This window comes from Microbacterium sp. NPDC060117 (genome assembly GCF_042729315.1).
Classification (GTDB): Bacteria; Actinomycetota; Actinomycetes; order Actinomycetales; family Microbacteriaceae; genus Microbacterium.
On sequence record NZ_JBHWXR010000003.1, the window covers coordinates 393,714 to 451,384 of the forward strand.

Here is a 57,671-nt window from a genome sequence, read left to right on the forward strand (position 1 = left end):
CCCAGTTGCGCGTACCGCCGAAGTCCTCCGGCAACGAGGTCGTCGCCGCGGCCGCGATGCCACCGGTCTCGCGGTTGGTGAGCGCGCGCAGGAGCAGCAGCGAACGCCGCACATCGCCTTCGTGCGGGCCCTCGTGGGCGATCCCGTCGGCCCACTCCTGCCACCACGCCCTGGTGGCCTGCTCCGCCGCGTCCGCATCGAGCGGAGCCGGGGCGGGCCGGTACGACGGGAACCACGTGAGCGCCAGATCCACGGTCTCGCCCGCGGCGACCTCGACCGTGCCGAGGTGACTGTGCCCGTGCGGCTGCAGCGCGGGACCCCGCACGACGACGGCATCGGGGCCGGCCGTCGCGGTCAGCTCCGGCGCCTCAGGGCGGCCGGTCTGGCGCACCCACGGGATCGCCCTGGCGTAGTCGAACCGGAACCGCAGCTCCTGCACGAAGGTCATCCGCCCGCTGATGCCCGTGATCCTCCGGACGACGTCCGTGCGCTCGACTCCCCGCGATGCGTGCACCCCCTCGGGCGAACCCGATTCCTTCTCGACCAGGATCGGCATCCACTCGGTCACCTCGACGACGCCGTTGGCGCCCTCCCACCGGGTCACGAGGCAGAAGGTGTCGCCGTCGTAGCGCCGGGTCGCGGTGGCATCGGGATCTGCCGGGTGAAGGCTCCAATGCCCCTGCTCGACGCCGCCGAGCAGGGCGCCGAACAGCGACGCGGAATCCAGCCGCGGTGCGCAGAACCAGTCGATGCTCCCGGCCCGCGACACGAGCGCCGCTGTCCGGCCGTCGCTGAGCAGCGCGTAATCCTCGATCGGAGAGGTCTCCACCCTCCGCAGTCTGGCACGGCCCTCATGCTCGGCGCCGGGCGACGCCCGCGAGGGGACGGATCCCGCTCCCCGCCGAGGTCGCAGACAGATCCTGGACGCGGACCGTATCGTGGGCGCATGACCACCCCGACGACGCTGCTCATCCTCGGCGCTTCCGGAGACCTCACGTCCCGACTCCTGCTGCCCGCGATCGCCCAGCTGCTGAAACGGCAGCCCGACCGTGCTCTGGTGCTTCGGGGAGCCGGATCCGACGACTGGTCCGATGAGCGCTGGCAGGAGGCGGTGCGCACCGCGTTCGCCACCGTCGATGCCACCGATCAGCTCCCGCGGATCGCCGGAACGACGTACGTCAAGGCCGACGTCACCGACCGCGATTCGCTCGCCGGGCTCATCGCCGGCATCGACGGATCCCTCGTGATCTACTTCGCGCTCCCGCCCGCCGTGGCGGAGGCCGCCTGCGAGAAGCTCGTCGACATCCCGTTGCCCGCAGGCACGATCCTGGCGTTGGAGAAGCCCTTCGGTCACGACGAGCAGAGCGCCGCGGCGCTCAACGCGCTCGCCACCCGGATCGTGCCGGAGAACCAGGTCTTCCGCGTCGACCACTTCCTCGGCCGCTCCACGATCCTCAACATCATGGGCGTGCGCTTCGCGAACCGGCTGGTCGAGCCGGTCTGGTCGGCCGATCACGTGCAGGAGGTGCTGGTGCGCTACGACGAGTCGCTGGCGTTGGAGAACCGCGCCCGCTACTACGACAAGGCCGGCGCGCTGGTCGACATGATCCAGAGCCACCTCCTGCAGGTGCTCGCCATCCTCGCGATGGAGCAGCCTGCGGATCTGGACGAGATCGATCTGCGCGACGCCATGGCCGCCGCCCTGCGCGCGACCCGGATCCTCGGCGACGACCCGGTCTCCTCGACCCGTCGCGCCCGATACTCGGCCGGCACGAGCGGCGACCACCCCGTGCCCTCGTACGCGGACGAGCAGGGCGTCGATCCTTCCCGCGATACCGAGACGCTCGCCGAGATCACCTGCGAGGTCGACACCGCGCGCTGGGCCGGGGTGCCGTTCACCCTGCGCAGCGGCAAGGCGCTCGGCGAGCGCTGCGCCGAGATCGTCGTCACGTTCCGGCCGGTGCGGCACATCCCCGGCGGGCTCACGGGAACCCCGGCCGACGGCGGCGTGCTGCGCTTCTCCCTCGGCCCCGACCGGATCGAGCTCGAGCTGAACGTGAACGGCGGCGACGATCCGTTCGCGCTGCGCCGGGACGTGCTGTCCACCGAGCTCGGCAAGGGCACGCTGCTGGCCTACACCGAGGTGCTCAGCGAGATCCTCGACGGCGATGTGGCGCTGTCCGTCCGCGGCGACGCTGCCGAGCAGTGCTGGCGGATCATCCAGCCCGCGCTCGACGCCTGGAAGGCCGGCGCGGTGCCGATGCAGGAGTATCCCGCCGGATCCCGTGGCCCCGAGGACTGGGCGACCACACAGCGCTGAGTCCGCCCCGCCACCACCCCGTTCGGGGCGCGTCCCGTGCGTTCGGGGCGCATCCCACCGCCGGATCCCGGCGGGACGCGCCCCGAAACGATCCATCACGCCCCGAGATCGGCGCAGCCGCGCCGCGTCTTCCCACCCGGGCATCGGCGCTGAATCAGACGGATCCACTCCTCTCCTCCGCGTCGGATGACGGATCCCAGGCATCAGCCCATCGGATCCGCACGAGGACCCCTACGATCGGCCCATGACCGCGCTCCCCCGCCGCGTCAGGGTCGGCTACGCCCTGGGCGGCATCGCCTCGGGCACCTACGGCACCGTGCCGGGCCTGATCCTGATGCCGTTCCTCACCGACCTGCTCGGCGTGCAGGCGGCGCTCGCCGGCATGATCGTGTTCGCCCCGAAGGCGTGGGACTTCTTCCTCAACCCGGTCGCCGGCCGCATCAGCGACCGCTCGCGCAACGCCCGCGACCGGCGTCGACCGTTCATCCTGCGGGCCGGGATCCTGCTCGCCCTGGCATTCGCGGCGATGTTCTTCGGCCCCACGGCCCCTCCGGTCGCGGCGGCGCTGTGGGTGCTCGTCGCGTTCCTCGCCTCGGCCACCGTGTACGCGTTCTTCCAGGTGCCGTATCTGGCGATGTCGGCCGAGATCACCGACGACTACACCGAGCGCACCCGGATGATCAGCTGGCGCGTGATCGTGTTCACCCTGGCGATCCTCGTCTCAGGCGCGGCGGCACCCGCGCTGGTGGAGGCCTTCGGCGGCGTGACCGGGTACCGGATCATGGCGGTCGCCATGGCCGCGCTCATCCTCGTCGGCACGGCCGGCGTGTGGTTCGGCACTCGATCGATTCCGCTCACCCGCGGCGAGGAGGCCGAGGGGCGGCTGTTCTCGCAGCTCGCGATCGTGCTCCGGGATGCCGACGCGCGGATGCTGATCGTCGCGTTCGTGCTGCAGGCCGTCGCGATCGGCATCGTGCTCGGCGGCGTCGTGTACGTCGCCAGGCACGTCGTGCACGACCCCACGATCGCGACCTACAGCTTCGTCTGCTTCGTCGCACCGGCGATCGTGCTCACCCCGATGTGGAGCCGGCTCGGCTCCCGCCTCGGCAAGAGACGAGGCTTCGCGGTGGCGACGACCACCATGGCGGTCGGCCTGGTCGCGCTGCTCGCGGCCCGCACAGGGGAGGCCATGCCGCTGCTCGCAGCGTCGGGCATCGTCGGCATCGGCTACGCCGGGGCGCAGCTGTTCCCGCTGGCGATGCTGCCAGACCTCGCCGCGGAAGACGCCCGCCGCAGCGGCACCAACCGGATCGGGATGATCTCCGGCGTCTGGTCCGGGTTCGAGCTGCTGGGCTACGCACTGGGTCCGGCGCTGCTGGGGCTCGTGCTGACGCTCGGCGGCTACCGGGCATCGACCGGCGACTCGACGCCGCAGCCCGACAGCGCGCAGTGGGCGATCGTGCTCGGCGTCTCGATCGTGCCGGCCGCACTGTGCCTGGTCAGCCTGATCCCGCTCTCGAAGTACCGCCTCGACGACCGGCTGCGCGCCGCCGCGGATTCGGCCGCCCGCTGACGCCGCACAGCCTTCGCTGGGCCGTCGGGGATCCGCGCGCCGCCGCGCCCTTCGCTGCCCCGTCACAGGATCCGCCCGCCCGCCGCCGCGCCGCACCGGATCCGTCCCGAATCACCGATCATGTCCCGAATCGCCGACGAAGACAGGCGAATCGTCGGCGGAACGGGACACGGTCGGGAGAACGGGACCAGGCGCGGGCCCGCGCCGGCGGCGTGCGGATCCGTCACCAGCGCGGCGGGATCCGCGCGATCGACCGACCCGTCGCATCCAACTCGTGCCCGTTGCGCTTGACCGAGCGCAGCACGGTCCAACGGTCGACGATCTCGACGTCGGCGCCCCACGCCCGCTCGATCGCGGGAAGCGCCGTGAGCGACCGCGCCCGCACGCACGCGAACAGCGGCGCCGGCCCCACGGCGGTCCCCGCGCGGTGCACCTCGGGCAGCCGTGCCGCACGGGTCGAGGCCGCCTCGGGATCGGCGGCGCGCGCCCAGAGCACCGCACCACGTCGATATCCCGCCGCCGGCATCGCGAGGTCGCAGCCGAACCGCAGGAGCCCGGCGGTGGTCGCCCGCTCGACCGCGCGTCGCGCCGTCGCCTCGGAGACGCCCAGGCGAGCGCCGAGCACGGCCGACGGCATGCGCGGATCCTCGTCCAGCACGTCCGCGATCTCGGCCACGGTCTGCGGTTTCGGCGGCCGGACCGCATCGGCGGAAGGCCTGCTCCCAGCCTCGCGCCGCGGACGCAGGATGCGCTGCTGCGCGGCCGAGAGCACCGGCAACCGCCATGAGGAGTCCTCAGCCGAGACACTGGCGGCGACGTCCATCCGCAGGACCGTCGCATCCGCCTCCAGGGCGCGCACGCGCTCCCCCAGCTGCGGAAGGCCTTCCGACGCCGCGACGAGCAGCAGCAGCCCCGCCGAGGTCTCGTCGACGCCCAGTACCCACGGTCGTCGCACCGCCGCCGCCCGCGCCTCGTCCGGGAGCCCGGGGTGCAGCAGCACGAGTGCCAGGTCGGTGGACGATGCCCAGCGCTCCGCCGTGGGCCACGCGGTCAGCCAGGCAAGGCCGTCGTCGCGCAGCGCATTCCAGTGCCGCACCACGGTGGCGGCGTCCACCCCGATCGCCGTCGCGATCCGCGTCCAGGGCGCCCGGGCGTCGAGCTGGAGTGCGTGGATCAGGGCGAGGTCGATCTCGTCCAGCGCACGCGGATCCGTAGATTCCATGTGACGAAGACTACGCACGAGAACCTCAAGAATGAAGGTTTCGTGTCAAAGGAATCCGGATTCGTATCGGAATCCTACGCTCGCCTCATGAGCGTGACGACGGATCGGATCCTGGCCACCATCGAGGATCTCGTCGCGCTCGCCCCGCGCGCCACGGGGACGCCCGGGGGCGCCGCCGCCGCAGCCTACGTCGAGGACCGGTTCGCCCGCGCAGGGCTGGAGACCGAGGTCCTCGAGGTGCCGTCCTTCGCCTGGCAGGCGACCGAGTGCCGGATCGTCGCCGCGACCGACGGGGCGGACGAGGTCGAGATCCCGAGCTCGCCGATCCTGCACTCCGCACTCCCCGCCCACGACTGGACGGGCGAAGTGCGGCACCTCGTCGACGCCCCGGTCGTCGACATCGGATCCGACCGCGTGCGCCGGCACGACGTGCGCGGCGCGATCGTGCTGTTCGACCTCACCTTCGACATGACGCTCGCGCACACGCTGCCGCTCACGCTGTTCCTGCACGATCCGGGCCGCCGGGTGCTGCGGCGCGACGTGCTGCGCAGCCGCAACCCGTACGTCACCTCGCTCGCCCGCACCATGCGCGACGCCGCCGCGGCGGGCGCCGTCGGTGTGATCGGCGTGCTGCGGGACTACCCCGACTCGCTCGGCTACCACAACGAGTACTACCGGCGGACGCTCTTCCGCCTGCCCGGCGCCTGGGTGACGCGCACCGGCGGAGCCCGGCTGCGGGCGCGACTGCGCCGTTCTCCGCGCGCAACGCTCACCTTCGGGGTCGCGCGCGAGGAGGTCGTCTCGCGCACGGTGATCGGGGTGCTCCCCGGGCGCGAGGACACCGCGCCGGGTCCCACGCGGGCCACCTCTCACACGGCGCCGACCGGATCCGCTCGCCTCGGAGATGCCCGGCGCGGTGACGCGATCATGATCCAGTCGCACCACGACTCGGTCGGGGCGGGCGCGGTCGAGGACGCCTCGGGGGCCGCCGAGGTGATCGCCCTCGCGGAGCACTACGCCGCCGAGGCGGCCGCCGGCCGGCGCCCCGCGAAGACCCTGCTGTTCACCACCTTCGACACGCACTTCACCGGCTACCAGGCGCACCGCGAGTTCGCCCGCAGGCACGTGCTGTCACGGGATGCACCCTGGCGGATCGTGCTGAACACCACGATCGAGCACATCGGCCTGCGCGCCGTCGAGGGGGCGGACGGCGGCTTCGCGAGCACGGGCGAGACCGAGCCGCGCGGCATCTTCCTCAACGTCAACCCCGCGTTCACCGCGCGGATCGCCGGGCTGATCCGCCGCCACCGGATGCACGCCACCAGCATCCTCGGCGCGGGCCTGCTCGAGTTCTTCGCCGGCGGGATCCCCACCGACGCGTCGTTCACCTTCGTCTCCGGCGTGCCGACCGTGAGCCTCATCTCCGGCCCGCTGTACCTCTACGACGACGCTGACACGATCGAGCGGATCGACGTCGCGCAGCTCGAGCCGGTCGCCCGCTTCTTCATCGACGTCGTGAACGACGCCGATGGGCGCCGCGGATCCCTGCTCGGCACCATGCCGGCAGGCCTGCGCCGGCTCCTGCCCCGGGGGCGCTGGTGAACGGATGCTCGGGAGCCGACGGCCCCGGGTCGGGGGCGATGGGCGGGTCCAGGTCGGACGCCGGGTCGGCGGCGATGGGCGGACCCGGGCCGGGGGCGATGGGCGGCCCCAGGTCGGGCGCGATGGGCGGCCCCGGATCCGGGATCCGTCACGGCTCGACCCGGATCGTGACCTTCGCGGGCGAGAACGCCCCGGAGACCGGGATCCTGCACCTCCCGCACACCGCTCCCCCGTCCGGCGGCTACCCGGTCGTCGCCTTCGGGCACATGACCACCGGCGGATCCCCGCGCTCGGCCCCCAGCCTCGGCCACCCCGGCCACCCCGAGTGGCGGCGGATGTCGCAGGGCGACGCGCTGTGCGACCTGCTGCTGCAGCGCGGGATCGCGGTGCTGCGCCCCGACTACCCCGGCATCGGCGGCGACGGCGTCGGCGTCGGCGTGCACCCCTATCTGCTCGGGCGCCCGCTCGGAGGCTCGCTGCGGGCCATGGTGCGCGCACGCGGCACCCTCGACGAGCGTCTCGGCGACGACTGGGTCGCGGCCGGGCACTCCGAGGGCGCGGTCGCCGCGCTGTTCGCCGGGGTCTCGGCCGAGCCCGACGACACGAGCCGTCTGCGCGGGGTCGCGGCCGTGACGCCGGTCACCCGAATGGACCTCAGCATCCGCTGGTCGCTCGGCATGCCCGGCGCGCTGCCCGGAACGGGCGTCGTCTCGGCGCTCATCGGGCTCATGCTGCGCGGCGCGGCCACCGCCGACGCCGCCCTCGCGGAGCTCATCGCCGGCGAAGGCCTGAGCGCCGCCGCGCACGCGAGGTGGCGCGACCTCGACCGCCTGTACCTCACCGAGCTCGCCGCCTCCGACTCGTGGGGAGGCATCGCGCCGGGCCGCATCGGAGGGCGGAGCGGATCCGCCCTGTTCGCCCGTCTGTACGCGTCGTTCCGGGAGAACGAGGTCGCCGCACTCACCGGGTTCCGCACGCCGGTGCGCATCGATGCGGCACGGTTCGACGAGGTCGCCCCGGCACCGCTCAGCGCCCGCCTGCTGCGCGCCTACCGTCGGGCGGGTGTCGACCTGACCTCCCGCTGGTGGCCGTCGCACCACTCCGGAACGATGGGCGCCCGGCACGCGCCGCCGGAGGTCGCGGCGTGGATCGCGGATCGCTTCGACCGCTCGCCCTCGCGCTGGCGCTGACCGGGGTTCGCTGGTCGCGAGTCGCCCTCCCGGGCCGTTGACCGGGGTTCGCTGGTCCCGTGTCGCCCCTTGACGCCCCACGAAGGGGCGATACGGGACCAGCGAACCCCACGAAAGGGCGCCACGGGACCAGGGAACCCGCCGAGGGGCACCACGCGACCAGCGCGGCGAGCCTGCCTCAGCGGTGGCGGGCGAGCAGGCCGCGCGCGGCCGCGCTGTGCTCCGCGATGAGCTGCGGCACGTCGAGGCCGACGATCTGCCCGTCGACGACGCGCCAGGCTCCGCCCACCATCACCCGGTCGGCGCGCTCGGCGCCGCAGAGCAGCAGGGCCGCGAGCGGGTCGTGGCTGCCCGAGAAGCGCAGCTCGTCGAGCGTGAACATCGCGAGATCCGCCTGCTTGCCGGGTGCCAGCACGCCGATGTCGCTGCGTCCGAGCGCGCGCGCCGACCCCTGGGTCGCCCAGTTCAGGGCGTGCTCGGGGGTCACCGCGGCGGCGCCGTAGCGCAGACGCTGCAGGTAGAGGGCCTGACGCACCTCCATCATCATGTTGGAGCCGTCGTTCGACGCGGATCCGTCGACACCGAGCCCGACGGGGACGCCCGCCGCCTCGAGCTCCACGGCCCGCGCAATGCCCGAGGCGAGCCGCATGTTCGAGGTGGCGCAGTGCGAGACCGCAGTGCCGGCCGCGCCCAGGCGCGCGATCTCGGCGTCGTCGAAGTGGATCCCGTGGGCGAGCCAGGTGCGGTCCGAGAGCCAGCCCACGCTGTCGAGGTAGTCCACGGTGCGCAGGCCGAATCGCTCGCGACAGAAGTCCTCCTCGTCGATGGTCTCGGCGAGGTGCGTGTGCATGCGCACGTCGAGCCGCTCCGCCAGGGTCGCCGTGTCGCGCATGACCTCGGTGGTCACCGAGAACGGCGAGCACGGCGCGAGACCGATCTGCACGAAGGCGCCGTCGCCGCGCTCGTGGTACGCACCGACGAGGCGCTCACTGTCGGCGAGGATCACGTCGGCGTCCTGCACGGTGCTCTGCGGGGGCAGGCCGCCGTCCTTCTCCCCCAGCGACATGGATCCGCGGGTCAGGGTCGCGCGCATCCCGAGGCGCTTGACGACGTCGACCTGCACGTCGATGCCGTCCTCGAGCCCGTTCGGGAAGAGGTAGTGGTGGTCGGCGGCGGTGGTGCAGCCGGAGAGCAGCAGCTCGGCGAGCGCGGCGGTGGTCGCCAGCTCGAGGTCGCGGGGGGTGAGCCCCGCCCAGACGCCGTACAGACCCTTCAGCCACGGGAACAGCTCGGCGCTGACCACCGGCGTCCAGGCGCGGGTGAGGGTCTGGTAGAAGTGGTGGTGCGTGTTGATCAGACCCGGGATGATCACGTGCCGCGAGGCGTCGTAGACCTCATCGACCGGCTGCGACGGGGATCCGCCGGCAGGCACCGCCTCGAGGATCGTGGATCCGGCGACGACGATGCCGCCGCGGGCGTCGGCGGTGTCGCCGGTGTGGATGACGAGCGGGTTCTTCAGCCAGACGGTGCGAGTGGATTCGGACATTGAGCAGACTCCCTGTGGGTGAGGCGGAGCCGGGATCCGGCCCCGCGGGGGGCCAGCTCAGTGTTGACCTGTCTGCTGATCCAGGTGCGTCCCCGTCGGCGGAGACGTTCCACATCTATCACGAGGCTTCGAAGCGGGTCAAGACTTTTCCGGATCCTGGACCGAGGATTCCAAGATGCGGATCAGTCGAGAACGGGAGGGCGACCCCGGCGATCGGGCGAGCCCGCGTTTCCCCCCTCCCCAACGCCTTTCCCTCCCCTGGGCGACGCGCGCCAGGGGAGGGAAAGGCGGCCAGGGGAGGGAAAGGCGCAGAACCGGGGCCAGCGCCTCAGTGCGACGGGTGCTCGACGGCGACCTCGTTGCCATCGCGATCGACGATCTTGCCGTCGATGATCGAGTCGCCGTCCTCGAACGCGTCCAGGTACGCGACCGGGATGCTCCGGGTCGGTGCGGAGACGAAGGCGTTCTTGCGCTTGGCGCTGCCGAGGTGGTTGAACAGCAGGTTCAGCAGGATCGCGGTCACCGCGGCCGAGCTGATGCCCGAGTGGAAGATCGTCACGAACCAGGCCGGCATCTGGCCGTAGATCGACGGGACCGCGATCGGGAGCATGCCCACCGCCAGCGAGGTGGCGACGATCACGAGGTTCATGTTGTCCTTGTACTCGACCTTGGCGAGCGTGCGGATACCCGACGCGGCCACGGAGCCGAACAGCACCAGGCCGGCACCGCCGAGGACGGGCGACGGGATGGCGCCGACGACGCGGCCGAGCACGGGCAGCAGACCCAGGATGACGAGCACGCCGCCGCCGGCGGTGACCACGAAGCGGCTCTTCACACCGGTGATGGCCACGAGGCCGACGTTCTGGGCGAACGCGGACTGCGTGAACGTGCCGAAGATCGGGGAGACGGCACTGGAGAGCATGTCGGCGCGCAGACCCGCGGCGATGCGCTTGGAGTCGACCTTGGTGCCCACGATCTCGCTCACGGCCAGGATGTCCGCGGTGGTTTCCGTGAGCGTCACCAGGATCACGATGAACATCGAGATGATGCCGGCGATCTCGAAGGTCGGCAGGCCGAAGCCGAAGATCTGCGGCAGGGCGAAGATGTCGCCCTCGCCGACCTTGCTGAAGTCGGCCTTGCCGAGGAAGATCGCGACGATGGTGCCGAGCACGATCGAGAGCAGGATCGCGAGACGCGAGATGGCGCCGACCGGGATCTTGCTGAGGATCAGCACGATCACCAGGGTGATGCCCGCGAGCATGAGGTTCTCGGGCAGGGCGCCCTTGGCCGCATTCGCGCCCTCTCCGGTGCCGACGATCCAGCCGGCGGCGACCGGCAGGAGGCTGAGACCGATGGTCGTGATCACGGTTCCGGTCACGACCGGGGGGAAGAACCGGATGACGGTGGCGAACACCGGGGCGATGATCAGACCGATCACCGACGCGGCGATGACGGATCCGAACACCGCGGGCAGCCCGCCGCCGCTGGTGACGATCGCCCCCATGGTGGCGACACCCGCGAACGAGACGCCCTGCACGAGCGGGAGCTGCGAACCGAAGAACGGGACGCCGACCGTCTGCAGGATCGTGGCGAGACCGCCCATGAACAGGCACGCGGCGATGAGAACGCCGATCTCGGCGGGCTTGAGGCCCGCGATCTGCCCGATGATGAGCGGCGGGGCGATGATGCCGCCGTACATCGTGAGCACGTGCTGGATGCCGTAGCCGATGGTCGCGCCGATCGGCAGTCGCTCGTCCTCGGGGCGGACGAACTCCTTCTTCTGCTTGGTAGTCAATTCGACCTCTTCGTCGGGTGCAGGCACCGGGTGAGCCGAGCGCCGGCCGGCATGCAGCGCCTGTGCGGCGATACGGTGCGGGCGCTCCGTCCGCCTCGCGAGCGGGGCGGATGCTGTTGGTCCAGGTGCGTCTCCGGCTCTGGAGACACCCTCAGGCTAACGGGGGCACTCGTCGAGAGTCAAGACTTTTTTCCGAATCTCGGATTGTACTTTCCGTTATGCGGATATCTGTACCGGCGAGTGATTCCCCGGAGAGCGCGAAAAAGGGGCCCGGATCAGGGAGATCCGGGCCCCTGTCGCGATGGGGGCCGCGGGTCAGTCGTCGAGCAGCTCGGCCTCGATCGTCTCGTCGTCCGGGCCCGCGTCCGACTCCCGCGACGCCGTGGGCCCGTCGCTGGTGAGCACCAGGGAGGATCCGTCCGCCGCCACATCCACCCGCACGACGTCGCCGTCGTGCACGCGACCGGACAGCAGCGCAGAGGCGAGCCGGTTCTGCACCTCGTTCTGGATGAGGCGCCGCAGCGGCCGCGCCCCGAACACCGGGTCGTAGCCGCGCTCGGCGAGCCAGGCGCGCGCATCCGGGGTGACCGCGAGGGTCAGCCGGCGATCGGCGAGCCGTCGCTGCAGCTGGTCGATCGTGAGCTCGACGATCTGCGCGAGGTCGTCCTCGGTGAGGGCCTGGAACATCACGATGTCGTCGAGACGGTTGATGAACTCGGGCTTGAACGCTTGCCGCACGAGCGCCATCACGGCCTCGCGCTTCTCGTCGGGCGAGAGCGTCGGGTCGATCAGGATCGGGGATCCGATGTTGCTCGTGAGGATCAGGATGACGTTCGAGAAGTCGACCGTGCGGCCCTGCCCGTCCGTGAGGCGACCGTCGTCCATGACCTGCAGCAGCACGTCGAACACCTCGGGGTGCGCCTTCTCGACCTCGTCCAGCAGCACGACGCTGTAGGGACGCCGCCGCACGGCTTCGGTGAGCTGACCGCCCTGCTCGTAGCCGACGTACCCGGGAGGGGCGCCGACGAGCCGCGAGACCGAGTGCTTCTCGCCGTACTCCGACATGTCGATGCGCACCATGGCGTGCTCGTCGTCGAAGAGGAACTCGGCGAGCGCCTTGGCCAGCTCGGTCTTGCCGACGCCGGTGGGGCCGACGAACAGGAAGGAACCGGTCGGGCGGCCGGGGTCGCTGATACCGGCGCGCGAACGGCGCACCGCGTCGGAGACGGCTGTCACCGCTTCCTTCTGACCGATCAGGCGGCGGCCCAGCTCGCGCTCCAGGTGGAGGAGCTTCTCGCTCTCGCCCTGCAGCAGCCGGCCCACGGGGATCCCGGTCCAGGCCGCGATCACCGCGGCGATGTCCTCGTCGGTGACCTGCTCGTTGACCATGCGCGGCTCGTCGCTGACGGCGTCCGCCTGGCGCTCGGCCTCGGCGAGCTGCGCCTGCAGCTGCTTGATGGTCTCGTACTCCAGCTTGGACGCCTTCACGTAGTCCGCGTCGCGGAGGGCCCGGTCGCGCTCGGTGAACGCCTCGTCGAGACGCTTCTTGAGCTCGCCCACGCGGTTCAGGCCACCGCGTTCGCGCTCCCAGCGGGCCTCGAGTCCGGCGAGCTCGGCCTCGGCCTCGCCCATCTGCTCACGGAGCTTCGCGAGGCGCTCCTTCGAGGCCGCGTCCTTCTCCTTCTTCAGCGCGAGCTCCTCGAGCCGCATCCGGTCGACCGACCTCTTGAGCTGGTCGATCTCGACGGGGCTCGAGTCGATCTCCATCTTGAGCCGGCTCATGGCCTCGTCGATGAGGTCGATCGCCTTGTCCGGCAACTGGCGGCTCGGCAGGTAGCGGTTCGACAACGAGGCGGCCGCGACGAGTGCGGAGTCGCTGATGGTCACGCCGTGGTGCGCCTCGTAGCGGCCCTTGAGCCCGCGCAGGATCGCGATCGAGTCCTCCACGGAGGGTTCGCCGACGTAGACCTGCTGGAAGCGCCGCTCGAGCGCCGCGTCCTTCTCGATGAACTCGCGGTACTCGTTGAGAGTGGTGGCGCCGATGAGGCGCAGCTCGCCGCGGGCGAGCATGGGCTTGAGCATGTTGGACGCGGCGACGGATCCCTCTCCCCCACCCGCGCCCATGAGCACGTGCAGCTCGTCGATGAAGGTGATGACCCGGCCGTCGGACTCGGTGATCTCCTTGAGCACGCTCTTCAGGCGCTCCTCGAACTGGCCGCGGTACATGGCGCCGGCGACGAGGGCGGAGATGTCCAGCGACACCAGCTCCTTGTCCTTGAGCGACTCGGCCACGTCGCCGGCGACGATGCGCTGCGCGAGGCCCTCGACCACGGCGGTCTTGCCGACGCCGGGCTCGCCGATCAGCACCGGGTTGTTCTTGGTGCGGCGGGTGAGCACCTGGCTCACGCGGCGGATCTCCGCGTCGCGCCCGATCACCGGATCGAGCTTGCCCTGCCGGGCGCGATCGGTGAGGTTGATGCCGAACTGCTCGAGCGCCGACTGCTGCTCGTCCTGCTGTGCCGTCTGAGGGGTGGCCATTCGTCCTCCTGGGTTCTCCTTGCGTCTGTGGCGGAAGAGCCGGAACCGATCCGACTCTTCAAAGTTGAGTTGATACGGCTCAAGTTTATCGGACGGGCCACGGCAGGGCAAGGGCCGAGGCACGCGAAAAGGCCGGCCCGATCACAGGGATCGGGCCGGCCTTTCGCGTTCGGACCGCAGGCGGATCCATAGACGGATCCGCCGACGATGTCGGACGCCGTTGTCCGCACACCGTCGACGAGCTCTCCCCCGTCGAGTCGTCCCCGTCGACACGGACCTCGGCTCGTGCGGACGGGGACGACTCGGTGGCGGGACGGGGTGTCAGTCCTCCTCGACCATGCCCCGGCGCAGGAGGCGTCCGCGCGGGTTCTCGAAGTCGATCGGCGTGCCGTGCAGGTAGGTCTTGCGGACCCGTCCGGCGAGCGCCTTGCCGTTGTAGGGGGTGAGCGGGTTCTTGTGGTGCAGCTTGGTCACGTCGACCACGTAGGCGTCATCGGCGGCGAAGATCGAGAAGTCCGCGTCGTAGCCCGGCGCGATGCGCCCCTTGCCCGTGAGACCGGCGAACTGCGCCGGCTTCTCGCTCATCCACCCCACCACGGTCTCCAGCGACAGACCGCGCTGGCGCGCTTCGGTCCAGATCAGCGAAAGGCCGAGCTGCAGCGAGGCGACGCCGCCCCAGGCCACGGCGAAGTCGCCGTTCTCCAGGTCCTTGAGGTCGAGCGTCGAGGGCGAGTGATCCGAGACGATGAAGTCGATCGTGCCGTCCTCCAGGCCCTGCCAGAGCAGCTCCCGGTTGCCGGCTTCGCGGATCGGCGGGCAGCACTTGAAGGCGGTCGCGCCCAGCGGGATCTCCTCCGCGGTGAGCGTCAGGTAGTGCGGGCAGGTCTCGACCGTGAGCCGGATGCCGTCGTGCTTGGCCGAGCGCAGCATCGGCAGCGCGTCCGAGGAGGACAGGTGCAGGATGTGCGCGCGGGCGCCGGTCCAGCGGGCGCGCTCGATGACCTCGGCGATCGCGAGGTTCTCCGCACCGCGCGGGCGCGACGCGAGGAACTTGGCGTAGTCGTCGCCGTCGGGCTTGGGCGCGCGGTCGATCGCGCGGGAGTCCTCCGCATGCACGATCATCACGGAGTCGAAGGTCGCGAGCTCGCGCATGTCCTTCTCGAGCTCGTCGGGATCCAGCGGCGGGAACTCGTCCACCCCGCTGTGCAGCAGGAAGCACTTGAAGCCGAAGGCTCCGGCGTCATGCAGCCCGCGCAGCTTCTCGGTGTTGCCCGGAACGGCCCCGCCCCAGAAGCCCACGTCGACGTGCACCTGGTCGCGGGCGACGGCGCGCTTGATGTCCAGCGCGTCGGTGTCGATCGTCGGCGGGATGCTGTTCAGCGGCATGTCCAGGATCGTCGTCACACCTCCCGCCGCGGCGGCCTTGGTCGCCGAGGAGAAGCCCTCCCACTCGGTGCGGCCGGGCTCGTTGACGTGCACGTGCGTGTCGACCAGCCCCGGGATCAGGGTCTCGTCGTCGGCGAGCTCGATGATCTCGTCGCCGACGAGGTTGTTGCCGAGGGGCTGCATCGCGACGATCACGCCGTGCCGCACCCCCACCTCACGGGGTCGGATCCCCGAACTGGTCAGGACCCGCTCGCCGCGGATCACCAGGTCGTAGTGCTCACCGGTCGGGTCGAGCGAGGCGTGTTCTTCGGTCTCCTGGGACATGTCCGCGGATTCCCTTCTGCCGGCGACGTCGTCGGCGTTGTGAGGTGGTTTGAGGGGTGGTTGTCGGGTTCTTCGATTGTGCTCCGGAATCAGCGCGCCGTCGCCGGGAACCCGGTGACGCGCTTCGGCCGGGGCGAGGCGTAGGTGCGGACCTTGGAGGTGGTGAGCCCGAGACGCACCAGGCTCTCGGCGACCTGCACGGCGGCCTGCACCCCGTCCACGACGGGCACGCCGCAGAGTTCGACCACGCGGTCCTTGAGCTCCGCCATGCCGCCGCAGCCGAGCACGATGACCTCGGCCCGGTCGATCTCGACCGCCTTCTGCGCCTCGGCGGCGATCGCCTCGACCGCGCGCTCGGGATCCGACTCGAGTTCGAGCACGCTCATGCCCGACGAGCGCACCGACGCGCAGCGGTCGTGCAGACCACCGAGGATCAGCCGGTCCTCGATGAGCGGCACGGTGCGGTCGAGCGTGGTGACCACGGAGTAGGAGCGCCCCAGGAACATGGCCGTGGAGGCCGCCGCCTCGGTGATGTCGACCACCGGAACGGTGAGCAGCTCCTGCAGCCCCTCCCGTCCGTGCTCGCCGTAGCCGGCCTGGATGACCGCGTCGTACTCGCCCTCGAAGCGCACGACCTTGTCCATGACCGCGATCGCGGCGAGGTAGCTCTCGAAGTTGCCCTCGCAGCTCTCGGCGCCGAAGTCGGGCGTCAGGCCGATGATCTCCGTGCCCGGTGACGCGACGGCCCTCGCCGCCTCGGCGATGGCGTCGGTCATCGCCTCGGTGGTGTTGACGTTCGCGATGAGAATGCGCATGGGTGTTGTCCTCGTCGGATCTCAGTGGCCGGCCTTGACGGCGATCTCCGCGCCGTCGACGTCGTGGAAGGGTCCCCTGCGGTCGGCGATGATCGCGTAGATGATCGCCGCGGATCCTGCGGCGACGAACCACGAGAAGTCGCTGACCGTCTTGAACACGGGCAGGAAGGTGAACAGCAGGGCGATCGCACCCGAGATCACCAGGGCGATGATCGCGCGGGGGTTGAAGCCCTTCGCGTAGGCGTACTCGCCGATCGGCGAGTCGGAGTACAGCTGCGGCACGTTGATGCGCTGCTTCTTGATCAGCCAGTAGTCGACCATGATGATGCCGAACAGCGGGCCGAGCAGGGCGCCGAGACCCCCGAGGAACACGCCGATGACGACGGGCGAGTTGTACATGTTCCACGGCGTGATCACGATGCCGATGACGGCGGAGATCAGTGCCGCGCGGCGGAAGTTCAGATGCCGCGGGAACAGGTTGTTCAGTGCGTACGTGGGCGCCACGAAGTTGGCCATCAGGTTGACCGCGATGGTCAGCGCGATGAGCGCGAGCGAGGCGAGCACGAGCAGGAACGTGTTCGGGATCGCGGCGACGACCTCGGACGGCGACGTGATGAGCTTCCCGTTGATGCTGAAGCTGCCGCCGGTGAGCACGACCACGATCACGCCGAAGAAGAGCATGTTGATCGGGATGCCCCAGAAGTTGCCCTTGACGATCGCTCGCCGGGACTTCGCGCCGCGGGTGAAGTCGCAGAAGTTCAGCACGAACGTGCCGTAGATCGAGACCCACAGCGAGGCGGCGCCGAGCATCTTGATCCACACGTCGGCTCCGGTCGCCGCCTCGGTCGGCGCCCAGTTCACCTGGAAGCCGGACTGCACCAGCACCCACACGGCCAGGATCACGAAGGTGGCGAGGATGATCGGGCCGGCGAAGGCCTCGTACTTGCGGATCATCTCCATGCCGTAGCTGACGATGACGACCTGGATGATCCACAGGGCGACGAAGGTGATCCAGCCGAGGGCCGACAGGCCGAGGAAGGATCCGGACTGCATCTCCTTCACACCGGGGAAGATCGCGATCAGCACGACCTGCAGCACCTGCGAGGCCAGATAGGTCTGGATCCCGAACCAGGCGATCGCGACACCGCCGCGCAGCAGCGCCGGGATCTGCGCGCCGTGGATGCCGAACGCGATGCGGCTCATCACCGGGAACGGCACGCCCGTCTTCTCCCCCATGAAGCCGGAGAGGCTCAGCAGCAGGAACAGGAACAGTGCGCCGAACGCGAGCGCGCCGAGGATCTGGCCGCCGGTCAGGCCGAGCGAGAACAGGCCGATCGCGAAGGCGTAGTTGCCGAGGCTGTGCACATCGTTCGCCCAGAGGGTGAAGATGCTGTACGCGCTCCAGTGCCGGCTCTCGCGGTTGGTCGGCGCCAGGTCGCTGTTGTACAGGCGCGGGCTGATGCCCGCCTGCACCGCGAACACGCTGGAGGGCGCCTCATCGAGCCCCTCGGACGCCCGACTCGGGACGTGGACGTAGTCGTTGGATGTCATTGTGATTTGAACCCCTCTCGACGGCGACAGTGCCGTCGACACTAGATTTCACAATCCGGAATACCGATTTCGGATGGAGATATCGTCGCTCTCCGTCGGGGCCGTAGCAACATCGTTTGCATAATTTGGATCGGCTCCCGGGCGCCCGCGCCATCGATCCCCGCAGCCCCGCGATCACGAGGACGGTTCAGCTCCGCTGCGGCCGTCCGGTCGAGGCGCGCTCGACCAGATCGAACTCGAGCCGCAGGTGCGACGTGAGCGGTGCAGCGCTGCTCAGCCGACGCTCCAGCAGCCGCGTCAGCTGCGACGCCCAGATCTGCATGTTCGCCTTCATCGCCGTGATCGGCACCACCGCGCGCTCGGCGATGACGCTGTCCATCATGTTCGCGACGAGGACGTCGTCGGGCACGCGGAGCCCCCGCGACCGAACCGCCTCGATCGCTCCCACCGCGAACACGTCCGAGGAGGTGAGGAACGCGTCGGGCGGCGTCGGCGTGCGCAGCAGCGACTCGGCCGCCGCCGCTCCGCCCTGCTGTCCGCGCACCGGCTCCAGCTCCCGCACCAGCACGGGCAGCCCCCGTGCGCGCATCTCCTGGACGTAAACGCCGGCGATCGACTCCAAATACGTGTTCTGCGTCGACCCCACGATCAGTGCCGGGCGCTGCGCCCCCCGCTCCAGCAGGTGCTCGAGGAGGGTGCGCGCATTGGCGACGTGATCGGCACTGATCCACCACGGGAAGTCGTCGTCGTCCGGATCCCGATCCAGCGTCACGGTCGGGATGTCCCGCTCGATGAGCGCACGGAGCACCTCGTCCCCACGGCGGGGGTGCAACAGCACGAAGGCGTCGAGCCGGCCGACCTGAGCTCCGATGTCGTCGAGCGTGAGGAAGGAGGAGACGGAGAAGCCGGCGCCCAGCAGAGCCACCAGCACCGCACCGGCGACGGAGGTGAAGGCGTCGGAGCCGGACGCGAATCCGGGGATGGCCTCAGGCGGGCGCAGCAGGAGGCCGACGGTGCGCTGTCCGGCATCGCGCTCCATCACGAAGCCGAGGTCGAAGGCGGCCTTAAGCACCGCGGCCTTCGTCGCGGCCGACACCGGGCGATGCCCGCTGAACGCATGAGAGGCCGTCGTCGGCGAGACGCCGGCGAGGGCGGCCACATCACGCAGAAGCGGTCGCTCGCTCATCTGTCCACCTCGCTTGCGAGACCGTCCACCTCATCGTCGAGATCGTCCACGACATCCTCGGGATCGTTCCCCGGGCTCCGATCCTACGCGGACGGGGACGAGCGCGGCGGGGTGGACACGGGGCCGTTGAGCGAGCACCGAGCGACGGCGAGGAGCGAGACGAACGCGGCGATCTCGCGAGGGCACCGCGTTTCGTCTCGGTCTGCGTTTCGTCTCGGGCGCTGCGCGTCCTCGCTCGACGACCATCCGTCGTCCTCGCGCAACGACCCCGGGGGTGAGGAGCGCGAACGGCGGGCGCTCAAACGGCGACGAGCTCGCCGACCTCGGCTCCGATGCGACGGCCCACCTCGGTGAGGAGAGCTGTGGCCTCGGCCATGCTGCGGGCCGGATCCGGCTCCAGCTCGCTGAGCGCATAGACGCGCTCGAATCCTGCCGCCCTGGCCGCCTCGGCGCTGAGCGTGGAGCGCCCGCACACCGCGACGACCGGGATGCCGGCCGCGCGTGCGGCCGCGGCCACGCCGAGCGGGGTCTTGCCGCCCAGGCTCTGGTCGTCGAGGCTGCCCTCGCCGGTGATGACGAGGTCGGCCCTGGAGTCGCCGGCGCCGAGCGCCTCGGCGAGCCCCGTGAGGCGCTGCACGACCTCGACGCCGGGCTCGCGCCGGGCACCGAGAGCGGCCAGCGCCGCATAGCCCACGCCGCCGGCGCCGCCCGCTCCGCGCAGCGTCGTGGCGGCGCGGATGCCGGGCTGCTGCTCCAGCAGCGCGGCGTAGCGCGCCAGAGCCGCGTCGAGCACGGCCACGTCCTCCGGGCTCGCCCCCTTCTGCGGGCCGAACACCGCCGGAGCGCCACGCTCGCCGAGCAGCGGGTTGTCGACGTCGCTCGCGAGCACGATCTCGACCCCGGCGAGACGCGGATCCAGATCCGTCACATCCACCTCGGCGACGCGCGCGAGCGCCCCGCCGCCTCCGGGCAGCTCCTTCCCGTCGGCGTCCCGCAGCGAGACGCCGAGCGCCTGCAGCATGCCCGCGCCGCCGTCGGTGTTGGCGCTGCCGCCGATGCCGAGCACGATGCTGGTCGCGCCGTGGTCCAGCGCCGCCGCGATCAGCTCACCGGTTCCGCGGCTGGTGGCGCCGAGCGCGTCCTTGACGCCACCGGGCAGCTGGTCGAGTCCGCTCGCCGCGGCCATCTCGATGATGGCCTGCGCACCCCGCACGCCGAAGCGCGCGGCGACGGGCCGGCCCGTGGGCCCCGTCACCGTCGCGGTGACCGCCTCGAACCCGGCAGCGAGGGCGGCGTCGACCGTGCCCTCCCCGCCGTCCGCGACGGGGACCGCGTCGATGGCGGTCCCCGGCGCGGTCGCGGTGATCCCCGCCGCGAGCGCGGCGGCGACCTCCGGGCCCGTGGCGGAGCCCTTGAACTTGTCCGAGGCGATCAGGATGCGCATGGTGGCCTTTCTACTTCCGGCTCGTCGGCTTCGCCTACAGGCTACGGGTCGACGGACGGCTGTTTCAGTCGAGCAGCGCGTAGATGGCCTCGGGGGCGTCGGCGGGCGACGTCGCGAGGTCCTCGAACTCGTTCATCGTGTCGAGGTCGGCGCCCATGGCGATGTTGGTGACGCGCTCGAGGATGACCTCGACGACCACCGGCACCTGGAACTCGTCACGCAGGCGCTGCGCCTCGGCGAAGCCCGCGGCGAGGTCCTCGGGACGCTCGACGCGCAGCGCCTTGGCGCCCAGGCCCTCGGCGACCTTGACGTGGTCCACGCCGTAGCCGGTGGCGATCGAGGACGAGTCCTGCGGCGTGTTCACGTTGTCGAACGCCAGCGACACCTCGTAGTCCATCTCGAAGCCGCGCTGCGACTGGCGGATCAGGCCCAGGTAGCTGTTGTTGACCACGACGTGGATGTAAGGCAGCTTGTGCTGCGCGCCCACGGCGAGCTCCTCGATCATGAACTGGAAGTCGTAGTCGCCCGAGAGCGCGACGACCTGCTCGCCCGGCTTGCCGCGCACGACGCCGAGAGCGGCGGGGCCGGTCCAGCCCAGGGGGCCGGCCTGACCGGCGTTGATCCACTTGTGCGGGCCGTAGACGTGCAGCAGCTGCGCGCCCGCGATCTGCGAGAGGCCGATCGTGGTGACGAAGGTGGTGTCGCGGTCGAACGCGGTCAGCATCTCCTGGTACACGCGGTGCGGCTTCATCGGCACGTTGTCGAAGTTGGTCTTGCGCTGCAGGCGCGCCTTGCGGTCGCGGCACTCCTCGGCCCAGCCGTTGTAGTCGGGCAGTTCGGCGACGCGCTCGCGAGCGGCCTCGAGCAGGACGTCGATGAACGCGCCCGCGTCGGAGACCACGCCGTAGTCGGGCGCGAAGACGCGGCCGATCTGGGTGGGCTCGATGTCGACGTGCACGAAGGTGCGGCCCTTGCGGTAGGTGTCCAGGCCGCCGGTGTGGCGGTTCGCCCAGCGGTTGCCGATGCCCAGCACGAAGTCGCTCTCCAGGAAGCTCGCGTTGCCGTAGCGCTGCGAGGTCTGGATGCCGACCAGGCCCGCGGCGAGCGGGTGGTCGTCCGGGAGCACGCCCCAGCCCATCAGGGTCGGGAACACGGGCACGCCCAGGGTCTCGGCGAGCTCAACGAGCTTCTCCGAGGCGCCGGAGTTCACGATGCCGCCACCGGCGATGATCGCGGGGTGCTTCGCTGCGACGAGCATGTCGAGCACCTTCTCGGCCTGCGCACGGGTGGCGACGGGCTTGGCCACGGGCAGCGGCTCGTAGGTGTCGATGTCGAACTCGATCTCGGTCATCTGCACGTCGAAGGGCAGGTCGATGAGCACCGGTCCGGGACGGCCGGAGCGCATGATCTGGAACGCGGACTGGAAGACGCCGGGAACCTGCGCGCCCTCGAGGACGGTCTTGGCGAACTTCGTGACCGGCTTCGCGATCGACGCGATGTCGACGGCCTGGAAGTCCTCCTTGTCGAGCTTCGCCACCGGAGCCTGGCCGGTGATGCAGAGCATCGGGATGGAGTCGGCGATCGCCGCGTACAGGCCCGTGATCATGTCGGTGCCGGCGGGGCCGGAGGTGCCCAGGCAGACGCCGATGCGGCCGTCGCCGGTGCGGCTGTAGCCGTCGGCCATGTGGCTGGCGCCCTCGACGTGGCGGGCCAGGGTGTGCCGGATGCCGCCGTTGGCGCGGATCGCGGAGTAGAGGGGGTTGATGGCGGCGCCGGGGAGGCCGAATGCCTCGTCCGCGCCTTCCTTGATCAGGATCTGGACGATCGCATCGACTGCACGCATGCGGGTCATGGGAGTGCTCCTTGGGAGAAAGTTCGTGTGTGGGAGTCGGCGCGTCAGTCGCGGCCGGAGAGCTCGGTGGTGAGCTTGAACAGGCCCGAGTGGTCCAGGCCGCCGTCGCCGCGGGCGACGAGCGCGTTCACGAGCTGTGCGACAGCGGCGCCGAGCGGGACGGTGACCCCGACCGAGCGCGCAGCCGACGTGACGATGCCCAGATCCTTGTTGTGGAGGGCGAGGCGGAAGCCGGGCGCGAAGTCGCGGTTCAGCATCTTCTGGCCCTTCTGGTCGAGGACCTTGGATCCGGCGAGTCCTCCGCCGAGAACCTTCAGCGCTGCATCGGTGTCGACGCCGAACGCCTCGAGGAACGTGACCGCCTCGGCGAGCGCCTGGATGTTCACGGCGACGATGAGCTGGTTGGCAGCCTTCACGGTCTGGCCGGCGCCGGCGGGGCCGACGTGCACGATGGTCTTGCCGATCGCGTTCAGGACCGGCTCGGCCTTGGCGAAGTCATCCGGGGATCCGCCGACCATGATCGAGAGGACGGCGTCGATCGCGCCCTGCTCACCGCCGGAGACCGGGGCGTCGACGACGCCGAGGCCTGCGGCGACGGCCTCCTCGGCGAGCTCCTTGGCCACGTCGGGACGGATGGACGAGTTGTCGATCCAGAGCGCGCCGGCCTTGGCGTTCGCGAAGACCCCGTCCGGGCCCTGCACCACACCGGCCACGTCCGGGGAGTCCGGGACCATCGTGATGACGACGTCGGCGTCCTTCACCGCGTCGGCGATGCCGGTGGCGCCCGAGCCGCCGGCGGCGACGAGCTTATCGATCGCCTCCTGGCTGCGGTTGTAGCCGACGACGTCGTAGCCAGCGGTGACGAGGTTGGTGGCCATGGGCAGGCCCATGATGCCGAGGCCGATGAATGCGATGCGGGTCATGTCTTCGCTCCTTCGCGGGAAGTCTGGTGGGGTCAGGCCTGTGCGGCCGCGGGGGTGATCCAGGCGAACGGATCCGCCTGAGTGGCCTTGTACTCGAGACCGATGACGCCGGCGTAGCCGCCGTCCTGGGCGTCGGCGATCCACTGCGCGAGCGGCAGCTCGCCGGTGCCGGGCTCGCCGCGGCCGGGGGCGTCGGCGATCTGGATGTGGCCGAACTCGGCAGCGTGACCGGCGATCAGGGCTGCGACGTCGTCGCCGTTGACGGCGAGGTGGTAGAAGTCGGCGAGCAGGCGGACGTTGTCCACGCCCTCCTCGTCCTTCACGCGCGCGATGATCGCGAGCGCATCCGCAGCGGTCTTCAGCGGGTAGGTCTCCATGCCCGAGACCGGCTCGAGCAGGACGATGCCGCCGAGCTCGGCGACCGCGCGGCCCGCGGCGGCGAGGTTCTTCACGGCGAGGTCGTCCTGCGCCTTCGCGTCGACGCCCTCGATGCGGTTGCCGTAGAGGGCGTTGAACGCCTTCGTCCCGAGGCGGCGCCCGATCGCGACGACGACGTCGATGTTGGCGGCGAACTCGTCCTCACGGCCGACCCACGACACCAGGCCGCGGTCGCCGCCCGGCATGTCGCCGGCGAAGAAGTTCAGTCCGGTCAGCTGCACCCCGGCGTCCTGAATCGCGGCGACGAACGCGTCGACCTCCTCCTGCGCGGGCACGGCGACGGCGAACGGCCACCAGTACTCCACGGCGTCGAAGCCGGCGGCCTTCGCGGCGGCCGGGCGCTCCAGGATCGGCAGCTCGGTCAGAAGGATCGAGGCGTTGACGGTGTAGCTCATGAGATCGTCCTTGATGTCTGTCTCGGTTATCGGGCTAATTCCGAATTGCGGAAATAAAATCTTGATTGATGAAAGTTTAGGCCGCGGCGGTGCGGATGTCAACGGCTCGGATCCGGGATCCTCTCGGGTCCCCCTGCTCTCGCCCTCCTCTGCGCGCACCCAGCGAGCGGTGAGCTCCGGGCGGTGCCGTCGTGCGGTGACCTTCCCTGGTCCCGTGTCGCCCCTTGACCTCGCGGGAAGGGGCCACACGCGACCAGCGAGCAGCACCAAACGCCGAACATGACGAGCCCCTGGGGAGCTCGCGCACGCCGATACGACGAACGCCGCCCCTGGGGAGCGGCGTTCGCAGGGCCCTTCGACCGGCTCGGGACGGACGTCAGGTCAGGCGGATCTGACGGTTCATGTCCTTGTAGAGCAGGTAGCGGAAGTCCTCGGGACCGCCGGCGTAGCAGGCCTGCGGGCAGAATGCGCGCAGCAGCATGTAGTCGCCGGCCTCGCACTCCACCCAATCGTCGTTGAGGCGGTAGACGGCCTTGCCCTGCAGCACGAACAGACCGTGCTCCATGATGTGCGTCTCGGCGAACGGAATGGATCCGCCCGGCTTGAAGGTGACGATGTTCACCTGCATGTCGTGCGCCATGTCGCTCGCGTCGGAGAAGCGGGTGGTGGCCCAGACGTCATCGGTGTCGGGCATCGAGACCGGCTCGATGTCCTTGTCGCTCGTGACGAACGACGCGGGGGCGTCGATGCCGTCGAGGTACTCGTAGGCCTTGCGGATCCAGTGGAAGCTGGTGCGCTCGGATCCCTCGTTGCGCAGCGACCATTCCGCACCCGGCGCGAGGAACGCGTAGCCGCCCTCCTCGAGCACGTGCGTGGCGCCGTCGAGCGTCAGCGTGAGCTCACCGGCGGTGACGAAGACGACACCCTCGACCCCGGCCTCGGGCTCGGGCTTCGCGGCCCCGCCTCCCGGCGCGATCTCGACGATGAGCTGCGAGAAGGTCTGCGCCGAGCTCGGGGTCGGACGCGCCAGGATCCACGCGCGGGTGTCCGTGAACCCGGGCAGGCTGCTGGTCACGATATCGCGCAGCACGCCCTTCGGGATGAAGGTGTACGCGAGCTTGACGACGGCGCGGTCGGTGAGCAGATCGGTCTGCGGGGGCAGGCCACCGGCGGGGGTGTAGTAGGACATCAGGCCTCCTTCGTGGCGAGAGTCGTGGCGAGTTTCGGGTGTGCGAGGCGGACCAGCTCCGCAGGCTCGGATCCGGTCGCGGAGCGGACCTCGTCCGCCGTGAGCGCACCGCACTCCAGGCCGCGCACGACGAACCGCGCCAGAGCACGGGCCGTCGCCGGCTCGTCCATGATCGTGGCGTCGCTGCCGTGCAGGTAGTTGTCCAGCCGCTTGGCGGCCGCGGCGAACCCCTCGCGGTAGAACGCGTAGGTCGCGAGGTACCGGGTGGGCAGCTGCGCGGCGTGCAGGTCCCAGCCCTGGTAGTAGCCGCGCTCGAGCGAGCGCCGCACCAGGCGGGCGTGCAGCTTCCACGCCGCGATGACGTGGTCATGATCGCCGACGGGGATCACGTTGGTGGATCCGTCGGAGATCCGCACGCCGGTCTCGGCGACGGCCACCTGCATGACCTGCTTGGCGAAGTCGGCGGCCGGGTGCTCCATGGACTGGTACGCCGCGGCGATCTGCAGAGAGGCGCTGTAGTCGTAGGTGCCGTAGTGCAGGGCGCTCACCCGGCCGTCGGCGCGGTGCAGGAGCGTCGCGACGGGGACGGATCCGTCCGCCGCGACGATGAGTTGCGGCGTCTCCATCTGCACCTCGAAGCGAAGCCGACCCGCGGGCAGCCCGAGGCGCTCCTCGAACAGCTCGCACAGCGAGACCATGGCCTCGACCTGCTCGACGGTGGCGACCTTGGGCAGCGTCAGCACGAGGCCGTCGGGCAGCGGGCCGTTCGCGACCAGCGTCGACAGGAACAGGTCGAGCGTGCGGATCCCGCGCCGGCGCGTGGGCGCCTCGAAGCACTTGAACCTGATGCCGATGAACGGGGGCGCGACGCCGGCGGCGACGGCCTGGGCGACCCGCTCGGCGGCGAGGATCGCGTCCGCGTCCTCCTCGTCGTCACCTCGGGCGCCGTAGCCGTCCTCGAAGTCGAGGCGCAGGTCCTCGATCGGCTCGGCGACGAGCTTCTCGTCCACGAGGGGCGCGAGCTCGGCCGCGAGCGCGCCGAGGCCGACGGCCTGGGCCAGTGCCACCGTGCCGCCGAAGTCGGCGACGGCCTGCGCGGCCGCCTGGCCGAACTGCGCCGGCAGGTCGAGCCGGAACCGGTCGGCGGGCACGTACAGCGTGTGCACGGGCTGACGGGATCCGTCGTCACCGGGGTACTCGGTGGTGAGCAACGTGTCGGTGCCGGAGAGGCGGGCGTCGATGTCAGCGAGGTCGGCCTCGCCCAGGGTGCCTGCGGACAAAGGGCTCACTCCTTCGACGACTCGACGACGCGCACGATCGCCTCGGCGACGGCGCCCGCCACGAGCGGGTCGAACACGCTGGGGATGATGAAGCTCGCGTTGAGCTCGTCATCGCCGACGCGGTCCGCGATCGCCTGCGCGGCTGCGACCAGCATAGGCGGCGTGATGTCCGACACGCCCGCGTCGAGGAGGCCCCGGAAGAAGCCGGGGAACGCCAGCACGTTGTTGATCTGGTTCGGGAAGTCGCTGCGCCCGGTGGCGACGACCGCCGCGTGCTTGGACGCGAGGATCGGGTCGACCTCGGGGGTGGGGTTCGCCATCGCGAACACGATCGCGTCGTCGGCCATGCCGGCGATGTCGTTCTCGTCGAGCACGTTCGGGGCGCTCACGCCGATGAACACGTCCGCGCCGACGAGCACCTCCTTGAGGGTGCCCTTGACCCCGCGGGGGTTGGTCGTGGCGGCGAGCTCGATGCGGTGCGCGTCGGTGTACTCCTCGTCGCGGTTGATCGCGCCGTTGCGGCCGCAGGCCACGATGTCGACGGCCCCCTCGGCGAGCAGCAGCTGCACGATCGCGTTGCCGGCGGCGCCGACGCCAGAGACGACGATCCGCACCTCGCCGATCGTCTTGTCGACGACCTTGAGCGCGTTCTGCAGGGCGGCGAGCGTGACGATCGCGGTGCCGTGCTGGTCGTCGTGGAAGACGGGGATGTCGAGCTCGTCGCGCAGACGGGCCTCGATCTCGAAGCAGCGCGGAGCCGCGATGTCCTCGAGGTTCACGCCGCCGTAGACCGGGGCGATCGCCTTGACGATCTTGATGATCTCCTCGGTGTCCTTGGTGTCGAGGCAGACGGGCCAGGCGTCGACGTTCGCGAACTGCTTGAACAGCGCGGCCTTGCCCTCCATGACGGGCAGTGCCGCTTCGGGGCCGATGTCGCCCAGTCCCAGCACGGCCGTGCCGTCGGTGACGACCGCGATCGTGTTGCGCTTGACGGTGAGCTGGCGGGCCTTGCTCTTGTCCTCGGCGATGGCCATGCAGACGCGGGCGACGCCGGGCGTGTACGCACGGGACAGGTCATCGCGGTTGCGCAGCGGCACCCGAGGCACGACCTCGAGCTTGCCGCCGAGGTGCATCAGGAACGTGCGGTCGCTGACCAGGCGGACCGTGACGCCCTCGAGGGCGTCGATCGCGTCGCGCACCTGGTCGGCGTGCTCCTCACCGGTGGTGTTGCAGGTCAGGTCGACGACGATGGTCGCCGGGTGCGACTCGACGACGTCGAGCGCGGTCACGACGGCGCCGGCGGCAGCGGCGGCCGCGGCGAGCTCGCTCGTGACGGTGAAGTTGGACGGCGCGTCGATGCGCAGCGTGATCGAATTTCCGGGACCCGGGTTCGCCATGATTCCTCCTCATCGAGGCGTCCCGGGCGGAGGCCTCGGGCGCTGTTGCGGTGATGAACTCTTTACAAGTTTCGTATTGTGGACACTATTATCTCTATCGTGGAAGTTTCGCGCAAGATGAGATTCGAATCCTCTCGGATTTCCGGCTCGGGACTCTCGCATGATGGAATTACCCAAGGACGGGAGCTGACATGGCGGAGAATCCGAGCATCACGGGCGTGAAGGACACGGAGCCGAAGACCGGCAGGGCTGCGGGATCGGGCGTGCAGTCCGTCGAGCGCGTGTTCGAGCTGCTCGAGCTCGTGACCGACGCCGGCGGCGATGTCACGCTGAGCGAGCTGTCCGCGTCGACGGATCTCCCGCTGCCGACGATCCACCGCCTGCTGCGCACTCTGGTCTCGCTCGGCTACGCGCGCCAGCTGCCGAACCGCCGCTACGCGCTCGGGCCGCGCCTGATCCGCATCGGCGAGGGAGCATCCCGCCAGTTCGGCGCGCTCGCCCGCCCGCAGCTGAAGACCCTCGTGGACGCACTCGGCGAGAGCGCCAACATGGCCGTGCTCGACGGCGACATGGTCGTGTACGTCGCCCAGGTACCCTCGCAGCACTCCATGCGCATGTTCACCGAGGTCGGCCGCCGTGCCAACGTGCACGACACCGGCGTCGGCAAGGCGATCCTCGCCCAGCTCGACGACGACGTCGTGCGCGGCATCGTCGGGCGCACCGGCATGACGACCCCCACCTCGTACAGCATCGGCACCGTGGACGCGCTGCTGGCGGAGCTGGATCTGATCCGCGAGCGCGGGTACTCGATCGACGAGCAGGAGCAGGAGATCGGCGTGCGCTGCTACGCGATGGCCGTGCCCGGCGCCCCCACCCCGACCGCGGTCTCGGTCTCCGGTCCGATCGCGCGCGTGACCGAGGAGTTCGCACAGCGCGCCGTGCCGCTGCTGCGCGAGGCCGCCTCCGCCATCGCCGCTGACCTGGAGGCCTGAGCCGGGGCGCGCGAGCGCCCAGGTGAGGCATCCCCGGCCAGGGAACACAGCGCAAGGGTCCCGCGACCAGCGAGAGGGCGGTGACGCTCGCTGGTCGCTTATCGCCCCTTGCGGCAGCGGGAAGGGGCGATAAGCGACCAGCGAGCACGGGGAGAGGGCGCCTCGCGACCAGGGAACCGGGCGAGCGGGTGCCGCGTTTCGTCTCGCTCCGGCTGGTGCCGGCGCTCGCTCAACGGCCCCGGGGAGGCTCCGGCTGCGCCGGGGCTCGCTCAACGACCACGGGGAAACTCCGGCTACGCCGGTGCTCGCTCAACGACCCCCGGGAGACTCCGGCCGCGCCGGTGCTCGCTCGACGACCCCCGGGAGGCTCCGGGTGCGCCGGGGCTCGCTCGACGACGCAAGGAGGCGCCGGATCTCGTCCGGCGCCTCCTCCAGCGTCACTCCGCGTCGGTGCCGCTCGTTCCGGCGTTCACGTCGAGCAGACGGTACCTCTCGGCCGCCTGCGCAGGGACCGATGCGTCGATCTCGCCCCGCTTCGCGAGCAGCTGCAGCGTCCGCACGACGACCGAGGGGCCGTCGATCTTGAAGTACCGGCGGGCGGCGGCGCGGGTGTCCGAGAAGCCGAAGCCATCGGCGCCCAGGGTCGCCCAGTCATTCGGGACGAACTGGCGGATCTGGTCCGGCAGGTCCTTCGCGTAGTCGCTGACCGCCACGATCGGGCCGTGCGCGTCCGCGAGCTGCTGCCGCACGAACGGCTCCCGTGCGCCGCGCCCGAGGAACTCGTCCTCCTCGGCGGCGACCGCGTCGCGGCGCAGCTCGGTCCAGCTGGTCACCGACCAGACGTCGGCGTCCACGCCCCAGTCGTCGCGGAGGAGCTGCTGCGCCTCCTGCGCCCAGGTCACGCCGATGCCCGACGCGAGCAGGTGCGCCTTGGGCGCCTCGACCGGGGCGATCCGGTGGATGCCGCCCAGGATCCCCGCCACATCGACGTTCTCGGGCTCGGCCGGCTGCACGATCGGCTCGTTGTAGACCATGAGGTTGTAGATGTAGTTGCGGTCGGTCGAGTCCGCGCCGTACATGCGCTCGATGCCGGCGCGCATGATGTGGCCGATCTCGTAGCCGAACGCGGGGTCATACGTGATCACCGCGGCGTTCGTCGCCGCGAGAAGCGGCGAGTGCCCGTCGGCGTGCTGCAGCCCCTCGCCGGTGAGCGTGGTGCGCCCGGCGGTCGCCGAGATCAGGAAGCCGCGCGTCATCTGGTCGGCTGCCGCCCAGAGGGAGTCGCCGGTGCGCTGGAACCCGAACATCGAGTAGAACACGTACACCGGCACGAGCGGCACGCCGTGCGTAGCGTACGCGGTGCCCGCCGCAGTGAAGGCCGCGATGGATCCGGCCTCGTTGATGCCGACGTGCACGATCTGACCCGCCGTCGACTCCTTGTACGAGAGCACGATGTCACGGTCGACGGCCAGGTAGTTCTGCCCGTTCGGGTTGTAGATCTTCGCGGTCGGGAAGAACGCGTCCATGCCGAAGGTGCGCGCCTCGTCGGGGATGATCGGGACGATGCGCTTGCCGAACTCGGGGTCGCGCATGAGGTCCTTCAGCACCCGAACGAACGCCATGGTGGTCGCGGCCTGCTGCTTGCCGGATCCGCGAGCCGCCACCTCGTACGCCTTGGGGTCGGGCAGGGCGATCTCGCCGGAGGCGTTCGGGCGGCGCTCGGGCAGGTACCCGCCGAGCGCCGCGCGACGCTCCTGCATGTAGCGGATCTCGGGGGCGTCGGCGCCGGGGTGGTAGTACGGCGGCTCGTAGGGGTTCGCATCGAGCTGCTCGTCGCTGATCGGCACGCGCAGGTGGTCGCGGAAGTCCTTGAGGTCCTGCAGCGTCATCTTCTTCATCTGGTGCGTGGCGTTGCGCGCCTCGAACCGCGGGCCGAGGCCGTAGCCCTTCACCGTCTTGACGAGGATCACGGTGGGCTTGCCGTTGTGCTCCATCGACTGCTGATAGGCCGCGAACACCTTGCGGTAGTCGTGACCGCCGCGCTTGAGGCCCCAGATCTCGTCGTCGCTGAGGTGCTCGGCGAGCTTGAGCGCGCGCGGGTCGCGTCCGAAGAAGTTCTCCCGGATGAACGCACCCGACTCGCCCTTGTACGTCTGGTAGTCGCCGTCCACGGTCATGTTCATGACGTTCAGCAGCGCACCCTCGGTGTCGGCGTCGAGAAGGGCATCCCACTCCCGACCCCAGACGACCTTGATGACGTTCCAGCCCGCACCGCGGAAGAAGCCCTCGAGCTCCTGGATGATCTTGCCGTTGCCGCGCACCGGGCCGTCCAGGCGCTGCAGGTTGCAGTTCACGACGAAGGTGAGGTTGTCGAGCTTGTCGTTGGCGGCGAGCTGCAGCAGCCCGCGGCTCTCCGGCTCGTCCATCTCGCCGTCGCCGAGGAACGCCCATACGTGCTGGTCGCTGGTGTCCTTGAGCCCGCGGTTGTGCAGGTAGCGGTTGGACTGCGCCTGGTAGATCGCGTTCATCGGGCCGATGCCCATCGACACGGTCGGGAACTCCCAGAACTCCGGCATGAGCCGGGGATGCGGGTAGGAGCTCAGGGCATGCCCCTCGCGGGACTTCTCCTGACGGAAGCCGTCGAGGTCCTCTTCGCTGAGGCGGCCCTCCATGAAGGCGCGGGCGTACATGCCGGGCGAGGCGTGGCCCTGGAAGTAGATCTGGTCGCCGCCGCCGGGGTGGTCCTTGCCGCGGAAGAAGTGGTTGAAGCCGACCTCGTACAGGGTCGCGGCACCTGCGTAGGTGGAGATGTGGCCGCCGACGCCGATGCCGGGGCGCTGTGCGCGGTGCACCAAGATCGCGGCGTTCCAGCGCATCCAGGCGCGGTAGCGGCGCTCGAGCTCCTCATCGCCGGGGTAGGCGGGCTCATCGGCGACCGAGATCGTGTTGACGTAGTCCGTGGTCGCGTTCGGCTCGTCGACCACACCGGCGCGGGCGGCCAGCGTGCGCACGATGTGCTCGCCACGCTCGGCGCCGCGCTGGGCGACGAGCGCATCCAGCGACTCGAGCCACTCGGCGGTCTCTTCGGGGTCGTGATCCAGGGTCTCGGATCCGAGGGCGGCGGAGCTGCTCTGTTCGTGCATCTTCGGCCTTTCTGTGGGATGTATCGGGAGGCTGCCGGTCGGGCAGCGGGGCTGATCTGCTAGATGTAGGTGGCTGCGGGTTGCGCAGCGGGTCTGAGGTTCGAGGAGTGACGATGAGCGGACGCATCGCCGTGGTGACGGGTGCAGGATCGGGGATCGGGCGCGCCGTGGCGCGAACGATGCTGGAGGCCGGCTACCGCGTGGCGCTGGCAGGGCGGCGCGAGGCTGCGCTGGCGGAGACGGCGGCCGGGCATCCGGACGCGCTGGTGCTCCCGACAGACGTGACGGTCGAGGCCGAGGTGGACGCGCTCTTCGACCGCGTGGTGCGGGAGTGGGGCCGCGTCGACGTGCTGTTCAACAACGCCGGCGCGTTCGGCCCGGCGGTCTCGGCAGCCGACATCGCTCTGGACGACTGGGAGCGGACGCTCGCCGTGAACGTCACCGGCGCTCTGCTGTGCGCACGGGGCGCGATGCGCGTGATGCGTGCGCAGAGCCCGCAGGGCGGCCGGATCATCAACAACGGATCCATCTCCGCGCAGGCGCCCCGCCCACTCTCGGTCGCCTATGCGGTGAGCAAGCATGCGCTCACGGGTCTGACCCGGTCGATCGACCTGGACGGACGACCGCACCGCATCTCCTGCGGCCAGATCGACATCGGCAACACCCGCACCGAGATCATGGACGAGCTCGGCGTCGGCTCCGGGGCGCTGCAGGCCGACGGCAGCCGCAGGGTCGAGCCCACGTTCGACGTGGACGCCGCAGCGCGCACCGTGCTGCTCATGGCGGATCTGCCCGCGGAGGCCAACATCGGCGCACTCACGATCACCGCGAGCGGGATGCCCTTCGGCGGACGCGGCTGAGGGATCGCGGGGGTTCGCGATCATCGGCGGACCTCCTCGTCCCTCCCGTCGCCTTCCGGGGCCCGGGCTTCGTGCTCGATTCCGGATCCAACAATCTCGAATCATGGAATAGTTCTTTCAGGATGCGTAACTAGTTTCCTCCCGCGAGGGGGTCTTTGTCAAGGTTCCGGAGGGCGTGAGACCGCCCGGAGACGACGAATGCGGGGCCCGGCGAACCGGGCCCCGCATGTCGTATCGGCGTTGCGGCAGCGCTCAGCAGAAGCCGGCGATGCCGTCCCACGACCAGTGGTCGGTGTCGGCGCCGTCGCGCAGGAACGACGCCTCGATGAGCCCGTAGGGACGGTCGGCGGCGAAGAACACCTCGTTCGGGTTCTCCAGGCCGAACGGCGACAGGTCCACGACGAAGTGGTGCTTGTTCGGGGTGGAGAAGCGGATCTCGTCGATCTCGGGGTGCGCCTCGAGCACGGCCTCGGCCATCTCCTTCAGCGTGTGCTGCAGGGCGTACGAGTAGTTGCGCGAGAAGCCGGCGAGGAGGAGGCGGCGGACGTCCGCGTAGACCTCGTTGAAGTCGAGGTCGTTGCGGTTGTAGCGCCACTTGGCCGTCACCGAGGTGGCGAGGATGCGGTCCTCGGTCTCCGGGAGGGTCGTGTACGGGTCCTTCGGGTAGCCGACGAAGCCGCTCGCGGTGGACTTGAGGACCGTGAGGTCCTGCAGGCCGGCGATGATCGTGGTGTCGTCGCCGTCGATCTGCACGACCGCGGTGCGGGTCTCGGTGCCGCCGCGCACGAACGAGTGGTCGTGCTCGCCGTTGTCGCCCTCGATGCGCAGCCAGGTGTACTGCTCGGCCGCCCAGCGCCCGCCGGTCACCCAGTCGAAGCCGCCGGTGAAGTGCTTGCCCAGGCGGAGCAGGAACTCCTCGGGGCTGCCGATGCCGTCCTTGGCGAAGGCGTAGACCGTGTTCTTCTGCGTGTCGGTGGCGACGACGTGCTCGTTGTTGCCGTCGAAGTGCGCCGAGGCGAAGTCGCCGCGCAGCTGCGAGGTGACGTTCAGGTCCTCGATCTCGTGGCGGTCGGTGTCGCGGGTGATGCGGACGACGCGGTTCTCGGCCTTGCCGTACTGGTTCTTGCCCAGGATGATGCTGGTCATGTCGGATTCCTCTTAGCTTCCTCGGTAGGTGGAATAGGCGAACGGACTGAGCAGCAGCGGCACGTGATAGTGCGCCTGCTCGGCGTCGACCTGGAAGGTCAGCACCACCTCCGGGAAGAAGGTGTCCGTCTTGATGCCGGCGAAGTAGGCCGCGGTGTCGAACCGGAGGCGGTAGGCACCGCTCTCCAGCCGCTCCGGGCCGAGCGCTTTCACCCGCCCGTCAGCATCGGTGAGGCCCGTACCGATCCCCGACCACCCGTCGCCGACTCGGGCCTCGAGTACGACGGCGACGCCGGGCGCGGGGCGCCCGAGTGTGGTGTCCAGGATGTGGGTGGTCACGTGGGAGACGCTCATGCGCTCGCTCCTTCAGTCTCGATGGCCGCCGCAAGGCGCAGCGCCGCGATCTCGCGCAGCTGCTGATCCACGACGGCGAGCTCCTGCTCGTCGGTGTTGCCGAGCCGCTCCTGCAGCAGGGCCAGGATGTCCTCGGCGCTGCGGCCGGCCGCGCGGATGAGGAAAACGCGGTCGAACCGCTCCTCGTAGGCGCGGTTGCCCTCGGCGAGCGCCGCGGCCGTGACCTCGTCGACGCTCGGCTGCTCGCGACGCGAGTGCGCGGCTTCGGCGCTGGTGCCGTCGACCTTGGCGCCGATGCGCGGGTGGTGCGCGAGCGCCCCGTCCAGCTCGGCTTCGGCGAGCGGCGCTGCGACCTCGAGGGCGGCGGCGGAGAGCGCGTCGACCGAGGCGTACGGGCGGCCGTCGACGATCGCGTCGATCCAGCGGACGATGTCCAGTGCGGGCTTCACGGCGGCGATGGCGTCGGCGCGGCCGGTGGAGTTGAACTCCTCGAGCAACATCTTCGATCCTCAGGCCATGCTGGCATCCGGCGTGTAAGGGCTATACGGTCGGATCCTATCGACAGGATCTGATCTCATCCAGTGGATGACTTTCCGTATGCCGGAACTGTTGTTTCAGCATGTGTAACTATTGTGCGGACCGGATCCGAGGAAGTCAAGCAGATCCGCGAAAGTTCCCCGATCGGGCCCCAGACCGGCGTCACGATCGGCACACCCTGTCACGATCAGCACACGTGTTGACGTGGATCCGTGTGCCGATCGTCGCACCGTGTGCCGATCGTCGCACCGTGTGCCGATCGTCGCACGGAGGACGCGAAGAGCGCACCCCCAGTGATCTCCGGAGATGCGCTCTGCACGACGTGATCCGGGCGACGGGCTCGCGTCAGACGCCGAGCTCGGCGCGCAGGCGCGCCACGTGGCCCGAGGCGTCGACGCCGTATTCGGCGCGCTGCACGACGCCGTCGCCGTCCAGCACGAACGTGGAGCGGATGACGCCGTCGAAGGTGCGATCGCCCACGGTCTTCTCCCCCCACACGCCCCACGCCTGCGCCACGGCGGCGTCGGTGTCGGCGAGCAGCGGGAAGGTCAGGCCCTCGGCGTCGGAGAAGGCGCGGATGTCGGCGACCTCGTCGGGCGAGACGCCGATCACGGAGTAGCCGGCGGCGTCGAGCGACGACAGGCTGTCGCGGAAGTCGCAGGCCTCGGTGGTGCAGCCGGGGGTCGCGGCCTTGGGGTAGAAGTACACGACGACATTGCGTCCGCGGTAGTCCTCGAGCGAGACGCGAGCGCCGTCGGCGTCGTCGAGGGCGAAGGCGGGCGCGGTGTCGCCGGCGGCGAGGCGAGTGGTCATGATGTCTCCGTTCGGATGGGGGTCAGCGGGTGGGCAGCACGCCGAAGGCCTCGGCGAGCTGCATGATCTTGCGGGCGCGGCCGAGGCGGGGCAGGTCACTGCCGTCGCGGACGATGCGGCCACGCGCGTCGAAGTCCTCGAGGAACTCGTAGGCCCACTCCACGTCGGTGCGGGTGGGGCTGATGACCTCGTTCACGACGGGGGTCTGGTCGGCCTGCAGGCAGAGCTTGCCGGTCATGCCCATCGACACCGTGATGGCCGACTGCTCGCGCAGGATCGGGTGGCTGGATCCGACGGTCGGGCCGTCGATCGGGCCGGGAAGCCCGCCCGCGCGGCTGGAGATCACCAGGCGCGCCCGCGGGTAGGCCATGGCCTCGCGGTCGGCCGACATGCCGGTGTCGCGGCGGAAGTCGCCGCTGCCGAAGGCGAGCCGGAAGACGCCCTTCGCCCGGGCGATCTCGGTGGCGTTCTCGATGCCGACGGCCGACTCCACGAGCGCGACCACGGGCACCTTCGCGCCCAGGCGATTGAACGTGTCCATGACCTGGCCGCCGTACTCGGTCTTGGCGAGCATGACGCCCTGCAGCCCCGGAGCGTCGCGCAACCCGTCCAGATCCGGGGACCAGTGCTCGCTCGTCGCGTCGTTGATGCGCACCCAGGCGCGGTGGGGGTTGCCGTTCTCGTCGGCGCCGTGCAACCAGCGCACGACGTCGTCGCGCGCGGAGTCCTTGTGGCTGGCGTCGACGGCGTCCTCCACGTCGAGCACCACGGCGTCGGCATGCGAACGCGCCGCGTCGTCGAACGTCTCCGGCCTCGTCGCCGCGACCAGGAGCCACGAGCGCGCCAGCTCCGGCGCGATCTCGCGCGGGCCAGGGGTGGGCAGCGGAGCGTTCATTTCATTCCATTCTGTGAAACTTGACTTTTACAATACGAAAACTGTACTCCTGGTCGCACGCAGGCGCCAGCCTGGAGCGGACGTGGGTCTCAGCCGCGCAGTGCGACCACGGCGTCCCAGAGCGCCGCAGCCACGGCACGCTTCGACCCCGCGGCCGTCGCGATCACAGCTCCGTCCGGACCGATGACCTCCACGGCGTTGTCGTGCTTCTCGAAGCCGTGCTCGGCGTCGGCCAGGTTCACGGCGAGCAGATCGGCGCCCTTGCGCTCCCGCTTGCGGCGGGCGCGTTCGCGCCGGGCGGCAGGATCCGTGGCGGTCTCCGCGGCGAAGCCGACGATGACCTGCCCCTCCGGCGCCCTGCCCTCGCGGCGAGCCGCGCCGAGGGCCGCCAGCACGTCCTCGTTCTCGACGAGGTCGATGCGCTCGAAGATCCCGTCCTCCTTGGTGAGCTTGTGCGCGGCGGCCTGCGCGGGCCGGTAATCGGCGACCGCCGCCGCCATGACCACGGCATCCGCACGGGCGGCGGCGTCCTTCATCGCGGTCGCGAGCTCCGCGGCCGTCGCGACACGACGGATCCGGATCCGCGGATGTCCCGCCTCGGCGAGGACGTCGCCCGTGAGGTTCGCCGCGACGAGCTCGACCTCGGCGCCGCGGGTCGCCGCCTCGACGGCGAGGGCCACGCCCTGCCGCCCGCTGGAGCGGTTGCCGAGGTAGCGCACGGGGTCGATCGGCTCGCGGGTGCCCCCCGCGGAGACCGCGACGGCGAGGCCGGCGAGGTCCTGCGGGGCGAGCAGGCGCAGCGCGGCCTCGGCGATCGCCTCGGGCTCGCTCATCCGGCCCGGTCCGCTGTCGCCGCCGGCGAGCTCGCCGTCGTCCGGCCCGATCAGGTGCACTCCGCGCCCGGCGAGCGTGCGGATGTTCGCCTGCGTCGCGGGGTGCGCCCACATCTCGGCGTGCATCGCGGGGGCGATGAGCACGGGCGCGGTCGTCGCCAGCAGTGTGGTTCCGAGCAGGTTGTCGGCGATGCCCGCCGCCATGCGAGCGATCGTGTTCGCCGTGGCGGGGGCGACCACCACCAGATCGGCGCCCTGGCCGAGTGCGACGTGGCGCACCTTCGCCACGTCATCGTGCACGCTCGTGGTGACCGGGTTGCGGCTGATCGCCTCCCACGTCGGCGCCCCCACGAAGCGCAGCGCATCCTCGGTGGGGACGACGGTGACCGCGTGCCCGGCCTTCACCAGGAGCCGCACGAGCTGCACCGCCTTGTACGCCGCGATGCCGCCGGAGACCCCCACCACGATGTCCATCCCTCGATTCTGCCATCGGCATCCCGTGGCCCGCCGTTATGCAGGGATCCCCCGTCGTTCCGCAGGGAAATCGCGTCAGATGCGCCCGTTTCGGGCCCCGGACGGCTCCTTCTCGCGCCTTCGCCCTGCACGACGGCGCGAGCGACCTGCACAACGCCGCGAACACGGCCTCCCCCTCCGGTGCCCTGCCTAGACTGATCCCGTGTGCACGGTCGTGATCGAGGTCGACGGGACGGGGGCGCGGCTGCTGGCCGTGCGAGACGAGGATCCGCTGCGCGAATGGGATGCACTGGGCGAGTGGTGGCCGGATCGCCCGGGTGTCGCCGGAATCCGCGACCGCCGCGCCGGCGGGGCCTGGCTCGCCGTCGATCCGGCGTCGCACCGGCTGGCCGTGCTGCTGAACCGCGCCGACGTGCTCGACCTGCCCGACGAGCTCGCCGTCTCCCGCGGCACTCTCGCACTGGCGTCCGTGGCCGGCGTCTCACCGACCGGCTCGGAGCGCATGCACGGCTTCAATCTTCTCGAGGTCTCCCCCGATGGCGCCCGCGTGCTGTCCTGGGACGGCACCGTGCTGCGCGAGACCCCGGTGCCGGCCGGGGTGCACATGATCGCGCACTCGGACCTCGACGACGCCGACACCGCACGCATCGCGCGCTGGCTGCCCGAGTTCCGCGCGCATCCGACGCAGGATGGGGACTGGCCGCAGTCCTGGATCCGGCTGCTCGCGACGACCGCGGAACTGGATCCGGCCGACGACCGCGCGATCATCCGCGACAACCGCCCGCACGGGTACCCGACGCAGTCGCTGCTCTACTGCACGGCCTCGGTCGGCGCGGAGGGCATCGACGTGCGCTACCACAGGCTCCCCTCACCCGCGCACTGGGGCTGAGCACGCCCGGCGCAACCCCCGGCGAACCCGGCCGGAGGGTCGCCCCGTCCGTTCGCGTCGCCGCCGTGCAGGAGCGGTACGTTCTCAGCATGACGGATCCGCAGCAGCCCTTCTCCGCGCCTCAGCCGCCGGTCGCGAACCTGCATCCCGGGGCCGCGCCCGCCGGCATGCCTCACCAACCTCCGGCCCCCGGATTCGTGCCGCCCGTCGGGGACGTGAGACCCGCGCCGGCTCAGCCGCTCGCGCCGACATACCCGGGATACGGATACCCGGCGAACGGCGACCCGGGCGCAGCCGCTCCGCAGAATCCGGCGAAGGGCGCCGGGATCGCGACCACCGCGGTCGTCCTGGCCTCGGCAGCCTTCGCCCTGGAGGTGCTCCGCTACATCGGACTCTCGGTGGCGTACGCCGTGTCCAGCGATGCGACCCTGCCGCAGCCGGTGTCGATGGCGATCGACGTCGCCCTCTTCCTGCTGTACGCGGGCGCCGTCGTGCTCGCCCTGATCGGGCTTCCGCGCCGCCCGGGGCGCCTCCGCTCGGGGATCGCCCTGGGCCTCGGCATTTCCGGCGCGGTGTATCTGGTGCTGCAGTTCGTGTTCACTTTCATCCCCTGACGCCGATGGTGACCTCCTCTCCCCGGCTTCCCGTGGTTCCCGGCCGGGTGATCCGGCAGCCGTCGGCGTCGAACGATGACCTCGCGCGCTCAGTCGAACTGCTGCGCGAAGTCGCGACCGGAGCGGGCCCTCAGCGGTTGCTCCGCCTCTACACACCGGTGCCGACGCTCGCACTGACCCGGCGGGAGAGCCTGATGCCCGGCTACGAGGTCGCCGTGGCGGCGGCGGAACGACTCGCGTTCACGCCCGCGATCCGCCCGACTGGCGGCCGCGCCGTCGCGTACGACGAGACGTGCCTCGTCTTCGACCTCGTCGAGCGCGAGGAGGCGCATGCCGACCCGACCGCGTTCTTCGCGCAGGCGGGCAGGACGATCGTCGACGCGCTACGCGGGCTCGGCGTCGATGCCCGACTGGGCGAGGTGCCCGGCGAGTACTGCCCCGGCGAGTACAGCATCAACGCCCGCGGCGCCGTGAAGCTCGTCGGCACATCGCAGCGCGGCGTGCGTGGCGCACGCCTGCTTAGCGGGATGCTCGCGTTCGGTCCCGTCGACCGTTTCGTCGCCGTGCTCACGGAGGCCAATGCCGCACTGGGGCTCGACTGGGATCCGCGGACCTTCGGATCGATGCTCACCGAGGCTCCTGCCGCCTCGCGCAAGGACGTCGAGAACGCGCTGGCGGGAGCGCTGGTCGCCTGACCGACATGGTGACGCCGCCGGCGCCCCACCGCTGGAGCGGTCTAGGCGGGGTCGGCCGCCAGTCCTCAAGACTTCTTCGGCTGTTCGTCGTTGCCTGCAGGTGTCGCCCTATCGCCTAGCTCGTCGCCAGCGACGGCGTGGTCCGGTGTGACATTCCCCATTGCTGCTCCCAAGCGTCGGCTCCCCAACTGACGGGAACACAGTCGCGGAAATCAGCAGGCAGCCGCGTAGGCGCGCGCCCCCATAAGTGCCCGATGGGTGGGGAGAATTGCCGAGAAGTTGGAGATTGCGCCGGCGCCCCGGTCGATGCGATGCGAAGGAGGTCATTCCGCGCCCGCGGCGCGGTCCTCCCCGCCAAGCGGGTTCGCGCTACGCGGCACGCGCGTCAACAGGTGTTTCAGCAATTGCCGCCGGCAGCTTTGACCATTCTGCAGACGGTCACGATCTCCTGGAGCCTGCGACGCTCGACATCCGGTCGCCCGAGGCGGCTCGCGTAAATGGACGCCTCACGCCACATCTGTAGTGCCTCGTACGTCTTGCTCCGCAACTCGTCCAGGAGCCGCTGCTGTGACTTTCGGGAAGCCTGTAATGGGCAAACTCCGACGATCGACGCGTCCGGACAGCGGTCCTATTCGCCTGCAGGGATGGCGCATCGTCGCGTCACCAACGCGCGGCAACTGCCGAGGATGCGTCTCTCGGATGGTCACGGCCACGGTGTGGTGGTCCGCACGAAAGGGGTGTCGGTTTGGAACAGTATCGTCAAGCTATGGAATCCGAGGTTGAAGAACTCCCGTGGTTGGCGAAAGTGGGCGCGGTGCCTACCCTTCCCAGCCCGACCGACAGGTGGCGGGATCAGCTGCTTCATCTGATGAAGTGGCTAGACGAATCGGGTCCGCTCGCCAGAGAGACGACTTTCACGAACCCCGATTCCGATACGCAGTACACGCTTGAGCAGTACGCGAATCAGTTGGCGCCTTTCGACCTCGTGAACCGGACGGCCGAGCGTCAGGTTGTAATCGGAGCCGCTGGGCGTGAGTGGTTGAAAGACCCATCCCCTGATCGTCTGCTGCGCCAGATTCATGCGAGAGCGAAGTTCGTAGGCGAGCTCCTTTCCGCCATCAGCGACCGTCCTCGCGAAATGGTGGAGCTTCACGACCTCGCAAACGACGAGTACAAGCTCGACTGGCGAAGCCGAGACCAGGTAAGACGCCGGATGACATGGCTCATCTCGCTCGGGTTCGCTCAGCGGCTGTACAACAACTTCTACGCAATTACGGATACTGGCAGAGAGATCCTGCCCACTCTCTCCCTACACATGTTCGACTCCTCAGAAGAAGGCGATCAGTCCACCCAGCCACTTCCGGCATCTGGCCCGGCGATCGAGGCGCTCCTGATGACGCTTGCCGCGGACCCGTCCATCGACGCCGACCGCCGCCGGGGACTGGGGTACCTCCCGGCCAACCCTGAAAGCCCGGTGAACAAGTCAGTCGCGACGCTCATTGAGCTTGCGGCCGATCAGGTTTCAATCGAGGACTTCCTTTCCACCACCCGCGCGACTTTTGGCCTCAGCGAGAGTAGCGCCAAGTCCTCGCTCGGGACTTTGCGCGGCTGGGGCTTGTTCGAGCCGACTGGCCGATCCACGTTCTCCGCAAGCCCTATTGCTCGCGAGTGGCTCGAATCAAGGTCCTCCGTTGACTTAGTTCGGATACTTCATGCCAAGACGTTCCCCGTCGGTGAGCTGATCGATCTGGTGGACGAAGCAAATCGCGCCCCAGCGTTAGCTGCAGCGATCGATGCACGATATGGCGAAGGAAGCACATCTGCTCTTGCCGTAGCACGGATTCTGCCGTTCCTTCTCGAGGTCGGCGCCATCCGCGAGATCGGGTACGCACGCTTTGCCAGCACGGCCTTCGGGCGTGATCTGGCTGCCTCGCTCCCGCTTCGCCGCTCGCTCACAAACGACACCGGAGAGTTGGCTGCCCCTGGTGTCGCTGACGATACTGGGCCGACATCTGAGGAGATCGCCAGGGAGTTGGAGGTGGCCAGCACACGGTCCGAGCAGCCACAACGACTCGAACGAGCGGTGGCAGCCGCTCTCGGCTACTTGGGGGCCGTCTCCAAGGTCGTCGGCGGCCCAGGAAACACCGACGTGGTGGTCGAGATCGGTACGCAACCGAAGGATCGTATCGTCGCGATTATCGATGCCAAGTCGTCGGCTCACGGTGTCGTCAGCGAGAATGCCGTCAAGCTGGATGCGATCGAGGACCACAAGCGGAAGTACAGGGCATCTCTCGCGGCGATCGTGGGACCGAGCTTTGCGGGGCGCTTAACAAGCTGGGCGGCGGAAAAACAGATCGCCCTCATTTCAACCAATTTCCTTGCGTCGCTCGTACGAAGACACTCCACGACCCCGCTTGGACGCGACGACCTCAAGGCCCTTCTAGAAGGTAATGATGCCCATCAGGCCCTCGCGCAGTCTCTAGCGGTGCGGAGCGCGAAGGAGGGGCTGGTCGGCATCGTGCTGACCGTTCTGTTGCGCGAGGCCGCGGAGAACGATCCAAATGTCACCGCAGGCCTCGACCTCGACGGCATGTACCGCGCAATTCGTGATCAGTTTGCGATCAAGGCTGACAAGCAGGACCTTCAAACCGCCGCTGATCTACTCACGTCGCCCCTCATTGCGGGCGTATCGCTAAGAGAAAACCACTACCTGGCCGTTGAGCCTGCAACGACGATTGCGCTTCGCCTGTCGGCGCTCGCATCTTCGCTCGAAGGAGCTGACCAACTCGAGTGAATGCGCTAGGGTCGGCGCCATGCGCTGATGTTATTCGGAGGCTGAGATCAGCGCTCGGAAAAAGGCAAACGGTGGCCGTTCGTTGAACAATCGGGTCGACGCACCTACTCAAGAGCGGTGGTATCGGCCCGTCGCGCGAAGCCAGTCGTCGTATGTTGGTGCGCCGACGTTCACCGCATCGCGTTCTTTAGCCTCGCGCCACCGTTGCAGTGCTTCGATGGCCACGCCCGTGTAGTCGCGCGCGTACGCCGTCCAGCGCGGGTCGAACTCGGTGAGCTCAAGCTGCTCATCGATGTCCCCAAGGTCGAACACCGCGACAGCACCCCATGCTTCTCCGCATGCGTCACGAATGCTTCGCCGGAGGTGCAGCATCTGCCTTGGAAGAATGGGCTTCGCCGCATCGAGTGCGTCGTACGTGTTACCGAGCACGCGTTCCCATTCGCGGGCGGTCCATTCGGGGTCGCTTTCGTGCAGAGCGGTTCGGAGGGCGAGAGCTGACGCGATGGCGGCGTCCGCGAGCTCGTGGCGACGGGTTTGTCGCCAACCTGTCTCGGCGTTGTGCTGACCCACTCGTCCACTGAAGTATGCGCCCAGACCTGCAGCTACCACCGTTGCAACTGGCGCAATCAGCATCGAATAGTCGAACATGTGAGAAGTCTGGCGCACGCCGCCGACATGCTTGCAGCTGCCCCTTCGTGAGGTCATTCTTTCTTCGTGGGTCGCGTTGGTGACCGCGAGCGCATACCGATGGGTCCCGGTCTCGCCGCAATCGGCGTGGGCGGAGCGGGCGTCGTCGGGATCCTGTTCGCCCTCATGACGAACCTGATCAGCGCCGCGCTCTGACGCGTCCGCCCCCGCCTCAACCCCGAAGCACCCGCTCGTACACCTCGAGCATCGCCGCGGTCCGCGACGACTGCCGGAAGTCGGCGGCGACCTGCGGATCCGGTTCGGGCGCACGACCGGCCGCGATGTCCGACGCGGCGAGGCGCAGCGTCTCGGCGAGCGAGGCCACGCGTCCGGGCTCGTTGCCGACCGGGGGCACGGCCCACAGCCCGCCGCGCAGCTCGCTCGCGATGTCGGGGTCGCTCACGACCGTCGGGGTGCCCAGGGTCGCCGCCTCGAACGGCGTCATCCCCTGAGTCTCGAAGCCGATCGAGGTCTGCACGACGGCGTCCGCCACGGCGATCCTGGCGAGCACGTCGGCGTAGCCGATCCGCCCGGCGAAGTGGATGCCGGGTCGCCCGGCGCGTGCGGCGATGCGCTCGGCGGCGCGGCGCTCGCCTCCGCCGCCGACGATCTCGATGTCCGCGTCCACGTCGCTCGCGACGACGGCCTCCAGGAACGGCAGCAGACGCTTCTCCGGACTCATCCGACCGAGCCAGATGAAGCGCGGTCGGCCCGGCGCCCGCTCGCCCGGCGCCGCGGCGAGCACCTGCTCGCGCACCTCGTCGTCGATGCCGTTCCAGATGACGTCCACGGATCCGAAGACGCCGTGATGCTCGAGCCGGCGGGCGAAGTGCCCCGACGGCGCGGTTACCGCGCGCGACTCCGCGGCGATCCCCGCGAGGTACGCCCACCCGTCGGCACCGCGCGGCTGCATCCCGATCCCGCGCAGCGCCGCGCGCCGCCACAGGTTCAGCGCTCCGAGCACCGGCCGGTGCAGCGGGGTCACCGCGGCGATGCCCACGTCGACGCGGTTGTGCATCGTGTGCACGGCGGGAATGCCGTGCCGATGCGCGAAACGGTGCCCGATGAAGGCGCCCCAGAAGTCGGCCTGCACGTGCACGAGGTCCACCGGCGGACGGCGAGTGAGCGCCTGATCGAGGAAGCGGTCGGTGCGGCGCCCGGGCCAGGTCAGCGAGTACTCGCGGTCGGCCGTGATCGGGACCGAGGGGAGGTCGATGTAGCCGGGATCCCCCGCCGCGTCCGTGCCGCGCGCCGAGTGCATCCGTGGCGCGACGATCGTGACCGTGTGCCCCGCCCGCTCCAGGTACTTCCGCTGCAGCCGCATCGAGACCTGCGCCCCGCCCAGCGACTCGGCGTGCTGGTCGCCGAAGAAGACGATGTGCATCCGCGTCTACTCCGGCAGCGGCTCGTCGCGGTACAGCGCCTCGAAGGTGTCCAGCGTGCGGTTGATGTCGTGCACGGCCACACCGTCGAGCGAGGCCCGCTGCATCCGCTCGTACTCGGCCGGGCTCGCGGTGAGCACGTCGGTCAGGCGCGCGGCCAGCTCGTTGACGTTGCCGGGCTCGAACAGGTAGCCGTTCCCGCCGTCGTGCACGAGGTGCGGCAGCGCGACCGCGTCTGCGGCGACGATCGGCAGCGCCGACGCCATCGCCTCCATCGTCGCGATGGACTGCAGTTCGGCGATCGACGCGATCACGAAGAGCGACGCACGGCTCAGCAGCGCGCGCAGCTCGGCATCGGTCGTGCGCCCGTGGAAGGTCACCCGGTCGGCCAGCCCGAGCTGCTGCGCGAGCGCCTCGAGCTGTTTGCGCTGGTCTCCCCCGCCCACGATGTCGAATGTCACGTCGAGAGCCGGATCCAGTTTGGTCATCGCCTTGAGGATGACCTCGACCTGCTTCTCGGCCGTGAGCCGGCCGACGAACACGATGCGGTTCTTCTCACGCGGGCCGATGACCGGCGTGTACTGGGTGCGGTCGATCCCGCAGCTGATCGGGATGACGCCCTCGACGTCGATCGTGCGCTCGAGGAAGTCGGCCGCACGGCGGGTCGGCGTGGTCACCGCGCGGGTGAGTGCGAACGTGCGGGCGGCGTCGGCCCAGGCGAGCTTCAGGACGATGTCGTCGATGAACTTCGGCATCGTGGTGTGGTCGAGGATGTTCTCGGCCATCACGTGGTTCGTGGCGATCACGGGGATCCCGCGCTGGTGCGCGATCCGCGACAGCCCACGCCCGATCACGATGTGCGACTGGATGTGCACCACGTCGGGCTGCACCTCGTCGAGCACCGTGCGGGCGTAGTGCTTCGCGCGCCACGGCCAGACGAACCGCAGCCAGTCGTGCGGCGCCCAGCGCACCGACGGCAGCCGGTGCAGGGTCATTGCCTCACCCTCGATCACCTCGACGCGAGGCTTAGCCGTGCGGTACGCCTGATTGGGGGCGACGACGTGCACGTCGTGGCCGCGCTGCACCAGGCCAGCGGCGAGGCGCTCGGTGAACCGGGCGGCGCCGTTCACATCCGGCGAGAAGGTGTCTGCGCCGATGAGGATGGTGAGCGGGCGGGCCGCGGACTCGGCCGGGGCGGACGCGGCGGTGTCGGAGGTGGCCTGCGGGCGATGGTCGCCGGGGGAAGTCACGTGATTGCTGCCTTTTGCTGGGCCGCGGTGCCGGCGAGCACCTCATCGGCCGCTCGAACCCCGCGGAGATGGCCTGGATCGGGCGCTGGCCACTCTACCCGAGGGGCCTGGGGATCCGGCGGAGGCGGATCCGGCACGGCATCGCACGGCGGAAGGCCGGCCCGCTGATCGCAGGACCGGCCCTCCGCGCGACTCAGGCCCCGAGCACGATCCTCTTGGCGTGGCCGTGTCCGTCGAGGTCGAACTCCAGGGTGAGCGGCGACGTGCCGACGACCCGCACGCCATCGTCGCCCTCGACCACGGTCGACTGCGCGACGCCGGCGAGCACGATCCGCGCCGTGGTCTGGGTGCGGCTCGGGTCGGAGAGCGCCACGGTGGTGCGGCCCGCATCGGCGCGCACCGCGACCGAGCAGGGCCCGCTCACCGTCACCCCGTACGCGGGTGTCGCGCCGGACGGCGTGGCCTGGAAGAAGTTCGCGAGGACGAGCCCCTGACCCGCCACGCGGATCACCTGGGCCTGCGCGTTGTTCGCCAGAACCTCGACCGTCGGCGAATCCGACTCGGTGAACGTGACGGAGTGCGCGACGTTCGGCAGCACCATGTAGGCGTAGCCCCCGCCGGACGGGTTCGTGCCGTGGTGGTGGGTGACGGTGACGTAGTCCCGGCTCTTCACGTCGGTCGTGCCACCGGTGTCGGATCCGGAGTTGATCGTCTGCCAGTCGCCGGAGCGGGGCACGACCTGCACGTCGATCGTGCCCGAGACGTTCTCGCCCTTGAGGAAGACGTATCCGCCGTGCCCCATGATGTGCACGTTGCGCTTCACCGTGATGGCGCCGTCGGCCGCGGTGAGCACCCGGTTGCGGTTGTCGGTGCGCACGTTCGGCACGGTGCCGGGCGCGAACGAGCGGTTGTCGATCGTGGTGAACACGTCGTTCCCGGAGGCCGAGGCGATCGCCGCGCCCAGGCACACCACCTTGTCGTCGAGAAAGAACCAGGACTTGCGGGCGCTGAGCGACTTGTCGAAGTTGAGGTGGTCCATACCCTGGACGCCCCAGCGCTCATCGAGCGCGAGACCGCCGCCGAACGCCTGGAACGCCCGCGGGATGCCGGTGCCGTCCGTGGCTCCGTTGGCCCGCGTCGCCGCCGTGACCGTCGTGCCGGGAAGCCGGTACGGATCGACCGTGGGCCAGAAGTCGGCGCTGTACTGCGCCGGATCCGCAGAGCTGTAGAAGAAGGTCATGCCGTCGCCCTGATACCAGCCGAGGTTGTTCTCGCGGTTGCCCCACTCGTAGCGGCCGATCCGCTTCGAGGAGAGATTGACCACGGCGCTGAAGCCGGGGCGGTGGTGCACGAGGCGGTCCTGGTCTCCGAACGCCCTGGTGTAGACCGGTGCGTCGGCCGGCGTCACGCTGTCGTCGCCGAGGATCGAGGTCACCAGCAGCGATTTCGCCACGGTCTGCGTGGGCAGGCCGTACAGCTTCTCGTCGGTGCAGCGCTGCAGCCAGCCCTTCACCAGCGAGAGGTAGCGACTGCGGTACGGCTCCCCCGCGCCCGGGGCGAGCAGCAGGATCGCGGTGATCGCCGCGGCGCCGTCGACATAGTCGGGCTCGGCCTGTCGCGACACCGCCCGGCCGCGGACGGTCTCCATCATCCGGCCGTTCCAGATGAAGGGGGCGTAGGAGGCCTCGACCGCGTCGAGGACCACCGACTTCTTCGGATCCGTGACCTCCCAGTCGCTGCCGCCGAGGAGGCCCAGGATCTCGGCGATGCCGCCGAGCGTGACCACGCCGTAGGTCCCGACGTAGGGCAGGTAGGTGTGCTGGACGAAGGATCCGTCGGCGTAGAAGCCGTCGCCGCTCGTGACGTAGCCGAACACGCCGTTCTTCCCCGCTCGCACCGTGTCGCTGAGGGCGTCGCGGGCGAGCGCGATCTCGTCCGGCCGCCCGTCGAGGATCCCGCGCAGCGCGCAGGACAGCGCCTTGTCGGTGCGGTTCGCGCCCGTCTCGGCGAGGCTCGTACCGCGTCCGCGCCAGTTCGGATCCGGGGTGAAGTAGCGCGCGGCCGCCAGGAGCGCGGTGCGCACATCGGCCGGGATCTCGTCGTGCAGCAGGATGCAGATGTCGGCCGCCTTGCGCGGCACGCCGATCTCCCAGAACCACCAGTTGCCGACCGCGGACTTGCCCGCCTTGTAGACGTTCGCACTGAGCCACGTCAAGGCATCCACGAGGTCGGCGGCGAGCGCGGCATCGCCGTACTGCGCGCACCCCGCGGTCGCGTGGGCGAGCGCGAGGTCGAAGATGCGGTTGAACGTCACGCCCATGTTGCCGGACAGGACCGTGCCCGTCACGCCCGAGAGCGGCAGGTCGGGCCAGATGCCGGGGGATGCCGCTGGTCGCACCATCGCGTTCCACGACGCGGTCGCCGCGGCGCTCATGCCGTTCAGCACGTCGGCGAGCTCGGGGATGGATGCCGCGCTGCCGTCGCCGGCCAGCATGACGCGACGGCGCTCGATGAGCACGGCGAGCGGGTCGTCGGCGGCGGCGGGGACGCGGCCGGACAGCGGCCGGGCGCTCGCGGATTCGCCGGCGACGGCGACGAGAGCGCCGGCGCCGAGCAGTCCGAGCAGGGTGCGGCGGTTCATCTCAAGGGGGGACATCATCGGCCTCCGGGTCGTTCGGGGAAGGATTCGCGCACCATGGTATGCGCTTTCCCATCCGAATAGTAGAGGCGATGTACATATTTCACGACGTGGCGGACGCACGGCTGGCCCCCACCTTCGCCCCCTACGCTCGGAGCATGCGCCTGCTCGCCGACGCCGACCCCGCACGCTGGATCCCCGTGACCGGATCCCTCGGCCTGCGCGGCCGTCGACATCGCAAGGCGGCGATCCGGATGCTGCTCGGCCAGGCCGGTGCGGCCGTCGGCGCGGAGGCGCGCCCCGGGTCCGGCTTCGGCGCCTGGGCGCTCAGCCAGGCCGCCCCCTTCCTCATGCGCAAGGCCGACGGCCGGGTGCTGGTGTGGACCTGGAAGGCGGAGCCCGAGCTCATCGTGGCGATGGCGAGCGCGCAGGAGCTCACCCCGCAGGTGCGCACCGCCCGCGCGATGATGCCGATGGAGTACGACGACACCGAGGAGTTCCGCAACCCCTACCTGGGCGCCGGGGAGAAGCTCGTGGTGCCGCTTCCACAGCCCGGCCCCACGGGTCAGTCGGCGCCGCCGTTCGCGACGTACACCTGGGACACCGGCACGCACCTCATCACGCTGCAGGCCGTGTGCGCCGATCGGGAGCGATTCGGCACCGTGATCTCCGCCGTCGACGAGATCGCGCGCACACTGCGCACCGCGGACGACCTCGCCGTGGGCGAAGCCGGCCCGGTGCTGCGGCTGCCGCCCGCGTGAGCGCGCCGCTCGCCTGAACCCGCCGGCCCGGGTGCTGCGACTGCCGCCCGCGTGGCGGGCCCATCGGCAGGACCGCCGCGCCGGAGCGTGCTCAGTCGAGCCCGCGCTCGTCCAGCCACTGCCGGGCGAGCGCCTTGGGCGCCCGCAGAAGCCAGGCGTCGGCGATGACCTCGCCGAGGTGTTCGGGCGCGATCGCGTCGAGCCGCAGCAGCACGGCGGGGTAGCCCGTGAAGTGCGGGATGGTGAAGAACACGTCCGGATCCGCCGCGATCAGCTCCTCGGCGAGGGCCGCCGTCTCCGTGCGCACCGCGAGCACCGGGCCGTCCGGCCAGGTGCGGCCGAGTTCGGCGAGCTGGGCCAGATCCGTCTTCCGCGGCCCTCGCATCCACGCGACCTGGCCTCCGTTGCAGCGCCAGGCGGGTTCCCCGGTGTGACCGCCGACCCGCTCCTCGACGCCCGGCAGGGCGAGGGCCAGCGCGCGGACATCGTCGATCGTCGCCATGGATCCGATCCTCGTCCCGTCCGGGACGCGGATCAAGGGCGGGCGGTTGCAGGACGCCGCGACGGATGCAGGACGGATCCGGCGATCCCTTCGTGCATCCGTCGCGGGACCCTGCAGGCGTACTGCCCGCGGGCTCAGGAGCGCCGGCACTCCAGCAGCGTCACACCCGAGTCGAACGCGGTGGCGGCGGTCCGTGTGAACGCCGTGGGGGCGTAGCCGCTGCGCCCGAACATCGGGATCCCGTCGCCGAAGAGCACGGGGTTGACCTTCAGGACGAGGCGGTCGATCTCGCCCACGAGCGACGCGGCGAGCGCCCCGCCCCCACACAGCCAGATGCCGGCGCCGTCTTGCGCCTTGAGTTCGCGCACGACGTCGACCGGGTCGCGGTCGGTGAACTCGACTCCCTCGACCGGATCCGGATCTCGCCGCGTGAAGACCATCTGACGCAGGTGGGCGTACGGGCTGGGCATCGCCGGCAGACCGACCGCGTAGGTGTTCCAGCCCATCAGGACGGTGTCGAACGCGGTGCGGTTCTGCGCGATGCCCAGTGCGTCCGCGAACGACGTGGGGATGGCATCGGCGAAGCGGGCGTTGATCGCCGCCATGTGGTCGCCCTCGAACAGGAAGGCGTCGAACTGCCCCTCGGGCCCGGCGATGAAGCCATCCAGGCTGACCGCCACGTAGTAGGTGAGTTCTCGCATAGGTCCTCCGATCGTCGAGCACCCATCCACGACAGGTGCAGTGATTGGGAGACTACAACAGATGTTGTGGTTGCGCTACTCTGAGGGCATGGCGAAGAACGAAGCCCGCAGGAACGCCCTCGCCGACGCCGGCATCGCCGTGCTCGCACGAGAGGGGTCGCGCGGACTCACCCATCGCGCGGTCGATGACGCCGCCGGCGTGCCGACGGGCACGGCCTCGAACTACTTCCGCAGCAGGGAGGCGCTGATCGCCGGCCTGTTCCAGCGCATCGGGGAGCGCCTCGCCCCCACGCCGGAGGATCTGGCGCACCGTGCCGCCCAGACGCCGAGCCCCGCCCTGTTCGCCGACTACATGCGCGACATCGTGCGCCGGCTCCTCGGCGAGCGCGAGGTCACGCTCGCACTGTTCGAGCTGCGGCTCGAGGCTGCGCGGCGACCGGAGCTCGCCGCCGCGCTGGAGGAATGGCAGCGCGCGGGCTTCGAGGGCGATGTCGCCTTCAACGCGGCCGCGGGGCTCCCGGGCGGACGCGCGGAGATCGCGCTGTTCCACTACGCGATCGAGGGCCTCGTCTTCGACCGGCTCACGTCGTCGATCGACCCCGCCACTCCGACCGACGACGTCGTGGACGCACTGGTCGCAGGGCTGCTCCCCGGGGGGTGAGCGACCGCGGGTCACCGGCGGGTGGGTGTCAGAGGTTCACGTCCCCCACGAGGTTGACCCTGATCCCCATGCCGTCCAGCATCGCGGCCTTCGCGATGAGGGCCTTGTCCGCGGTCTCCGCATCGGGCGCGTAGACGAGCTGGGCGTGGTTGGCCTTGTGCCGGGCCATGAACTGATCCCGGCTCTGCCCGTGCAGCACGACGTGCGCGATCGGCCACTCCGGGTTCGTGGCATCCTTGCGGCGCTGCGTCTCCTCGTCCGGGAGCGCCACGACCGTGCCGCGGAACACGTCGGCCTGCAGCACCCCGTCGGCGATGAAGATCCGTGAGAGCACGACCTCGCCGGGCTTCGAGACGCCGTTGATCGTGGCGCCGCCGGCGGGGAAGAACACATGCCCCTGCCGCCAGCCCTCGGCCTTGTCCCAACCGCCGAGGTGCGAGGCCGGGACGGATCCGGAGATCTCGTAGACCCAGACGAACTCGCCGTCGTAGTCCTGGCCCCAGCGCACGTCGTGCAGCGTGTTGTCGGGCACGAGACCCATCGCCCGCCACACCCGGTCGGTCACGAGGGCATCGACCGCGACCCCCTCGTCGGCCTCGTTGAAGTGCGGGAAGGCGCGCCCCTCGTGCAGGATCCGGGATCCGTCGCGCGAGGTGACCGGCGGGCGCTCGGTGGAGTTCAGGATCCCCTCGGCGAGATCCGATGCGGGCACCAGATCCTTGAGGCCCTGCTGGTACTGGATCCCGACCGCGTCCAGGCCGAAGTCGTCGGCGATGCGGAGAGCGGCGATGTACATCTTCAGCTGCCACTGCACCTGCTCGCGGGTGAGCTCCGTGGCGGCGTCCGCGCCGTAGACGAACGTCATGCCGTGCGCGATGAGCCAGTCGTACGCGGCGTCGGCCTCGGCATCGGTCACGTTCAGCATCTCCGCGTACAGCGCGGACTGCGACAGGCGCTCCTTGTAGATGCCGGTCTGATTGAGCAGTTCGTCGTCGAAGATCGCGTTGTACATGCCCATGCAGCCCTCGTCGAAGACGCCGATGATGGCCTTGTCGGCGCGCAGCTGCGCGGCGAGCGCCTCGCCGAGCTGCTTCTCCGGGCTGTCGGGGAGTTCCGGAAGGGCGCGCACATGCGAGGCGTCGTGCGTGATGCGGCCGGTCTCGGTCCACTCCTTCAGCGCCTCGCGGAACCAGTCGTCGGTGAAGTCGACCGACCAGACGGTGGAGTAGGGCTTGCCCATCTTCGTGAGCCCGGCGTTGAGCCCGAGCAGCCCCACGAGTCCCGGCCAGTCCGGCGCGAAGTTCGCCGTGGTGAGGATCGGCCCGCGGTGCGTGCGCAGCCCCGCCAGCACGTGGTGCGAGTACTGCCAATTCGCCGTCGCGACGATCAGCGGGGCGTCGTCGGGGATCGCTTTGAACACCTCCATGCCCATCCGCTGGCTGGAGATATAGCCGTGGCCCGTGGCCGGATCCACGCCGAAGGGGCGGATGACCGTCCACCCCAAGTCCGCGAAGGCCGCGGTGACCGCCGCCTCCGTCGCCGCCTGCACCGGCCAGCCCGCGATATTCGCCGATTCACGGAGGTCGCCGGAGGTGATCAAGTAGGCAGTCTTCGGCGCGGAGGCGGGGCGCTCGGTCGGCGCGGGGATGACGTAGCTCATGGGGTTCTCCGTTGCTGGGTGGTGGTCTCATCGGTGGTGCCGGTGGGCCGCGGGATGGTGCGGGTCTCGCCGGCGTCGAGGTGCAGGTCGCGCGCGAGGGCCGCGTCGTGCAGACGCAGCTCGGCGAGATCGAGCACGCCGCCGTCGACGTGCAGGGTCAGGGCGCCCCGGTCTGCCTCGGCGCGACCCCACCCGGTTCCGGTGGTGAACAGGAACCGCGCCGGCCCACCCTCGGCGAAGGCGCCGGAGGCCGGAGCGAAGGACAGGGTGCGCGCGGGCGCATCCCATTGCGCGCCGCTCGCGGCGAGCAGCAGCGCCCAGGATGCGAGGGAGCGGGCGTAGTGGTTGCCGCACTCGATCTCGTTCCACGGATTGCGGTGCACCCCGTCGTAGCGAGCGCGCACCGTGCGTTCGACGAGCAGGGCGTCCTCGACCCGCCCCGCGTAGAGCAGCGACGCTGCCACCTGGTGCTCGATCCCGGTCCACACCTCGTCCGAGTAGACGAACGGGATCGCCGGGCGCCCGCCGCGCGGCCACGACGCGAGCAGCAGCCCGCCCTCGTCGTTCAGGGCGTACACGCGCTGGGTGCTCTCGTGCGCGGATAGGTCGGCTCTGTGGTTGTGCGCCACGACCGCGGCGAGCGCCGAGTCGAGATGCTCCGGCGGCAGGAGCGCGCCGAGCCCGTTCACCCAGGCGTGGAACTGCCCCAGCAGCTGATCCGAGAGCACGCCGTCGCCGTACTGGTAGCGGTGCGCGTCGACGTCGTCGATCACCTGCCGGTAGTACTCGCCGTTGAACAGCACGTCATCCATCGCCGCGGCCACATGATCGGCGCGGGTCGACCAGTCGCGGGCGCGCTCCGCCTCGCCGAGGTGGGCCGCCATCCGGGATCCGGCGCGGAGCGCGGCGAGGTGGATGCCGTTGGCGAGCGGATCGATCCCGTGGAACTCGATGTCGTAGGTGTTGTGCAGCTCGCCGTCCAGCAGGCCGTCGCCGTCGCGATCCCATTCCCGGATGGCATGTTCCAGGGTGCGCACCGCCGCCGGCCAGAGCTCGCGCAGGAACGCGTCGCCGCCGGAGAACCGCCATTCGCGATGCAGCCGCAGGAGGGTTCCGAGCTGGCCGTCGACCGCCGGACCGATGAACCACGAGGAGGATCCGAAGACCCGATTGCCGCGGAACCTCTGCGCCCCCTGCGCGTCGGTCTCGAGCAGGAACTCCGGGCGGCGGGCACTGCGCTCGAGCGCGGGGAACAGCCAGGCGACGCTCTGCGCGTAGGACCAGACGTGGGTGCAGGTGCCCTCGCAGGAGCCGCCGTGGTCGAAGGATCCCTCCCACGCGGCGAACACCGGCCCCTCCCCCAGGACCGGGTTCGGCGACTCCAGGACGAAGCAGGTGGTGGAGCGCACCGCGGCGATGTTCGCCCCGGCGGCTTCGGCGAGCACGGGATCCAGGGTGCCGCCGTACAGGGCCTCGACGAAGGCGTCGGTGGCGGCCTCGAGTGCGGGCAGCTCGCCGTGCAGATGGGTCGCGGCGGCCCAGGCGTCGGGCCAGAGCGTCGCGTAGTGGTTGCGCACGATCGGCGGGAGCGACGGATCCACCGGCTCGTCGTCCATGATGATGTGCCCGTGCCAGCCGCGGCGGCGGTTCGGGAACGACCAGCTCAGCACGAACTCGAAGTCGCGCGCCTCGCCGGGCGCGAGCGTGTGCACGATGCCCAGGGACCCGGTGCGCAGCCGGGGAAGCTTGGCGAGCATCTCCTGCTCGGTGAGCGGCGGGGCGTCCGGGTCCGCATCCCTCTCCGCGAACAGGCCGCGCGGGCGGTCCTCGAGTGTGAGCCGCGGCTCGGGGTCGAGCAGTCCGTCGGCCGTGAGATCGCTCCAGAACATGCGGGCGCCGTCGGGCCAGTAGCTCGTGACCCACTGCGGCTTGACGGTGGTGGACGCGTCGGTCGTGGTGAGGGCGAGAGTGCCGTAGCCGGGGTCGTCCTCGGGCAGGTCGATGTCGAAGTCGAGGCCGCGCACGGCGCCGTCGTCGCGCCAGCGCACGGTCTGCGTGCCGCGCATGCCCCAGGGCGCGTCCGGTCTGGGCTCCCCACGGCCGGCCGTGTGCGAGACGCTGCCGACGATCGTGACCGCGACCGGCGCATCGCCGGGGTTGGCGACCCGGTATCGCAGCACCGCCGCGGGGATCCCGGAGGCGTCGGCGTCGAGCGGCACGAGCGGGGTGAACGCGTGCAGCGACACCTCCACGGGCAGCACGCGGTCGGCGAAGTCGATGTCGACCACGGGGTACTCGCCGCGCATCGTGGCGGCGTCGAGCCGCGGCAGACCCGCGAGGTCGTCGAAGGAGAATCCGGCGTCGAGGTCGCGCCGGCCGGTCACGCGCGCCTCGAGCACGCGGGTGACCGGATCCGCCCCCTCCGGCGCCGCGTGGATCGCGAAGAACGTGCGGGGATTGCGGCGGTCCTTGTCGGGATGGTTCTCGAGCTCCCAGTCGCGCAGCTCGCCACGGGCGCCGAGGGACACGTTGCCGGTGCCGATACCGCCCAGCAGGAACGCCGCGCGCTCCGCGGTGTGCGGGATGGGGCGGGCGCGGCGCGTCATGCGGACACCTCCTTCTCGTCGTCGGCCCTCTGCTGCGCCGCGAGCTCGTGCACGACGTCGGCGGTGCCCGCGTAGAGACGCAGGTAGCGGTCGAACAGCGCGTCGTAGACCGGGGCAAGTGCGGGGTCGGGGGTGATCGTGGCGACGACCGGGTTCCAATCCGCGATCGCGGGGGCCGGATCGGAGACCGCGCCCGCCGCGAGGAAGGCCGCGCCGTAGCTCGCACCGATCGTCACCTCGGGCACCTCCTGCACGAGCCCGGTGACGTCGGACACGATCTGCAGCCAGAGCCGGCCCTGCGTGCCGCCGCCCACCGCCACGATCCGGCGGATGTCCGCCCCCGCGTCGCGCATGGTCTGCACGTTGTGCCGCACCCCGAGTGCGGTGGCCTCCAGCGCGGCCCGGTACAGGTCGCCGCGGCCGTGCGCGAGGGTGAGGCCGGCGATCACGCCGCGGGCGTCCGGATCCTGGATCGGCGTGCGCTCCCCGGCGAAGTAGGGCAGCATCACGAGCCCGCGCGCGCCGGCGCCCGAGGTCTCGGCCTCGGCGAGCAGCTCGGGATAGTCGGATCCCGTGAGATCGGTCAGCCAGGCGGTGAGCGCGCCGGACGTCGACAGGCCTCCGGCGAGGTTGCGGGTGCCCGCGAAGGCGCCCGCTGTGGTCCACATCGAGGGGGTGCGGAGGGTCTCGTCCCCGGTCGCGATGAGGAACATGGTCGTCCCGTACATGAGCATGAGGTCGCCGGCGCCGTGCGCGCCGACGCTGACCGCCTCGGTCCAGGCGTCGATCGTGCCCGCGATGACGGGCGTGCCCTCGGCGATCCCGGTGGCCGCCGCCGCCTCGGCCGACACGACGCCGGCGACATCGCCCGCCCAGAGCAGGGCGGGCTGCTCGAGGGGCGCCGCATACCGTTGCCACCACTCGTCGCGCCAGCGCTCGCGCTCGATGTCGTACAGCGGCGAGACCTGACTCGCGGACTGGTGGTCGAGCACGTAGGCGCCTGTGAGCCGGTGCGCGAGCCACGAGGCCGGCATGAAGAGCCGCCGCGCGCGCCGCCAAGACAGTGGATCCTCGTCGTGGATCCAGAGGATCTTGGGGCCGCCCGCCTGCGAGGTGAGTTCGGATCCGCCCACGCGCGTGATCTCCGCGACTCCGAGATCCGCTGTCATCCCGTCGATCTGCTCCCCGGCGCGGGTGTCGACGCCGTAGAGGATGGCAGGGCGGACGGGCTCGCCCGCCTCGTCGGCCAGCAGGATGCACGGTCCCATGCCGCTCACGCCGACCGCGGTGATCTCGGCGTCGGGCACGCCGGTCAGCAGCTCGCGAGTCAGCGAGACGAACTCGTCCCACCAGATCCCGCCGTCCATCTCGACCCATCCGATGCGCGGGCGGCTCACCTCATGCGTCCGCGTCGCCTGCGCGATGATCGCGCCGCCGGCATCGACGAGGACGCCCTTGCTGCTGGAGGTGCCGATGTCGACACCGATGGTGCACCGCACGCGCATCCTCCTCGATCGCTCGCCCTGACCGGACGGCGATCACACTACGCGAAATCGATTTCAAGCGCAATCGGTTGAAATCGCACGGCGCGTGGCGCGGGACCGGTACGAGCATGCACCGGTTTCGTGAAACCGAGTTCAGCGCGAGACGGTCGCAGCCTGGATCTCGTTGCGGAGCACGATCGTGCGCGCCGGCTGATCGTCGCCGCCGATCCGATCGAGCAGCATGCGGGCCGCGGTCACGCCCATATGCCGCGCCGGCAGGCGCACCACGGTGACCACGCTCGGCGACAGCGTCGTGAACGGCAGCGAGCCGACG

General features: G+C 70.3%; 46 protein-coding genes (2 of these 46 cut by a window edge). 13 read left to right on the plus strand and 33 right to left on the minus strand.

The genetic code is table 11. From position 1 onward, the window contains the following. A protein-coding gene (locus tag ACFWCK_RS13585; protein ID WP_378806345.1) for a glycoside hydrolase family 15 protein crosses the window boundary here: on the minus strand, window positions 1-829 show its start. 1,001 nt of this gene lie to the left of the window's left edge; the window shows 829 of its 1,830 coding nt (coding positions 1-829); the start codon lies at window positions 827-829; the stop codon falls past the left edge of the window. 117 nt (window positions 830-946) lie between these two features. On the opposite strand from ACFWCK_RS13585, the gene ACFWCK_RS13590 reads away from it, so the two are divergent. After that, a complete protein-coding gene (locus ACFWCK_RS13590; protein ID WP_378806346.1) occupies window positions 947-2,320 on the plus strand; it encodes a glucose-6-phosphate dehydrogenase in 1,374 nt (457 codons plus the stop codon). A gap of 244 nt (window positions 2,321-2,564) precedes the next feature. Then, the gene (locus ACFWCK_RS13595; protein ID WP_378806347.1) at window positions 2,565-3,893 is read left to right on the plus strand and encodes an MFS transporter; all 1,329 of its coding nucleotides are present in this window, start codon (window positions 2,565-2,567) and stop codon (window positions 3,891-3,893) included. 223 nt (window positions 3,894-4,116) lie between these two features. On the opposite strand, the gene ACFWCK_RS13600 is transcribed toward ACFWCK_RS13595, so the two are convergent. Beyond that, the gene (locus ACFWCK_RS13600) at window positions 4,117-5,115 is read right to left on the minus strand and encodes an AsnC family transcriptional regulator (protein ID WP_378806348.1); all 999 of its coding nucleotides are present in this window, start codon (window positions 5,113-5,115) and stop codon (window positions 4,117-4,119) included. A gap of 87 nt (window positions 5,116-5,202) precedes the next feature. On the opposite strand from ACFWCK_RS13600, the gene ACFWCK_RS13605 reads away from it, so the two are divergent. Together ACFWCK_RS13605 and ACFWCK_RS13610 are read left to right on the plus strand one after the other, a co-directional pair. Beyond that, entirely contained in the window at window positions 5,203-6,717 is a 1,515-nt protein-coding gene (locus ACFWCK_RS13605; protein ID WP_378806349.1) for a hypothetical protein, read from the plus strand. 98 nt (window positions 6,718-6,815) lie between these two features. Then, window positions 6,816-7,907 carry a hypothetical protein gene (locus tag ACFWCK_RS13610; RefSeq protein WP_378806350.1) on the plus strand — a complete coding sequence of 364 codons (1,092 nt, stop codon included), beginning with the start codon at window positions 6,816-6,818 and terminating at the stop codon, window positions 7,905-7,907. Window positions 7,908-8,085: 178 nt separating this feature from the next. Here the strand turns inward: ACFWCK_RS13610 and ACFWCK_RS13615 are convergent, their stop codons facing one another. From ACFWCK_RS13615 to ACFWCK_RS13680, 14 genes are all read right to left on the minus strand, one after another. Next, window positions 8,086-9,453: an 8-oxoguanine deaminase gene (locus ACFWCK_RS13615; protein WP_378806351.1), complete on the minus strand. Its 1,368-nt coding sequence runs from the start codon at window positions 9,451-9,453 to the stop codon at window positions 8,086-8,088. 328 nt (window positions 9,454-9,781) lie between these two features. Beyond that, entirely contained in the window at window positions 9,782-11,248 is a 1,467-nt protein-coding gene (locus ACFWCK_RS13620) for a nucleobase:cation symporter-2 family protein (RefSeq protein WP_378806352.1), read from the minus strand. Between the two features lie 315 nt (window positions 11,249-11,563). After that, complete coding sequence (locus ACFWCK_RS13625; RefSeq protein ID WP_378806353.1) at window positions 11,564-13,786, minus strand: ATP-dependent Clp protease ATP-binding subunit; 2,223 nt, start codon at window positions 13,784-13,786, stop codon at window positions 11,564-11,566. Between the two features lie 321 nt (window positions 13,787-14,107). Then, a complete protein-coding gene (gene allB / locus ACFWCK_RS13630) occupies window positions 14,108-15,496 on the minus strand; it encodes an allantoinase AllB (RefSeq protein ID WP_233311800.1) in 1,389 nt (462 codons plus the stop codon). 89 nt (window positions 15,497-15,585) lie between these two features. Continuing rightward, complete coding sequence (locus ACFWCK_RS13635) at window positions 15,586-16,311, minus strand: aspartate/glutamate racemase family protein (RefSeq protein ID WP_233311801.1); 726 nt, start codon at window positions 16,309-16,311, stop codon at window positions 15,586-15,588. A 21-nt stretch (window positions 16,312-16,332) separates the two neighbouring features. After that, window positions 16,333-17,862, minus strand: a complete 1,530-nt coding sequence (locus tag ACFWCK_RS13640; protein ID WP_378806354.1) for an NCS1 family nucleobase:cation symporter-1 — start codon at window positions 17,860-17,862, stop codon at window positions 16,333-16,335. 187 nt (window positions 17,863-18,049) lie between these two features. Beyond that, window positions 18,050-19,048, minus strand: a complete 999-nt coding sequence (locus tag ACFWCK_RS13645) for a LacI family DNA-binding transcriptional regulator (RefSeq protein WP_378806355.1) — start codon at window positions 19,046-19,048, stop codon at window positions 18,050-18,052. A 298-nt stretch (window positions 19,049-19,346) separates the two neighbouring features. Then, window positions 19,347-20,492, minus strand: coding sequence for a glycerate kinase (locus ACFWCK_RS13650; protein ID WP_378806356.1), 1,146 nt, complete (start codon window positions 20,490-20,492; stop codon window positions 19,347-19,349). A gap of 64 nt (window positions 20,493-20,556) precedes the next feature. Continuing rightward, window positions 20,557-22,344 (minus strand): glyoxylate carboligase, encoded by a 1,788-nt coding sequence (gene gcl, locus ACFWCK_RS13655; RefSeq protein ID WP_378806357.1) that lies wholly within the window; start codon window positions 22,342-22,344, stop codon window positions 20,557-20,559. A 44-nt stretch (window positions 22,345-22,388) separates the two neighbouring features. Next, window positions 22,389-23,267 (minus strand): 2-hydroxy-3-oxopropionate reductase, encoded by an 879-nt coding sequence (locus ACFWCK_RS13660; RefSeq protein WP_378806358.1) that lies wholly within the window; start codon window positions 23,265-23,267, stop codon window positions 22,389-22,391. A gap of 32 nt (window positions 23,268-23,299) precedes the next feature. Beyond that, a complete protein-coding gene (locus ACFWCK_RS13665) occupies window positions 23,300-24,100 on the minus strand; it encodes a hydroxypyruvate isomerase family protein (RefSeq protein ID WP_378806359.1) in 801 nt (266 codons plus the stop codon). A 376-nt stretch (window positions 24,101-24,476) separates the two neighbouring features. Continuing rightward, window positions 24,477-25,292, minus strand: a complete 816-nt coding sequence (locus ACFWCK_RS13670) for a bifunctional allantoicase/(S)-ureidoglycine aminohydrolase (RefSeq protein WP_378806758.1) — start codon at window positions 25,290-25,292, stop codon at window positions 24,477-24,479. Continuing rightward, window positions 25,289-26,569, minus strand: coding sequence for a DUF6986 family protein (locus ACFWCK_RS13675; protein WP_378806360.1), 1,281 nt, complete (start codon window positions 26,567-26,569; stop codon window positions 25,289-25,291). Before ACFWCK_RS13675 ends, ACFWCK_RS13670 begins: the two co-directional genes overlap by 4 nt. Window positions 26,570-26,574: 5 nt before the next feature. Then, window positions 26,575-27,966 (minus strand): NAD-dependent malic enzyme, encoded by a 1,392-nt coding sequence (locus tag ACFWCK_RS13680; RefSeq protein ID WP_378806361.1) that lies wholly within the window; start codon window positions 27,964-27,966, stop codon window positions 26,575-26,577. Between the two features lie 191 nt (window positions 27,967-28,157). Between ACFWCK_RS13680 and ACFWCK_RS13685 the strand changes: the two genes are divergently transcribed. Next, a complete protein-coding gene (locus tag ACFWCK_RS13685; protein ID WP_378806362.1) occupies window positions 28,158-28,958 on the plus strand; it encodes an IclR family transcriptional regulator in 801 nt (266 codons plus the stop codon). Window positions 28,959-29,395: 437 nt separating this feature from the next. On the opposite strand, the gene aceE is transcribed toward ACFWCK_RS13685, so the two are convergent. Continuing rightward, window positions 29,396-32,101: a pyruvate dehydrogenase (acetyl-transferring), homodimeric type gene (gene aceE, locus ACFWCK_RS13690; RefSeq protein WP_378806363.1), complete on the minus strand. Its 2,706-nt coding sequence runs from the start codon at window positions 32,099-32,101 to the stop codon at window positions 29,396-29,398. Window positions 32,102-32,214: 113 nt separating this feature from the next. On the opposite strand from aceE, the gene ACFWCK_RS13695 reads away from it, so the two are divergent. Further along, window positions 32,215-32,961: an SDR family oxidoreductase gene (locus ACFWCK_RS13695; protein ID WP_378806364.1), complete on the plus strand. Its 747-nt coding sequence runs from the start codon at window positions 32,215-32,217 to the stop codon at window positions 32,959-32,961. A gap of 252 nt (window positions 32,962-33,213) precedes the next feature. On the opposite strand, the gene pucL is transcribed toward ACFWCK_RS13695, so the two are convergent. From pucL to coaBC, 6 genes are all read right to left on the minus strand, one after another. Further along, on the minus strand, window positions 33,214-34,107 hold the full coding sequence (gene pucL / locus ACFWCK_RS13700; RefSeq protein WP_233311815.1) for a factor-independent urate hydroxylase: 894 nt from the start codon (window positions 34,105-34,107) through the stop codon (window positions 33,214-33,216). 12 nt (window positions 34,108-34,119) lie between these two features. After that, window positions 34,120-34,461 (minus strand): hydroxyisourate hydrolase, encoded by a 342-nt coding sequence (uraH, locus tag ACFWCK_RS13705; RefSeq protein ID WP_378806365.1) that lies wholly within the window; start codon window positions 34,459-34,461, stop codon window positions 34,120-34,122. Continuing rightward, on the minus strand, window positions 34,458-34,961 hold the full coding sequence (gene uraD, locus ACFWCK_RS13710) for a 2-oxo-4-hydroxy-4-carboxy-5-ureidoimidazoline decarboxylase (protein WP_233311817.1): 504 nt from the start codon (window positions 34,959-34,961) through the stop codon (window positions 34,458-34,460). Before uraD ends, uraH begins: the two co-directional genes overlap by 4 nt. A 382-nt stretch (window positions 34,962-35,343) precedes the next feature. Beyond that, window positions 35,344-35,811, minus strand: coding sequence for a thioredoxin-dependent thiol peroxidase (bcp, locus tag ACFWCK_RS13715; RefSeq protein ID WP_378806366.1), 468 nt, complete (start codon window positions 35,809-35,811; stop codon window positions 35,344-35,346). A gap of 22 nt (window positions 35,812-35,833) precedes the next feature. After that, window positions 35,834-36,706 carry an HpcH/HpaI aldolase/citrate lyase family protein gene (locus ACFWCK_RS13720; protein ID WP_378806367.1) on the minus strand — a complete coding sequence of 291 codons (873 nt, stop codon included), beginning with the start codon at window positions 36,704-36,706 and terminating at the stop codon, window positions 35,834-35,836. 89 nt (window positions 36,707-36,795) lie between these two features. Beyond that, entirely contained in the window at window positions 36,796-38,013 is a 1,218-nt protein-coding gene (gene coaBC, locus ACFWCK_RS13725) for a bifunctional phosphopantothenoylcysteine decarboxylase/phosphopantothenate--cysteine ligase CoaBC (protein WP_378806368.1), read from the minus strand. A 202-nt stretch (window positions 38,014-38,215) separates the two neighbouring features. On the opposite strand from coaBC, the gene ACFWCK_RS13730 reads away from it, so the two are divergent. From ACFWCK_RS13730 to ACFWCK_RS13745, 4 genes are all read left to right on the plus strand, one after another. Next, entirely contained in the window at window positions 38,216-38,902 is a 687-nt protein-coding gene (locus ACFWCK_RS13730; protein WP_378806369.1) for a hypothetical protein, read from the plus strand. An 89-nt stretch (window positions 38,903-38,991) separates the two neighbouring features. Continuing rightward, window positions 38,992-39,516: a hypothetical protein gene (locus tag ACFWCK_RS13735; RefSeq protein WP_378806370.1), complete on the plus strand. Its 525-nt coding sequence runs from the start codon at window positions 38,992-38,994 to the stop codon at window positions 39,514-39,516. 5 nt (window positions 39,517-39,521) lie between these two features. Beyond that, window positions 39,522-40,211, plus strand: coding sequence for a biotin/lipoate A/B protein ligase family protein (locus ACFWCK_RS13740; RefSeq protein WP_378806371.1), 690 nt, complete (start codon window positions 39,522-39,524; stop codon window positions 40,209-40,211). A gap of 766 nt (window positions 40,212-40,977) precedes the next feature. Beyond that, window positions 40,978-43,005, plus strand: coding sequence for a hypothetical protein (locus ACFWCK_RS13745; protein ID WP_378806372.1), 2,028 nt, complete (start codon window positions 40,978-40,980; stop codon window positions 43,003-43,005). Window positions 43,006-43,113: 108 nt separating this feature from the next. On the opposite strand, the gene ACFWCK_RS13750 is transcribed toward ACFWCK_RS13745, so the two are convergent. Then, the gene (locus ACFWCK_RS13750; protein WP_378806373.1) at window positions 43,114-43,653 is read right to left on the minus strand and encodes a hypothetical protein; all 540 of its coding nucleotides are present in this window, start codon (window positions 43,651-43,653) and stop codon (window positions 43,114-43,116) included. Window positions 43,654-43,719: 66 nt separating this feature from the next. Between ACFWCK_RS13750 and ACFWCK_RS13755 the strand changes: the two genes are divergently transcribed. Further along, on the plus strand, window positions 43,720-43,848 hold the full coding sequence (locus ACFWCK_RS13755) for a hypothetical protein (protein WP_378806374.1): 129 nt from the start codon (window positions 43,720-43,722) through the stop codon (window positions 43,846-43,848). Between the two features lie 16 nt (window positions 43,849-43,864). Here the strand turns inward: ACFWCK_RS13755 and ACFWCK_RS13760 are convergent, their stop codons facing one another. The 3 genes from ACFWCK_RS13760 to ACFWCK_RS13770 form a co-directional block, all read right to left on the minus strand. Beyond that, complete coding sequence (locus ACFWCK_RS13760; RefSeq protein WP_378806375.1) at window positions 43,865-45,076, minus strand: glycosyltransferase family 4 protein; 1,212 nt, start codon at window positions 45,074-45,076, stop codon at window positions 43,865-43,867. Between the two features lie 6 nt (window positions 45,077-45,082). Beyond that, on the minus strand, window positions 45,083-46,324 hold the full coding sequence (locus ACFWCK_RS13765; RefSeq protein WP_378806376.1) for a glycosyltransferase: 1,242 nt from the start codon (window positions 46,322-46,324) through the stop codon (window positions 45,083-45,085). A gap of 193 nt (window positions 46,325-46,517) precedes the next feature. Then, window positions 46,518-48,965 (minus strand): polysaccharide lyase 8 family protein, encoded by a 2,448-nt coding sequence (locus tag ACFWCK_RS13770; RefSeq protein ID WP_378806377.1) that lies wholly within the window; start codon window positions 48,963-48,965, stop codon window positions 46,518-46,520. 155 nt (window positions 48,966-49,120) lie between these two features. On the opposite strand from ACFWCK_RS13770, the gene ACFWCK_RS13775 reads away from it, so the two are divergent. After that, window positions 49,121-49,723: a hypothetical protein gene (locus ACFWCK_RS13775; protein WP_233311910.1), complete on the plus strand. Its 603-nt coding sequence runs from the start codon at window positions 49,121-49,123 to the stop codon at window positions 49,721-49,723. Between the two features lie 91 nt (window positions 49,724-49,814). On the opposite strand, the gene ACFWCK_RS13780 is transcribed toward ACFWCK_RS13775, so the two are convergent. Beyond that, window positions 49,815-50,225: an MmcQ/YjbR family DNA-binding protein gene (locus ACFWCK_RS13780; RefSeq protein ID WP_378806378.1), complete on the minus strand. Its 411-nt coding sequence runs from the start codon at window positions 50,223-50,225 to the stop codon at window positions 49,815-49,817. A gap of 134 nt (window positions 50,226-50,359) precedes the next feature. Continuing rightward, window positions 50,360-50,926, minus strand: coding sequence for a dihydrofolate reductase family protein (locus ACFWCK_RS13785; RefSeq protein WP_378806379.1), 567 nt, complete (start codon window positions 50,924-50,926; stop codon window positions 50,360-50,362). An 88-nt stretch (window positions 50,927-51,014) separates the two neighbouring features. On the opposite strand from ACFWCK_RS13785, the gene ACFWCK_RS13790 reads away from it, so the two are divergent. Further along, window positions 51,015-51,587 carry a TetR/AcrR family transcriptional regulator gene (locus ACFWCK_RS13790; RefSeq protein ID WP_378806380.1) on the plus strand — a complete coding sequence of 191 codons (573 nt, stop codon included), beginning with the start codon at window positions 51,015-51,017 and terminating at the stop codon, window positions 51,585-51,587. A 28-nt stretch (window positions 51,588-51,615) separates the two neighbouring features. Here ACFWCK_RS13790 and ACFWCK_RS13795 read toward each other — a convergent pair whose 3' ends face one another. The 4 genes from ACFWCK_RS13795 to ACFWCK_RS13810 form a co-directional block, all read right to left on the minus strand. Further along, window positions 51,616-53,247 carry a fucose isomerase gene (locus ACFWCK_RS13795; protein ID WP_378806381.1) on the minus strand — a complete coding sequence of 544 codons (1,632 nt, stop codon included), beginning with the start codon at window positions 53,245-53,247 and terminating at the stop codon, window positions 51,616-51,618. Beyond that, on the minus strand, window positions 53,244-55,853 hold the full coding sequence (locus ACFWCK_RS13800) for a GH116 family glycosyl-hydrolase (protein ID WP_378806382.1): 2,610 nt from the start codon (window positions 55,851-55,853) through the stop codon (window positions 53,244-53,246). The genes ACFWCK_RS13795 and ACFWCK_RS13800 overlap by 4 nt, the downstream gene beginning before the upstream one ends. After that, a complete protein-coding gene (locus ACFWCK_RS13805; RefSeq protein ID WP_378806383.1) occupies window positions 55,850-57,358 on the minus strand; it encodes an FGGY-family carbohydrate kinase in 1,509 nt (502 codons plus the stop codon). The genes ACFWCK_RS13800 and ACFWCK_RS13805 overlap by 4 nt, the downstream gene beginning before the upstream one ends. 132 nt (window positions 57,359-57,490) lie before the next feature. After that, window positions 57,491-57,671, minus strand: partial view of a LacI family DNA-binding transcriptional regulator gene (locus ACFWCK_RS13810; RefSeq protein WP_233311842.1) — the 3' portion only. Its footprint extends 800 nt past the window's final position; 181 of the gene's 981 nt are visible here — the last part of the coding sequence; its start codon lies off the right edge, out of view; it ends in the stop codon at window positions 57,491-57,493.

Excerpts from the sequence above, each read along its gene's own strand:
- ACFWCK_RS13590 (WP_378806346.1), top strand. The coding sequence starts at position 947 with ATGACCACCCCGACGACGCTGCTCATCCTCGGCGCTTCCGGAGACCTC.
- ACFWCK_RS13595 (WP_378806347.1), top strand. The coding sequence starts at position 2,565 with ATGACCGCGCTCCCCCGCCGCGTCAGGGTCGGCTACGCCCTGGGCGGC.
- ACFWCK_RS13600 (WP_378806348.1), bottom strand. The coding sequence starts at position 5,115 with ATGGAATCTACGGATCCGCGTGCGCTGGACGAGATCGACCTCGCCCTG.
- ACFWCK_RS13605 (WP_378806349.1), top strand. The coding sequence starts at position 5,203 with ATGAGCGTGACGACGGATCGGATCCTGGCCACCATCGAGGATCTCGTC.
- ACFWCK_RS13610 (WP_378806350.1), top strand. The coding sequence starts at position 6,816 with ATGGGCGGCCCCAGGTCGGGCGCGATGGGCGGCCCCGGATCCGGGATC.
- ACFWCK_RS13615 (WP_378806351.1), bottom strand. The coding sequence starts at position 9,453 with ATGTCCGAATCCACTCGCACCGTCTGGCTGAAGAACCCGCTCGTCATC.
- ACFWCK_RS13625 (WP_378806353.1), bottom strand. The coding sequence starts at position 13,786 with ATGGCCACCCCTCAGACGGCACAGCAGGACGAGCAGCAGTCGGCGCTC.
- allB (WP_233311800.1), bottom strand. The coding sequence starts at position 15,496 with ATGTCCCAGGAGACCGAAGAACACGCCTCGCTCGACCCGACCGGTGAG.
- ACFWCK_RS13635 (WP_233311801.1), bottom strand. The coding sequence starts at position 16,311 with ATGCGCATTCTCATCGCGAACGTCAACACCACCGAGGCGATGACCGAC.
- ACFWCK_RS13640 (WP_378806354.1), bottom strand. The coding sequence starts at position 17,862 with ATGACATCCAACGACTACGTCCACGTCCCGAGTCGGGCGTCCGAGGGG.
- ACFWCK_RS13645 (WP_378806355.1), bottom strand. The coding sequence starts at position 19,048 with ATGAGCGAGCGACCGCTTCTGCGTGATGTGGCCGCCCTCGCCGGCGTC.
- ACFWCK_RS13650 (WP_378806356.1), bottom strand. The coding sequence starts at position 20,492 with ATGCGCATCCTGATCGCCTCGGACAAGTTCAAGGGCTCCGCCACGGGC.
- gcl (WP_378806357.1), bottom strand. The coding sequence starts at position 22,344 with ATGACCCGCATGCGTGCAGTCGATGCGATCGTCCAGATCCTGATCAAG.
- ACFWCK_RS13660 (WP_378806358.1), bottom strand. The coding sequence starts at position 23,267 with ATGACCCGCATCGCATTCATCGGCCTCGGCATCATGGGCCTGCCCATG.
- ACFWCK_RS13665 (WP_378806359.1), bottom strand. The coding sequence starts at position 24,100 with ATGAGCTACACCGTCAACGCCTCGATCCTTCTGACCGAGCTGCCGATC.
- ACFWCK_RS13680 (WP_378806361.1), bottom strand. The coding sequence starts at position 27,966 with ATGGCGAACCCGGGTCCCGGAAATTCGATCACGCTGCGCATCGACGCG.
- ACFWCK_RS13685 (WP_378806362.1), top strand. The coding sequence starts at position 28,158 with ATGGCGGAGAATCCGAGCATCACGGGCGTGAAGGACACGGAGCCGAAG.
- aceE (WP_378806363.1), bottom strand. The coding sequence starts at position 32,101 with ATGCACGAACAGAGCAGCTCCGCCGCCCTCGGATCCGAGACCCTGGAT.
- ACFWCK_RS13695 (WP_378806364.1), top strand. The coding sequence starts at position 32,215 with ATGAGCGGACGCATCGCCGTGGTGACGGGTGCAGGATCGGGGATCGGG.
- pucL (WP_233311815.1), bottom strand. The coding sequence starts at position 34,107 with ATGACCAGCATCATCCTGGGCAAGAACCAGTACGGCAAGGCCGAGAAC.
- uraH (WP_378806365.1), bottom strand. The coding sequence starts at position 34,461 with ATGAGCGTCTCCCACGTGACCACCCACATCCTGGACACCACACTCGGG.
- uraD (WP_233311817.1), bottom strand. The coding sequence starts at position 34,961 with ATGTTGCTCGAGGAGTTCAACTCCACCGGCCGCGCCGACGCCATCGCC.
- bcp (WP_378806366.1), bottom strand. The coding sequence starts at position 35,811 with ATGACCACTCGCCTCGCCGCCGGCGACACCGCGCCCGCCTTCGCCCTC.
- ACFWCK_RS13720 (WP_378806367.1), bottom strand. The coding sequence starts at position 36,706 with ATGAACGCTCCGCTGCCCACCCCTGGCCCGCGCGAGATCGCGCCGGAG.
- coaBC (WP_378806368.1), bottom strand. The coding sequence starts at position 38,013 with ATGGACATCGTGGTGGGGGTCTCCGGCGGCATCGCGGCGTACAAGGCG.
- ACFWCK_RS13735 (WP_378806370.1), top strand. The coding sequence starts at position 38,992 with ATGACGGATCCGCAGCAGCCCTTCTCCGCGCCTCAGCCGCCGGTCGCG.
- ACFWCK_RS13740 (WP_378806371.1), top strand. The coding sequence starts at position 39,522 with ATGGTGACCTCCTCTCCCCGGCTTCCCGTGGTTCCCGGCCGGGTGATC.
- ACFWCK_RS13745 (WP_378806372.1), top strand. The coding sequence starts at position 40,978 with ATGGAATCCGAGGTTGAAGAACTCCCGTGGTTGGCGAAAGTGGGCGCG.
- ACFWCK_RS13750 (WP_378806373.1), bottom strand. The coding sequence starts at position 43,653 with ATGTTCGACTATTCGATGCTGATTGCGCCAGTTGCAACGGTGGTAGCT.
- ACFWCK_RS13760 (WP_378806375.1), bottom strand. The coding sequence starts at position 45,076 with ATGCACATCGTCTTCTTCGGCGACCAGCACGCCGAGTCGCTGGGCGGG.
- ACFWCK_RS13770 (WP_378806377.1), bottom strand. The coding sequence starts at position 48,965 with ATGAACCGCCGCACCCTGCTCGGACTGCTCGGCGCCGGCGCTCTCGTC.
- ACFWCK_RS13775 (WP_233311910.1), top strand. The coding sequence starts at position 49,121 with ATGCGCCTGCTCGCCGACGCCGACCCCGCACGCTGGATCCCCGTGACC.
- ACFWCK_RS13780 (WP_378806378.1), bottom strand. The coding sequence starts at position 50,225 with ATGGCGACGATCGACGATGTCCGCGCGCTGGCCCTCGCCCTGCCGGGC.
- ACFWCK_RS13785 (WP_378806379.1), bottom strand. The coding sequence starts at position 50,926 with ATGCGAGAACTCACCTACTACGTGGCGGTCAGCCTGGATGGCTTCATC.
- ACFWCK_RS13790 (WP_378806380.1), top strand. The coding sequence starts at position 51,015 with ATGGCGAAGAACGAAGCCCGCAGGAACGCCCTCGCCGACGCCGGCATC.
- ACFWCK_RS13795 (WP_378806381.1), bottom strand. The coding sequence starts at position 53,247 with ATGAGCTACGTCATCCCCGCGCCGACCGAGCGCCCCGCCTCCGCGCCG.
- ACFWCK_RS13800 (WP_378806382.1), bottom strand. The coding sequence starts at position 55,853 with ATGACGCGCCGCGCCCGCCCCATCCCGCACACCGCGGAGCGCGCGGCG.
- ACFWCK_RS13805 (WP_378806383.1), bottom strand. The coding sequence starts at position 57,358 with ATGCGCGTGCGGTGCACCATCGGTGTCGACATCGGCACCTCCAGCAGC.